48 protein-coding genes, 2 tRNA genes and 3 pseudogenes are annotated in these 57,024 nt (G+C 70.1%); 23 read left to right on the top strand and 30 right to left on the bottom strand.

Annotation, left to right across the window (positions count from 1 at the left end; all coding sequences use genetic code 11):
* Positions 1 to 57 precede the first annotated feature (57 nt).
* The 3 genes and pseudogenes from ASF27_RS07585 (at position 58) to ASF27_RS07575 (ending at position 3,287) form a co-directional block, all read left to right on the top strand.
* A complete protein-coding gene (locus ASF27_RS07585; protein WP_200918703.1) occupies positions 58 to 1,260 on the top strand; it encodes an aminotransferase class I/II-fold pyridoxal phosphate-dependent enzyme in 1,203 nt (400 codons plus the stop codon).
* A gap of 304 nt (positions 1,261 to 1,564) precedes the next feature.
* Positions 1,565 to 2,368 (top strand): annotated as a pseudogene (locus ASF27_RS07580) (transglutaminase family protein); the annotation flags it as partial.
* A 229-nt stretch (positions 2,369 to 2,597) separates the two neighbouring features.
* Positions 2,598 to 3,287, top strand: coding sequence for a metallophosphoesterase family protein (locus ASF27_RS07575; protein ID WP_056359008.1), 690 nt, complete (start codon positions 2,598 to 2,600; stop codon positions 3,285 to 3,287).
* A 1-nt stretch (position 3,288) separates the two neighbouring features.
* Here the strand turns inward: ASF27_RS07575 and ASF27_RS07570 are convergent, their stop codons facing one another.
* The gene (locus ASF27_RS07570) at positions 3,289 to 4,131 is read right to left on the bottom strand and encodes a tetratricopeptide repeat protein (RefSeq protein WP_056359004.1); all 843 of its coding nucleotides are present in this window, start codon (positions 4,129 to 4,131) and stop codon (positions 3,289 to 3,291) included.
* A gap of 167 nt (positions 4,132 to 4,298) precedes the next feature.
* Here ASF27_RS07570 and ASF27_RS07565 point away from each other — a divergent pair, with 167 nt between their 5' ends.
* Complete coding sequence (locus ASF27_RS07565) at positions 4,299 to 5,684, top strand: leucyl aminopeptidase family protein (protein WP_244480947.1); 1,386 nt, start codon at positions 4,299 to 4,301, stop codon at positions 5,682 to 5,684.
* A 223-nt stretch (positions 5,685 to 5,907) separates the two neighbouring features.
* Here ASF27_RS07565 and ASF27_RS07560 read toward each other — a convergent pair whose 3' ends face one another.
* Both ASF27_RS07560 and ASF27_RS07555 read right to left on the bottom strand, forming a co-directional pair.
* Positions 5,908 to 6,831 carry an EcsC family protein gene (locus ASF27_RS07560; protein WP_244473731.1) on the bottom strand — a complete coding sequence of 308 codons (924 nt, stop codon included), beginning with the start codon at positions 6,829 to 6,831 and terminating at the stop codon, positions 5,908 to 5,910.
* A gap of 5 nt (positions 6,832 to 6,836) precedes the next feature.
* Positions 6,837 to 8,258: an MFS transporter gene (locus tag ASF27_RS07555; protein WP_244480946.1), complete on the bottom strand. Its 1,422-nt coding sequence runs from the start codon at positions 8,256 to 8,258 to the stop codon at positions 6,837 to 6,839.
* A 397-nt stretch (positions 8,259 to 8,655) separates the two neighbouring features.
* Here ASF27_RS07555 and ASF27_RS07550 point away from each other — a divergent pair, with 397 nt between their 5' ends.
* The 3 genes from ASF27_RS07550 to ASF27_RS07540 all read left to right on the top strand — a co-directional run bounded on the left by ASF27_RS07550 (position 8,656) and on the right by ASF27_RS07540 (position 10,936).
* Positions 8,656 to 9,798: a histidine kinase dimerization/phosphoacceptor domain -containing protein gene (locus ASF27_RS07550; protein WP_056262850.1), complete on the top strand. Its 1,143-nt coding sequence runs from the start codon at positions 8,656 to 8,658 to the stop codon at positions 9,796 to 9,798.
* The gene (locus tag ASF27_RS07545; RefSeq protein ID WP_056358995.1) at positions 9,786 to 10,262 is read left to right on the top strand and encodes a response regulator; all 477 of its coding nucleotides are present in this window, start codon (positions 9,786 to 9,788) and stop codon (positions 10,260 to 10,262) included. Before ASF27_RS07550 ends, ASF27_RS07545 begins: the two co-directional genes overlap by 13 nt.
* Before the next feature lie 209 nt (positions 10,263 to 10,471).
* Complete coding sequence (locus ASF27_RS07540) at positions 10,472 to 10,936, top strand: SAM-dependent methyltransferase (RefSeq protein ID WP_056358993.1); 465 nt, start codon at positions 10,472 to 10,474, stop codon at positions 10,934 to 10,936.
* 130 nt (positions 10,937 to 11,066) lie between these two features.
* On the opposite strand, the gene mutS is transcribed toward ASF27_RS07540, so the two are convergent.
* Together mutS and ASF27_RS07530 are read right to left on the bottom strand one after the other, a co-directional pair.
* Positions 11,067 to 13,814, bottom strand: coding sequence for a DNA mismatch repair protein MutS (gene mutS / locus ASF27_RS07535; protein WP_056359047.1), 2,748 nt, complete (start codon positions 13,812 to 13,814; stop codon positions 11,067 to 11,069).
* A gap of 210 nt (positions 13,815 to 14,024) precedes the next feature.
* A complete protein-coding gene (locus ASF27_RS07530) occupies positions 14,025 to 14,327 on the bottom strand; it encodes a hypothetical protein (protein WP_056169526.1) in 303 nt (100 codons plus the stop codon).
* 648 nt (positions 14,328 to 14,975) lie between these two features.
* On the opposite strand from ASF27_RS07530, the gene ASF27_RS07525 reads away from it, so the two are divergent.
* The 3 genes from ASF27_RS07525 to ASF27_RS07515 all read left to right on the top strand — a co-directional run bounded on the left by ASF27_RS07525 (position 14,976) and on the right by ASF27_RS07515 (position 19,653).
* Positions 14,976 to 16,643 carry a methyl-accepting chemotaxis protein gene (locus ASF27_RS07525; RefSeq protein WP_056359040.1) on the top strand — a complete coding sequence of 556 codons (1,668 nt, stop codon included), beginning with the start codon at positions 14,976 to 14,978 and terminating at the stop codon, positions 16,641 to 16,643.
* 98 nt (positions 16,644 to 16,741) lie between these two features.
* Entirely contained in the window at positions 16,742 to 19,216 is a 2,475-nt protein-coding gene (gene hrpB, locus ASF27_RS07520; RefSeq protein WP_056358989.1) for an ATP-dependent helicase HrpB, read from the top strand.
* Positions 19,213 to 19,653: a DUF805 domain-containing protein gene (locus ASF27_RS07515; RefSeq protein ID WP_056358986.1), complete on the top strand. Its 441-nt coding sequence runs from the start codon at positions 19,213 to 19,215 to the stop codon at positions 19,651 to 19,653. Before hrpB ends, ASF27_RS07515 begins: the two co-directional genes overlap by 4 nt.
* Before the next feature lie 278 nt (positions 19,654 to 19,931).
* Here ASF27_RS07515 and ASF27_RS07510 read toward each other — a convergent pair whose 3' ends face one another.
* The 4 genes from ASF27_RS07510 to ASF27_RS07495 form a co-directional block, all read right to left on the bottom strand.
* Positions 19,932 to 20,453 carry a hypothetical protein gene (locus ASF27_RS07510; protein WP_056359037.1) on the bottom strand — a complete coding sequence of 174 codons (522 nt, stop codon included), beginning with the start codon at positions 20,451 to 20,453 and terminating at the stop codon, positions 19,932 to 19,934.
* A 146-nt stretch (positions 20,454 to 20,599) separates the two neighbouring features.
* Positions 20,600 to 20,675, bottom strand: a tRNA-Ala gene (locus ASF27_RS07505).
* A 48-nt stretch (positions 20,676 to 20,723) separates the two neighbouring features.
* Positions 20,724 to 20,799, bottom strand: a tRNA-Ala gene (locus ASF27_RS07500).
* A gap of 166 nt (positions 20,800 to 20,965) precedes the next feature.
* On the bottom strand, positions 20,966 to 21,358 hold the full coding sequence (locus tag ASF27_RS07495; RefSeq protein ID WP_082478868.1) for a TIGR02300 family protein: 393 nt from the start codon (positions 21,356 to 21,358) through the stop codon (positions 20,966 to 20,968).
* A gap of 268 nt (positions 21,359 to 21,626) precedes the next feature.
* On the opposite strand from ASF27_RS07495, the gene aroA reads away from it, so the two are divergent.
* Positions 21,627 to 22,976, top strand: coding sequence for a 3-phosphoshikimate 1-carboxyvinyltransferase (gene aroA / locus ASF27_RS07490; protein ID WP_056358983.1), 1,350 nt, complete (start codon positions 21,627 to 21,629; stop codon positions 22,974 to 22,976).
* Entirely contained in the window at positions 22,973 to 23,629 is a 657-nt protein-coding gene (gene cmk, locus ASF27_RS07485) for a (d)CMP kinase (RefSeq protein ID WP_056169543.1), read from the top strand. Before aroA ends, cmk begins: the two co-directional genes overlap by 4 nt.
* A gap of 314 nt (positions 23,630 to 23,943) precedes the next feature.
* Here the strand turns inward: cmk and rfbA are convergent, their stop codons facing one another.
* The 4 genes from rfbA to rfbC are packed head-to-tail and all read right to left on the bottom strand — an operon-like array spanning position 23,944 to position 27,404.
* Positions 23,944 to 24,837 (bottom strand): glucose-1-phosphate thymidylyltransferase RfbA, encoded by an 894-nt coding sequence (rfbA, locus tag ASF27_RS07480; RefSeq protein WP_056262872.1) that lies wholly within the window; start codon positions 24,835 to 24,837, stop codon positions 23,944 to 23,946.
* Complete coding sequence (gene rfbD, locus ASF27_RS07475) at positions 24,834 to 25,739, bottom strand: dTDP-4-dehydrorhamnose reductase (protein WP_056358980.1); 906 nt, start codon at positions 25,737 to 25,739, stop codon at positions 24,834 to 24,836. Before rfbD ends, rfbA begins: the two co-directional genes overlap by 4 nt.
* Entirely contained in the window at positions 25,740 to 26,816 is a 1,077-nt protein-coding gene (gene rfbB, locus ASF27_RS07470; RefSeq protein ID WP_056304666.1) for a dTDP-glucose 4,6-dehydratase, read from the bottom strand. It lies immediately after the preceding gene.
* 36 nt (positions 26,817 to 26,852) lie between these two features.
* Positions 26,853 to 27,404: a dTDP-4-dehydrorhamnose 3,5-epimerase gene (gene rfbC, locus ASF27_RS07465; RefSeq protein WP_056358977.1), complete on the bottom strand. Its 552-nt coding sequence runs from the start codon at positions 27,402 to 27,404 to the stop codon at positions 26,853 to 26,855.
* A 219-nt stretch (positions 27,405 to 27,623) separates the two neighbouring features.
* On the opposite strand from rfbC, the gene ASF27_RS07460 reads away from it, so the two are divergent.
* The 3 genes from ASF27_RS07460 to ASF27_RS07450 all read left to right on the top strand — a co-directional run bounded on the left by ASF27_RS07460 (position 27,624) and on the right by ASF27_RS07450 (position 29,372).
* Positions 27,624 to 28,049, top strand: coding sequence for a DUF2147 domain-containing protein (locus tag ASF27_RS07460; protein WP_056169558.1), 426 nt, complete (start codon positions 27,624 to 27,626; stop codon positions 28,047 to 28,049).
* Positions 28,050 to 28,068: 19 nt separating this feature from the next.
* On the top strand, positions 28,069 to 28,845 hold the full coding sequence (locus ASF27_RS07455) for an SDR family oxidoreductase (protein WP_056358976.1): 777 nt from the start codon (positions 28,069 to 28,071) through the stop codon (positions 28,843 to 28,845).
* Between the two features lie 152 nt (positions 28,846 to 28,997).
* On the top strand, positions 28,998 to 29,372 hold the full coding sequence (locus tag ASF27_RS07450) for a hypothetical protein (protein WP_056358973.1): 375 nt from the start codon (positions 28,998 to 29,000) through the stop codon (positions 29,370 to 29,372).
* A 77-nt stretch (positions 29,373 to 29,449) separates the two neighbouring features.
* Here the strand turns inward: ASF27_RS07450 and ASF27_RS07445 are convergent, their stop codons facing one another.
* From ASF27_RS07445 to ASF27_RS07385, 13 genes and pseudogenes are all read right to left on the bottom strand, one after another.
* Positions 29,450 to 30,427 carry a hypothetical protein gene (locus tag ASF27_RS07445; protein WP_056358968.1) on the bottom strand — a complete coding sequence of 326 codons (978 nt, stop codon included), beginning with the start codon at positions 30,425 to 30,427 and terminating at the stop codon, positions 29,450 to 29,452.
* A gap of 130 nt (positions 30,428 to 30,557) precedes the next feature.
* Positions 30,558 to 31,373, bottom strand: coding sequence for a hypothetical protein (locus ASF27_RS07440; protein ID WP_056358965.1), 816 nt, complete (start codon positions 31,371 to 31,373; stop codon positions 30,558 to 30,560).
* Positions 31,373 to 31,669 carry a cytochrome C oxidase subunit IV family protein gene (locus tag ASF27_RS07435; protein WP_056262900.1) on the bottom strand — a complete coding sequence of 99 codons (297 nt, stop codon included), beginning with the start codon at positions 31,667 to 31,669 and terminating at the stop codon, positions 31,373 to 31,375. The genes ASF27_RS07440 and ASF27_RS07435 overlap by 1 nt, the downstream gene beginning before the upstream one ends.
* A complete protein-coding gene (locus tag ASF27_RS07430; RefSeq protein WP_082478866.1) occupies positions 31,666 to 32,403 on the bottom strand; it encodes a cytochrome c oxidase subunit 3 in 738 nt (245 codons plus the stop codon). Before ASF27_RS07430 ends, ASF27_RS07435 begins: the two co-directional genes overlap by 4 nt.
* A pseudogene (gene ctaD, locus ASF27_RS07425) lies at positions 32,400 to 34,097 on the bottom strand (cytochrome c oxidase subunit I). The gene ASF27_RS07430 and the pseudogene ctaD overlap by 4 nt, the downstream one beginning before the upstream one ends.
* A 46-nt stretch (positions 34,098 to 34,143) precedes the next feature.
* Positions 34,144 to 35,226: a cytochrome c oxidase subunit II gene (gene coxB / locus ASF27_RS07420; protein WP_056358962.1), complete on the bottom strand. Its 1,083-nt coding sequence runs from the start codon at positions 35,224 to 35,226 to the stop codon at positions 34,144 to 34,146.
* Positions 35,223 to 35,738 (bottom strand): hypothetical protein, encoded by a 516-nt coding sequence (locus ASF27_RS07415; RefSeq protein ID WP_056358957.1) that lies wholly within the window; start codon positions 35,736 to 35,738, stop codon positions 35,223 to 35,225. Before ASF27_RS07415 ends, coxB begins: the two co-directional genes overlap by 4 nt.
* A complete protein-coding gene (locus tag ASF27_RS07410) occupies positions 35,731 to 36,705 on the bottom strand; it encodes a hypothetical protein (protein ID WP_056359024.1) in 975 nt (324 codons plus the stop codon). Before ASF27_RS07410 ends, ASF27_RS07415 begins: the two co-directional genes overlap by 8 nt.
* A 14-nt stretch (positions 36,706 to 36,719) precedes the next feature.
* Entirely contained in the window at positions 36,720 to 37,274 is a 555-nt protein-coding gene (locus ASF27_RS07405) for a cytochrome c (protein ID WP_056358956.1), read from the bottom strand.
* Entirely contained in the window at positions 37,271 to 37,795 is a 525-nt protein-coding gene (locus tag ASF27_RS07400; RefSeq protein ID WP_056358953.1) for a DUF3341 domain-containing protein, read from the bottom strand. Before ASF27_RS07400 ends, ASF27_RS07405 begins: the two co-directional genes overlap by 4 nt.
* The gene (gene nrfD / locus ASF27_RS07395) at positions 37,792 to 39,147 is read right to left on the bottom strand and encodes an NrfD/PsrC family molybdoenzyme membrane anchor subunit (RefSeq protein ID WP_056358951.1); all 1,356 of its coding nucleotides are present in this window, start codon (positions 39,145 to 39,147) and stop codon (positions 37,792 to 37,794) included. Before nrfD ends, ASF27_RS07400 begins: the two co-directional genes overlap by 4 nt.
* Complete coding sequence (locus tag ASF27_RS07390) at positions 39,144 to 42,008, bottom strand: 4Fe-4S dicluster domain-containing protein (protein WP_056358948.1); 2,865 nt, start codon at positions 42,006 to 42,008, stop codon at positions 39,144 to 39,146. Before ASF27_RS07390 ends, nrfD begins: the two co-directional genes overlap by 4 nt.
* Entirely contained in the window at positions 41,996 to 42,655 is a 660-nt protein-coding gene (locus ASF27_RS07385; RefSeq protein ID WP_056358943.1) for a cytochrome c3 family protein, read from the bottom strand. The genes ASF27_RS07390 and ASF27_RS07385 overlap by 13 nt, the downstream gene beginning before the upstream one ends.
* A gap of 286 nt (positions 42,656 to 42,941) precedes the next feature.
* Here ASF27_RS07385 and ASF27_RS07380 point away from each other — a divergent pair, with 286 nt between their 5' ends.
* Positions 42,942 to 45,275 carry an FdhF/YdeP family oxidoreductase gene (locus ASF27_RS07380; protein ID WP_056358941.1) on the top strand — a complete coding sequence of 778 codons (2,334 nt, stop codon included), beginning with the start codon at positions 42,942 to 42,944 and terminating at the stop codon, positions 45,273 to 45,275.
* A 61-nt stretch (positions 45,276 to 45,336) separates the two neighbouring features.
* Here the strand turns inward: ASF27_RS07380 and ASF27_RS07375 are convergent, their stop codons facing one another.
* The 4 genes and pseudogenes from ASF27_RS07375 to ASF27_RS23380 form a co-directional block, all read right to left on the bottom strand.
* Positions 45,337 to 47,154 carry an ABC transporter ATP-binding protein gene (locus ASF27_RS07375; RefSeq protein WP_056358939.1) on the bottom strand — a complete coding sequence of 606 codons (1,818 nt, stop codon included), beginning with the start codon at positions 47,152 to 47,154 and terminating at the stop codon, positions 45,337 to 45,339.
* Positions 47,151 to 48,317, bottom strand: coding sequence for a hypothetical protein (locus ASF27_RS22570; RefSeq protein WP_056358936.1), 1,167 nt, complete (start codon positions 48,315 to 48,317; stop codon positions 47,151 to 47,153). The genes ASF27_RS07375 and ASF27_RS22570 overlap by 4 nt, the downstream gene beginning before the upstream one ends.
* Positions 48,314 to 49,171 carry a sugar nucleotide-binding protein gene (locus ASF27_RS23385; RefSeq protein ID WP_277996069.1) on the bottom strand — a complete coding sequence of 286 codons (858 nt, stop codon included), beginning with the start codon at positions 49,169 to 49,171 and terminating at the stop codon, positions 48,314 to 48,316. Before ASF27_RS23385 ends, ASF27_RS22570 begins: the two co-directional genes overlap by 4 nt.
* Before the next feature lie 183 nt (positions 49,172 to 49,354).
* Positions 49,355 to 50,503: pseudogene (locus ASF27_RS23380) on the bottom strand (family 1 glycosylhydrolase); the annotation flags it as partial.
* A gap of 214 nt (positions 50,504 to 50,717) precedes the next feature.
* On the opposite strand from ASF27_RS23380, the gene ASF27_RS07360 reads away from it, so the two are divergent.
* From ASF27_RS07360 to ASF27_RS22150, 7 genes are all read left to right on the top strand, one after another.
* A complete protein-coding gene (locus ASF27_RS07360) occupies positions 50,718 to 51,353 on the top strand; it encodes a hypothetical protein (RefSeq protein ID WP_156467483.1) in 636 nt (211 codons plus the stop codon).
* Between the two features lie 52 nt (positions 51,354 to 51,405).
* Positions 51,406 to 52,305: an IS1595 family transposase gene (locus ASF27_RS21485; protein WP_162238641.1), complete on the top strand. Its 900-nt coding sequence runs from the start codon at positions 51,406 to 51,408 to the stop codon at positions 52,303 to 52,305.
* Between the two features lies 1 nt (position 52,306).
* Positions 52,307 to 53,965, top strand: a complete 1,659-nt coding sequence (locus ASF27_RS21480) for a DNA methyltransferase (RefSeq protein ID WP_156467482.1) — start codon at positions 52,307 to 52,309, stop codon at positions 53,963 to 53,965.
* A gap of 10 nt (positions 53,966 to 53,975) precedes the next feature.
* Positions 53,976 to 54,281 (top strand): hypothetical protein, encoded by a 306-nt coding sequence (locus ASF27_RS22155; RefSeq protein ID WP_210166265.1) that lies wholly within the window; start codon positions 53,976 to 53,978, stop codon positions 54,279 to 54,281.
* 60 nt (positions 54,282 to 54,341) lie between these two features.
* On the top strand, positions 54,342 to 54,995 hold the full coding sequence (locus tag ASF27_RS07350; protein ID WP_082478863.1) for a glycosyltransferase: 654 nt from the start codon (positions 54,342 to 54,344) through the stop codon (positions 54,993 to 54,995).
* 73 nt (positions 54,996 to 55,068) lie between these two features.
* Positions 55,069 to 56,223 (top strand): UDP-galactopyranose mutase, encoded by a 1,155-nt coding sequence (gene glf / locus ASF27_RS07345; RefSeq protein WP_056358924.1) that lies wholly within the window; start codon positions 55,069 to 55,071, stop codon positions 56,221 to 56,223.
* A complete protein-coding gene (locus ASF27_RS22150; protein ID WP_156467480.1) occupies positions 56,220 to 56,600 on the top strand; it encodes a hypothetical protein in 381 nt (126 codons plus the stop codon). Before glf ends, ASF27_RS22150 begins: the two co-directional genes overlap by 4 nt.
* Positions 56,601 to 57,024 lie beyond the last annotated feature (424 nt).

Raw genomic sequence — 57,024 nt, 5'->3', positions numbered from 1 at the left:
CTCGGTCGCGGGCCCCGAGCAGTTTCCGTCCAGCCTGATCGGCTCTACGGAGGTGCGATGACGGTTTCGCCAACGCCCCTCCCCGCGTCTTCCATCGCCGCATCGCCTCTGCTGCCATCGCGGCGCGCCGCCCGCGTCGCACCGTTCCTCGCCATGGACGTGATGGCCGCCGCCGCCGCCCGCGAGGCCCGGGGCGACGGCGTGGTCCACATGGAGGTCGGCCAGCCCTCGGCCCCCGCCCCGCGCGCCGTGATCGCGGCGGCGCAAGCGGCGCTGGCCGGCGGCGCCCTGCCGTACACCCAGGCGCTGGGCCTGCCGGCGCTGCGCGCCCGCATCGCCCGGCACTATGCCGACACCCACGGCCTCGACGTGGCGCCCGGGCGCATCGTCGTCACCACGGGTTCGTCGGCGGGGTTCATCCTGGCCTTCCTCGGCCTGTTCGATGCCGGCGCCCGGGTCGCCGTGCCGCAACCGGGCTATCCGGCCTATCGCAGCATCCTGCATGCCCTCGACCTCGTGCCCGCCCCCCTGCCCCTCCGGCAGGCGGACCGCTACGCCCCGACGAGCGAGGGCCTGCGCGCGCTCCACGCGGAAACGCCGCTCTCCGGCGTGCTGGTGATGAGCCCGGCCAACCCGTCCGGCACGGTCATCGAACCCGCGCGCCTCGCCGAACTCTGCGCCACGGCCCGCGCCCTGGGGCTCCGCTTCATCTCGGACGAGATCTATCACGGCCTCGGCTACGGCGTGCCGACGGACACGGCGCTGCGCTACGAGCCCGACGCCGTCGTGATCAACTCGTTCTCGAAGACCTGGTGTATGACCGGCTGGCGCATCGGCTGGATGGTGGTGCCCGAATGGCTGGTGCGCCCGGTGGAGCGCCTGGCCCAGAACCTGTTCATCTCCGCCCCCTACCTGTCCCAGGTGGCGGCCATCGCGGCGTTCGACGCCGTGGAGGAGGTGGAGGCCGTACGGGCCGGCTACGCCGCCAACCGCGCCCTCTTGCTCGATGCGTTTCCGGGCCTCGGCCTCGGCCGCACCCACCCGGCCGACGGGGCGTTCTACCTCTACGCCGACGTTTCGAACCTCACCGACGACGCGGCCGGGTTCTGCCGGCGGATGCTCGACGAGGCCGGCGTCGCCGCGACGCCGGGCCTCGACTTCGACGGCGTCGACGGCGGCCACCACGTCCGGTTCTCCTTCGCCGGCTCGCATGCGGATTGCGCCGACGCCGTGCGACGCCTGCGGGGCTGGCTGCGCTGAGGCGGCTGGCCCTCTTCATGCATGGGCCGAGAGGCATGGCCCGGGGGTGCTCTCGGGCGAACACCGATGAAGATCCGGCGGGCGCGTGAAACCCTGCACCGACAAAACACGGCGCTGCCTTGCCACCCGGTACCGGGCTCTGCATCCTGCCGGGAGATTTGGCGGCGTCTGGTTTCGGATAAGTCTCCGGCGCAACACTTATTGATCGACGCCGGTGCAACGATAAAGAGTTGCCGGCGGTTTCCGTCTTAACCCCTATTTCGACAAGTCCGGTTCGGGCTTGCACTGGAGCAGTGCCGCCATCATGAAGATCCGGACCGGTTACGCCATCACGTACGAGACGTTTCAGCCGACGCCGATGATGTTCCTGCTGAGCGTACACCCGTCGCGGGCGGGCGATATCCTGACGCCCGAGGTGATGACGTTCGATCCGCCGGTGGATGCGCACCAGTATCTCGACGCCTTCGGCAACGTCACCACCCGCATCCTGGCGCCGGCCGGCCGGATCACCGTGGCGACGGATTTCCTCGTGCACGATTCCGGGGAGCTCGATCCCGTGGTGCCGGACGCGAGGCAGCATCCGGTGCAGGACCTGCCGGACGAGGCCATGCGGTTCCTCCTCGGCAGCCGCTACTGCGACACGGACAAGCTGTCGAACATCGCCTGGGAGCTGTTCGGTGCCGGGCCGGAGGGCTGGGGCCGGGTTCAGGCCGTGTGCGACTTCGTCAACCGCCACATCAAGTTCAACTACCAGGACGCCGACGCCACCCGCTCGGCCCACGACGCCTACACCCAGCAGCGCGGCGTCTGCCGCGACTACGCGCATCTGGCCGTCGCGTTCTGCCGCTGCCTCAACATTCCGGCGCGCTACTGTACGGGCTACCTCGGCGATATCGGCGTGCCCGTGGTGCCGCCGCCGGATTTCTCCGCCTGGTTCGAGGTCTATCTCGGCGGCGCTTGGCACACGTTCGACGCGCGCAACAACCGCCGCCGTATCGGCCGCATCGTCATCGCCCGGGGCCGCGACGCCACGGACGTGGCCATCTCGACGAGCTTCGCCACGGCGCTGCTCCTGCGCTTCGACGTCCACACGGACGAGGTTCTGGAGGAGGGAGAGTCCCCGACGCCGATCCTCACGGCCGAGGAAGCCGCCGCCGTGACGGGAAAGCCGACGGATCGGCCGAAAAAGGCCGCCGGGTCTGCCAAGACGCCAGAGACGGCGGTCGCGCCGGTCAAGACGCCGGAAACGGCCGTGGTTCCGACCGAGGCCGCGACCGTGAACACGCCAAAGGCCACGGCCGGCCTGACCAAGGTCGCCTGAGCGGCCGGCGCCACCCGTGTCGGAGAGCGGCCTCACCTACGCCATCGGCGACATCCACGGATGCGCCGATGCCCTGCGGCGCCTGCTCGCGGCCATCGACCGGCACCGGGCCGGCGCCCCGCGCCGCCTCGTCTTCCTCGGCGACTACATCGACCGCGGGCCGGACAGTGCCGGGGTCGTCGCGACCCTGCGCGCCCTTCAGGCCGCCGAGCCCGAGGCCGTCACCTGCCTCATGGGCAACCACGAGAGCCTGATGCTGGCCGCCTATCGCGACGGGTTCGGGAGCGCGCCCTGGCTCGAGAACGGCGGGGTCGCGACCCTGCGCTCCTTCGGCACCCGCGATCCGCAGGCCCTGCCCCACGACGTGCTGAACTGGATGTCGGCCCTGCCGACGGTCTGGGAGGATGCGCGCCGCTACTACGTCCATGCGGGCTTCCGCCCCGGCCGGCCCGGCATCGATCCGGACGAACCGACCCGGCTCTGGATCCGCGAGCCGTTCCTGTCGGCGGATTACGATTTCGGGCGCCACGTCGTCCACGGCCACACGCCGCAAATGGACGGCCGACCGGACCTGCGCCCGCACCGGACCAACCTCGACACGGCCTGCGTCTTCGGCGCCACCCTCACGGCGGGGGTGTTCTCGGACGGTCAGGATGGACCGGTGGAGATTCTCCAGGTGGACGCGCAGGTGGCCGCGGAGGTGTGACTCAGCCGCGCTCGGCCGCCCTCGATCCGGCGGCCTTCGCCTTGTCCGAGGCCTTGATGGCTTTCCAGGCGTTCGGCTGGGCGACGAAGGCACGCAGGGCCACGGTGTTGGCGGCGGCCTCCTCGGGCGAAAGGTCCTGGCGGGACACGGCTTCGGCGTCCGTGAACTTGCCCTTGAGGCCGTAGACCAGGGCGAGGTTCTGGCGCACCCGGGCATCGGCCCGGGGCTGGGCGGCGGCGCGCTGCAGGGTGGCCTCGGCCTCGTCGAGGCGCTTGGCCAGAGCGTAGGACAGGCCGAGATTCGACAGGATCACCGGATCGTCCGGCTGGATCCTGAGGGCGGCCTCGTACAGGCCCTGCGCCCGGGCGTGGTCGCCGAGCTGGTCGGCGACGGCACCCTGGGCCGATAGCACGCGCCAGTCGGGCTGGGCCGCCGTGTGGGCGTTCTGGAGGACCTCCGCGGCCTCGGTGAAGCGGCCGACCTCGGCCAGGCTCTTGCCGTAGGCGGCGAGCACCGCCGTGTTCTTCGGGTTGCGCAGGGCGATCTGCTGAAGCACCGCCACGGCCTGGGGCCGCTGGTCCGTCGCCCGCAGGGCCTGGGCGTAGCGCAGGGCCAGGGGAACGTCGTTGGGATCGGCGGTGTAGCGCTCGCCCATGGCGTCGACCTCGCGGCGGGACACCACGTTGGCGGGCGCGCGGCCGAGGCGCGGCAGGGAGAGACCGCCGAGGGAGCCGGTGGTCTCGGGGCCGTCCTGGCGGGTGCAGGCGCTGGACAGGAGCGCCAGAGCGGCGATCCCCGCGAGGCGCCGGAGCGTCCGTGCCGATGCCAAACGCGGCCTGACCATTGCGCGACTCCGCCTCAACCTTGCCCGCCGGCCGTTGCTTCACGGGGCCGGTCTCCGGGTGATAGACCGTTAACCCTAAGCAGCGGTTAATCCCGCCCCACGGCCGAGGAGCCCGAGCCCTGACCTCCCTGTTCGCCCCCGACTCCGACCACGCCTCCGCCATTCCCATCACCGGCGTCGGGTCGTCGGACTGGCCCCGGATCGAGGCCGCCCTGGATCCGCGCGAGGCGGCCTACGCCCGAGCGACGGGCTTCACGCCGAAGGCCGGCCGCATCGCCCTGCTGCCGGGGCCCGACGGCACCCTGGCGCGGGTGCTGTTCGGCCTCGGCGCAGCGAACCCGGCCCGCGAACGGCTCCTCGCCGGGACCTTGGCCGGCGCGCTTCCGCCCGGCACCTACCGCCTGGAGGGCACCGGCTTCGACGGCACGGAAGCCGCACTGGCGTGGCTGCTCGGCGGCTACCGCTTCACCCGCTACCGTGCGGCCGTTCCGGCCGGAGAGGCCGTTCCCGCCGGCGAAGCCGTTCCGGCCGGCCCCGCCCTGCCCCGCCTCGTCGCCCCCGCGGGCGTCGATGCCGAGGCGGTCTCCCGCATCGCCGCCGCCGTGGCGCTCGGGCGCGACCTCGTCAACACCCCGGCCAACGACCTCGGACCTGCCGAGATCGAGGCGGCCGCGCGCGCGCTGGCCGAACGGCACGGCGCCGCCGTCACGGTGGTGTCGGGCGACGATCTCGCGCGCGATTTCCCCCTCGTGCACGCCGTCGGAGCCGCCTCGCCCCGCGCGCCGCGCCTCATCGACCTGACCTGGGGCGATGCCGCCGCCCCCCGCGTCACCCTGGTCGGCAAGGGCGTCGCCTTCGACACCGGCGGTCTCGACATCAAGCCGTCCGCCGGCATGCTGCTGATGAAGAAGGACGTGGGCGGGGCCGCCGCGGCGCTGGCCGCCGCCGCCATGGTGATGGGGGCGCATCTGCCCGTGCGCCTGCGCGTCCTCATCCCGGCGGTGGAGAATTCCGTCTCGGGCGCGGCCTTCCGGCCCGGCGACGTGCTGCGCAGCCGCGCCGGCCTCACCGTCGAGATCGGCAACACCGACGCGGAAGGGCGCCTCATCCTCGCCGACGCACTGGCCCTGGCCGATGCCGAGGCCCCCGACCTGCTCATCGACTTCGCCACCCTGACGGGGGCGGCCCGCGTGGCCCTGGGCCCGGACCTGCCGGCGTTCTTCACGGAGGACGACGCCCTGGCGGAGGCCGTCGCGGCGGCGGGCCGGACGGCGTTCGACCCGGTGTGGCGCCTGCCCCTGCACGCCCCCTATGCGGGTCTGCTCGACTCGAAGATCGCCGACCTCAACAACGCCCCCGGCGGCCCCTTCGCGGGGGCCATCACGGCCGCGCTGTTCCTGCGCCGCTTCGCGCCCGCCACCCGGGCGCACGTCCATTTCGACCTCTACGGCTGGAATCCCTCGACCAAGCCCGGTCGTCCCGAGGGCGGCGAGGTACAGACAGCGCGGCTCGTCTATGCCCTTCTGGCGCAGCGTTATCCGGCCGGGACATAGGATTGAACCAACGCATCCCGGGGCCACGCCGCAGAACCCGAGATCGGGAAACACACCGCTCGTCCGATTGACGATGCCGGGTTCCGGGGGCGCGTACGGGAGCCTGGAACGATCCCGGTGCGGGGTCGGCTCCCAGGCTCGGACCAGAGCCCGTATGGATCGAGCGGGACACCGGGACGCGACGCCGCTCCGGCGGATGCGGCCGGCATCGTTTCTCCGGGGGTCACGCCGCCGTGGCCGCCTTCTCCGCGTCGTACGCCTTGCGCACGAGGGCGGCGCCGTAGGTGCGTTCCAGGCGCCGCACGGTGAAGTGGGCCCGCGCCATGGCCTGGAAGTGGTCCATGAACGCGGCGTTGACGGCAGCCCCCCCGACGGCGCCGAGGATCGGCACGGCCTGGGCGGCGGCCTTCTGGGAGACGACGATCCCGAAGCGGGCGGCGATCTGCGCCGAGAACCGGATGAGGGCCGGGGCAGCCTCGTCGAGGAGGGCACGGTTGCCGGCGTAGCGCGCCGCCTCCGCCATGGTCTTGGCCAGCGCCGCGCGCACGGCGAAGTAGCCGCTCTCGGAGAGGGGGGTCTCGGCCCCGCGGGTCCCCAGGGCGAACACCTGCACGCAGGCGAGGGCGTTCTCCGGCTCGGCCAGATCCTCGCCCTCCTCGCGGGCGATCCCCGCGATGGACCGCAGCATCAGGGTGGTGGACAGCGGCAGTTCCACCGCCAGCGTCGCGAGCCCGAAGGCCCCGCCGACGGCGCCCGACATCGCCGCCATGGCCTTGTGGGCGAAGTCGCTCGATGGCAGCAGGCGGCCGAGGCGCGTCCCCGCCCCCACGGGGGCCTCCGCGATCGCCTCGACGAGACTCGTGCCGTCGGCCGGCAGCACGGTCTTCTCCGGCAGGGTCGCGAGGGCGACCCGCAGGGCGGTGTGCATGGCGCTCTCGGTCGCCCGCGACACGACCCCGGTCACCGCCTCCGGTAGGGCGCGGCCGATGGCGTCGAGGGGCGCGCCGGCGGCGGCCGAGAGACGCGCGGCGAGGCCGGGATTCTCCAGGGTTCGCACCGCCCGGCGTAGGGCGGCGACGTCCGCGTCGCTCAGGGTGGCGTCCTGGGTGGCCGGGGTGGCCGCGCTCGTGTCGTCGATGAGGAAGATGTTGCTCACGTCTGCGGTCTCATGCGGGGGCCGGGCGCCGGGACGGCGGATGGATCGGAAGGAGCAAGCCCGGTGCCGCGCGGATGGTTCCCGCCCCGAGCGTCGGGCAGGTCTTCCGGCCCGGCCGGGTCGGCCAGCGCCGCGGGATTCGCGGAGGCCTCGGCCGCGATCCCGGCTGCCTTTGCGGCACTGCGCTCGCCGGCCCGTCCGACGAACAGGCACAGCACCACCACGGGGATGCCCACCGCCGCCGTGATGGCGAAGAACACCGGGTAGCCGTAGGCGGCGACGATGTAGCCGGAGGTGCCGGCCACGAGCTTGCCCGGCAGGGCGTAGAGCGAGGAGAACAGGGCGTACTGGGTCGCGGCGAAGCCCGGTGCGGTGAGGCTTGACATGTAGGCGATGAGGGCCATGCCCGCGAAGGAGCCGCAGAAATTGTCGATGGAGATCGCCGCCGTCAGGCGCCAGACCTCCGGCCCGCCGAAGGACAGCCACGAGAAGGCGAGGTTCGAGGCCGCGCCCAGGAAGGCGCCGACCACGAGGGTCGGGAACAGGCCGAAGCGCTGCATCGCCCAGCCGCCGACAAAGGCGCCGGCGATGCCGACCCAGATGCCGTAGAGCTTCGACACGGCGCCGATCTCCGTGAGGGTGAAACCGACCTGGAAGTAGAGCGGGCTCGCCATCACGCCGGAGATGAAGTCCGGCATCCGGTAGAGCGCCACGAGGACGAGGATCGCCCACAGGCCGGGCCCGAGGCGCGCGTGCAGTTCGGCGAGGGGCTCCAGCACCGCGCCCCTGAAGCTCCAGACCTTGGCCGGACGGCCGGCAGCCGCCTCGACGGCGGCGGCGGCGCGGGCCTCGTCCCCCGTGCGGTCGAAGGCGGGGGCGAGGAGCGCGGCCACGAGCCCGACGAGCATCAGGGCCGCCATGAGCAGGTAGGCGGCGCGCCAGCCGTAGGCGGCGGCGAGGAACAGGGCGCCGGCCCCCGCCGACATGAGGCCGAAGCGGTAGCCGAGGTTCGAGGTGGCGGCGAGAACGCCCTGGAGATCCGTGCCGGCGGCGTCGATGCGCCAGCCGTCGATGACCACGTCCTGCGTGGCGGCGCAGAATGCCAGGAGGAAGGCCCCCAGCCCGAGGAGCGCGAGGCTGGTCGCGGGGTCGGCGAAGGCCATCAGGGCGAGGGCGGCGGCGACGGCGCCTTGCGTCGTCACCATCCAGGCGCGCCGGCGCCCGAGGCGGCGGGTCAGCCCCGGCACGTCGAACCGGTCGATGAGCGGCGCCCACAGGAACTTCAGGGTGTAGGGGAGCGCGACGTAGCTGAAGAGCCCGATGGCCTTGATGTCGACGCCCGAATAGGCGAGCCGCGTCGAGAAGGTGCCGAGCACGAGAAGGAGCGGCAGGCCCGACGAGAAGCCCAGGGCCAGCATCAGCGGAATACGCGGATCGCGGGCGAAATCGCGCAGGCGCGGCGCGTGACGCACTCGGCTTGCAGCCATGGAATGGAACTCCTCTCAAGCCCGGCGCTTACTTCCGGCAACCGGAGCGGACGGTGGCCGAGGGCCGGCCGTTCCTCGTCGCGACCACTCGGGCCGCGATCCTCCGACCGATCTCAGAAATGGCCGATAACTTGTTAACAGCGTGCGTCCAAACTGCGTACATGCGGGACGGGGCCTTTCGGGACTCGGTCTCGCGGGACTGGGCCTTGCATCGCGTCGGACCGGTCGGCTGCACGCCGACCGTCGGCTGCGCGGCGCCGCGCCTTACCGGGATGGCCCATGTGACGAACCGCCCCTCCCCGCGTTCCGAAGGCGGTCGGTACCTGCCATGACGGATACGGCTCATCAGGCGGTGCCGGCGGCCCTCGCGCAAACGACCCTCGCCTCGGCCTTCTCCGAGAGCCCGACGCCGATGGTCCTCACGGAAGTGCGGGGCGGCGCCCATCCCATCGTCTGGGCCAATGCGGCGTTCCTCGCCCTCACGGGCTACGCCTGGCACGAGCTCGAAGGCCGCAACTGCCGGATGCTGCAGGGGCCGCAGACCGACCGCGAGACCGTGGCGCGCATCTCCGCGGCCGTCGCGGAGGGCCGCAGCTTCGAGGCCGAACTCGTGAACTACCGCAAGGACGGCACCTCGTTCTGGAACGGCATGACCCTGTCGCCCGTGCGCGACGCCACCGGCGCCGTCACGCACTACTACTCGGCACAGGCCGACATGACCGGCAAGCACAGCCTCGAAGTCGCGATGACGCTCGCCAACATCGACCTCGAGCGCCGCGTGTCCGAGCAGACGGCGGACCTGCGCGCCACCCTGGAGCAGAAGACCGCCCTGCTCCACGAGGTCGACCACCGGGTGAAGAACAACCTCCAGGTGATCTCGTCGCTGATGCTGCTCAAGGCCCGGCGCACCCCCGAGGGCGAGGCGCGCGACGCCCTCAACGGCATGGCCGAGCGCATCGGCGCCCTCTCGACGGTGCACCGCATGCTCTACTCGGCCGGGGACGTGACCCGGTTCGACCTGCGCGAATTCGCCGACGATTTCCTGGGCGACCTCGTCGCCGGCCTCGACGGCGAGCGTACGGCCGTGAGCGCCGCCATCGATTCCGTGGCGGTGTCGGCCGCCATGGCGGCGCCCCTGGCGCTGATGCTGCACGAACTCGCCACCAACGCCGTGCGCCACGCCTTCCCGGACAACCGCGCCGGGCGAGTGAGCATCACGGCGCGACGCCGGGACGGCGCCCTGCACATGCTGATCGAGGACGACGGCGTCGGCCTCGCCGCCGCGATCCCGAACCCGGCGGGCTTCGGCCGTTCCCTCGTGGAAATGGTCGTGCGGCAGCTGCGCGGAACCATCGCCTGGAGCGAGACGACACCCGGGACCCGGGTCGAGATCAGCGTACCCCTCGACGCCATCTCCCTGCGCGAGGCGGCCGACACCACCGCCGAGGAGTTGCCGCAATGGGCCAAGTGACTCCGGGCGCGGGCGCGGGCGGGGCGGCACCGTGCCTGCGCATCCTGGTGGTCGAGGACGAGGTGCTCATCGCCCTCGAACTCGAATGCCTGCTCGAGGATCTCGGCCACGTCACCGTCGGCGTCGCCGGCTCGTCCCAGGAAGCCATCGCGCTGGGCCTCTCGACCCACCCGGACGTGGCGCTGGTGGACATCCACCTCATCGACGGCCCCACGGGCGTCGCCGTGGCCCGGGCGCTCAGCGCTGACCCGCGCACCACGGTGGTGTTCATGACCGCCAACGCCAAGCGCATTCCCGACGATTTCGCCGGCGCCGTCGGGGTGATCGCCAAGCCCTATTCCGAGCGGGTGGTGGCGGGCGCGCTCCGCTACGTCGCCGAGTGCCGCGCCGGCCACGCCGCGAGCCTGGAAGGCCTCGACGGGTTCCGGCTCGCCGCCGATGGGTGGGAACGGCTGCATCCCTGAGGGAAACACGCCCGCGCTGTCTGCGAGATGTGCGAGTGCGGTGCCCGCAAGGAGGGGGAGCCCGGCCGCCTCACGTCTGTAGGCGTGGCGACGTCGGAAGCCCGTCGGCGGTCGGTCGTATGGACCCGGTGGCCCTTTGACGGGTCAGTCTTTTCCCGATCAGGTCGCAACACGGCATTTGCCAGCGTGAGCTGAACGGAATCGGACGCATGACGGCCCATAGGATCGAGACGATTGGATTTGTCCGTGGCGGACGCTCCGAGCCGACCGATGACGATTGGGGGCAAAGCCATTCCTTCATCGAACTGGACCCGGTGCGGTTCGGCGCGGATGCGTTCGCAGGCCTCAATGCGTTCAGTCATGTGGAGGTGATCTTTCTCTTCGATCGCGTGTTGCCGGAAGCGGTCGAGGTGGGCGCACGCCATCCGCGCGGCAGGGCGGATTTGCCCCTCACCGGCATCTTCGCCCAGCGCGGCCGGAATCGTCCGAACCGATTGGGCGTTACGGTCTGTCGAATTGTGTCCGTCGTGGGCACTCAGCTCTCCGTCGAGGGTCTGGATGCCATCGACGGTACGCCCGTGATCGACGTGAAGCCGGTCATGCGCGAGTTTCTCCCTCGGGGGGAGGTGCGGCAACCGGACTGGGTGGCGGAGCTGATGTCAGCTTATTGGTGATGGAGCGAACGGCGGACATCCGCGTTCGGGCCGCCTCGTGCCGGTCGCCTTGGGAATGCGGCGAAGTCCGCCCCCGCTTCCGCCGGAGCGCGCAATTGCAGGTCGCTTGATGCGAAGGCCGGGCGGTGACTCACCCGTCCCGCGCCGCCTTCAGCCGGTACAGCGCCTCCAAGGCCTCGCGCGGGGTGAGCGCATCGGGGTCGATGTCGTCGAGCACGCGGCGCAGGCCATCCTCGCGTTCCGGGGGGGCTTCCTCCAGCGGCGGCGGCGAGAGGGCGGCGAACAGCGGCAGGTCGTCGATGCGCGGGCGCGTCGGGCGCTCGCGCTCGGACTTCTCCAGGTTCTTCAGGATGGCGCCCGCCCGCGCGATCACCCCCGGCGGCAACCCGGCGAGGCGCGCGACCTGGAGCCCGTAGGAGCGGTCGGCCACACCCGGCACCACCTCGTGCAGGAACACCACGGTGCCCCGGTGCTCGGCGACCTTAAGGGTGGCGTTGTTGAGGTGCGACAGGCGCTGGCCCAGAGCGGTCAACTCGTGGAAATGGGTGGCGAACAGGGCGCGGCAGGCGTTCTTCTCGTGCAGGTGTTCGAGGCAGGCCCACGCGATGGAGAGGCCGTCGAAGGTCGCGGTGCCGCGCCCGATCTCGTCGAGGATCACCAGGGAGCGCCGGGTCGCCTGGTTCAGGATGGCGGCGGTCTCCACCATCTCGACCATGAAGGTCGATTGCCCGCGGGCCAAGTCGTCGGCCGCCCCGACGCGGGAGAACAGCCGGTCGACGAGGCCGAGCTGGGCGCTCGCCGCCGGCACGAAGGCGCCGATCTGCGCCAGCACGGCGATGAGGGCGTTCTGGCGCAGGAAGGTCGACTTGCCGCCCATGTTCGGGCCGGTGATGAGGCGGATGCGGCCGCGCCCCTCCCCCGACAGGTCGCAGTCGTTGGCGATGAACGGCTCGCCGGAGAGCCCGAGCGCCGCCTCCACCACGGGGTGGCGCCCACCCGTGACGGAAAAGCCGTAGCCGTCGTCCACCACCGGGCGACGCCAGTCGCGCTCCACGGCGAGGTCGGCGTGGGAGGCGGCCACATCGAGGGCGGCCAGGGCCTCGGCCACGGACGCGATGGCGGAGGCCTGGGCGAGGGCCTCGCCCGACAGCGCGTCGAACACCGCCGTCTCGAGCCGCAGGGCCCGGTCGGAGGCGCCGGAGATGCGGCCTTCGAGGTCGCCGAGTTCGACGCTGGTGAAGCGCATGGCATCCACCATGGTCTGGCGGTGGATGAAGGTCTCGCGCATCACCCCCTTGAGGCAGCCCTCGCCCACCGCCTGCGGCACCTCGATGTAGTAGCCGAGCATGTTGTTGTGCTTGATCCGCAGGGTCCGGCAGCCGGTCTCCTCGGCGTAGCGCGCCTGCAGGGCCGCGATGACCTTTCGCGAGTCCTGGCCGAGCACCCGGGCCTCGTCGATCTCCGGCGAGTACCCTTCGCGGACGAAGCCGCCATCCGCGCGCTTGAGCGGCAGGTCGTCGGCCAGCGCCGCGGCGAGGTGCGCCACGAGGCCGGCATCGACCTGGGACAGCCCGGTTCCGAGGGCGGCGAGGTCGTCCGGCAGACCGTCGAGGGCGGCGAGGTGCGCGGCCAGGCCCTTCGCGGCGTCGAGGCCGTCGCGGAGCGCCGCGAGATCGCGCGGGCCGCCGCGCCCGAGGCCGAGGCGCGACAGGGCGCGGGCGAGGTCCGGCGCCCGCGCCAGGATCTCGCGGAACGTTTTTCGCGAGACGCCCTGCTCACAGAGCCAGGCGACGGCGGCGTGGCGGCGGCGAATGGCGGCGAGGTCCGTGAGGGGACCGGCGAGGTGCTCGGCCAGCAGCCGCGCGCCGCTCGCCGAGACCGTGCGGTCGATGGCGTCGAGCAGGCTGCCCCGGCGCTCGCCCGACAGGGTGCGGGTGAGTTCGAGATTGGCCCGGGTCGACGCGTCGATGGCGAGGGTGGCGCCGCAGGCCTCGCGGGTCGGGGGCGACAGGGTCGGGCGCGCGCCGATCTGGGTGCGCTCGATGTAGAGCAGGGCCGCGCCCGCCGCCGCGAGCTCGGCCCGGCCGAACTGGCCGAATCCCTCCAGCGTCGAGACCCCGAACTGCGCCTTGATCCGTCGCTCGGCCCCGGCCGGCTCCAGCTCCGCCTGGGCCAGCGGCGTCACGGGAGCGGGAATCTCGCGCCACAGGCGGGCCAGCGCCGGATCGGCGTGGATGGTCTCCGACAGGACGATCTCGCGCGGCTCGTGCCGGGCGATGGCCGAGGCGAGTTCCGACGCCGGCACTTCGCTCACGGCGAAGCGCCCCGTCGAGATGTCGAGGGCGGCGAGCCCGTAGGTGTACGCGGCCTGATCCTTGGCGGACTCCGATTTGGCGGCCCCGCCCTTGTTGCGGCCGATGGCGAGCAGGACGTTGGCGCGGGCCGGATCCAGGAGGCGGTCCTCCGTGATGGTGCCGGGGGTGACGAGGCGCACCACCTCGCGCCGGACGACGGATTTGGGCCCGCGCTTCTTCGCCTCCGCCGGATCCTCGGTCTGGGCGCAGACGGCGACGCGGTGTCCCAGCGCGATGAGGCGGCTGAGGTAGTCGTCGGAGCGCTCCACCGGCACGCCGCACATGGGGATGTCGGCCCCGCCGTGCTTGCCGCGCTTCGTCAGGACGATCCCCAGCGCCCGGGACGCGATCTCGGCGTCCTCGAAGAACAACTCGTAGAAATCCCCCATCCGGTAGAACAGCAGGCAGTCGGTGTTGGCGGCCTTGATCTCGATGTACTGCGCCATCATCGGCGTCGCGCCGGCGGTGTCGAGGACCGCCGCGCTGGTGGTGTAGTCCGACGGGGCGGAGCCGGTCTTCGGCATCGAACGGGCGGGGCGCTGCTGCATGGCCTGTGACATGGCGCCAGCCTAACAGACCCGGGCGTCCCTGATCAGCGCGGCCCGTCGCATCGGCTGGGGAGAAGCGCCGAACTCGGGCCGTTGCGCGCGACAGGTACGGCCCAACGAAAAAAGGCCGGCGCTCGCGCACCGGCCCTTCTGTCCGACCGGATCGGTCGGCGGTGTTCGGGGCGCTCAGTAGCGCGGGCCGCCCGTGGTCTGACCCTTCTGCTGCATGAAGCCCGGCTGCTGCGGGTTGCGCGCGTTCGGGTTGCTGCTCATGCGCGAGGCCGGACGGCGGTGCATCCGGTGACCATGGCCCATGCCGCGGTAGCGCATGCCCTGGTAGTGGCGGTGACGGCTCGCGACCTGCTCCACCGACTGGTCGCCGGCGACGATCGGGGCGCCGACCGGCATGGCCGGGGCAGCGGAGGCGGCGGTCATTCCGAAGGCGCCGAGCAGGGTGCTGGCAGCGAGTGCGATGGCGATCTTGGTCATTCGGTTCGTCTTTCGTCCATGCGCCGGGTGGGCGTCGGGGCATAAAGTCGCCGCTCAAGATTCCGTTCCGCGGAAACGTCGCAATAAACGACGGCAACGGCCTGAAACGACTGACATTTTCCTTAAGCTGAACGGGATTAAGCCGGCCTGTCCGGACCGATGTGCCGAAACGAGCGACGCGGCACCGTGCCGCGAACGGCCCGCCGCGCCGACGGACTTCGGCCGATCTGCGATTCGACGATGCAAGTCCCGATCAGGATCGCATGCAGATCGAGCGATGTCGAAACGGGTCCAAACGACTTCGCGTCTTCGGTCGGGGCTTCAATCACAATGACCGAACAATATCTACGTCACTGCGCAGGAACGATCAGGACCAATATTTCGCCGAATACGCAATTCTTTCAAATCTGTGCAAAAAATTGTGATTGAGGGCGGGATATTTTTCGTTCAAACTCCAGCAATAGACCGAATTATTACTGTCTATCAGACCCGCCGAAGAGTCCGGTTGTTGGACCCGTCACGGCGGATCGGACGCCGGATCATACGATCTTAAAGAGTTTCCTCCTACGGTCGATCCAAGCCGGGGCTCCGATGCGGCGGGCGTTTCGTCCCTCCACCGAACCCGCGATCATGCTTCGGACGCTTGCCATGCTCACGACGATTCAAGGCCGCCTCGTCACGCTTCTCACGGTGATGGGCCTGCTCCTGCTCGGGGCGACGGCGATGGGCAACCTCGCCCTGCATTGGAGCCAGCAGAGCTTTCGCTCGGTCTTCGACGATCGCGTCGTCTGCCTGCGGCAGTTCAGCCTGATCCGGGACGCCTACGACGACCTCGTCGTCGCTTCGCGCGAGGCGAGGGACGGGCTCATCGCCGCTCCGGCCGCCAAGGCGCGGATCGAACGGGATCTGGCGAGCATCCGTACCCAGGCCTCGGCCTACCTGGCGACCTACCTGGCACCCGACGAGAAGCCCCTCGCGTCGGCCCTGCAGGACCGGATCGCCGGCAACGAGACCGTCGTCGCCGAACTCCTCCGGCGCATCGCCGGTGGCGCGCAAGGGGAACTCGCCACCGCCCACGCGACCCTGCTGGCGAACGTGGAAGCCACGAACCAGACGCTCGCGGCACTGACGGCGTTCCAGGTCCGGGAGGCGGAAGCCGAGTACGGTCGCGCCACGGCGCTCTCGGGCTGGTCGCGCCTGGCCTTGCTCACCGCTTTGGCCCTCGCGGCCATTGCCATCGCGTACGGCGTCTACACGGTTCTGGTCCAGGTCTCCCGCCCCTTGCACCGCATGACCGGCACCATGGCGCGCCTCGCCGGGGGCGACCTCACCGCCGCCATCGACGGAGCCGACCGCCGGGACGAGATCGGCGCCATGGCCAAGGCCGTGGGCGTGTTCAAGCAGGCGCTCATCGCCAAGCTCGACGCGGACCGCGCGGCCGAGGTCGAGAATGCCGCCAAGATGCGCCGCACCCGGGTACTCGACGAGGCGACGCAGGCGTTCCGCAACCAGATCACCCAGCTGACCCAAGGCCTGTCCTCCGCCGCCACCGAGATGGAGGCCACCGCCCAGGCCATGAGCCGCACGGCGGACGAGGCCGCCGGCCAGTCCCTGAGCGTCGCCTCCGCGGCCGAACAGACCTCCGCGAACGTCCAGACCGTGGCGGCCGCGAGCGAGGAGATGTCGGCGTCCATCGGCGAGATCACCGTTCAGGTCGCGCGCTCCAGCGACATGGCGGAGCGCGCGGCGGCGGATGCGGCCGCCACCAGCACCATCGTGCTCGGCCTCGCGGAGGGGGCCGAGAAGATCGGCGCCGTCGTCGGACTGATCTCCGGCATCGCGGCGCAGACGAACCTGCTCGCCCTCAACGCCACCATCGAGGCGGCGCGGGCCGGCGAGGCCGGCCGGGGCTTCGCCGTCGTCGCCGGCGAGGTCAAGGAACTGGCGGCGCAGACCGCGCGGGCGACAGAGACGATCTCCGTCCAGGTCACCACCATCCAGGGCGAGACCCGACAGGCCGTCGCCGCCATCCGGGCCATCGAGGCGACCATCGTCGAATTGCGCAGCATCGCCGTCGGCGTCGCGGCGGCCATGGAGGAGCAGGGCGCGGCCACCCAGGAAATCGTCCGCAACGTGACCCAGGCCGCGCAGGGCACGCAATCCGTCACCGTCAGCATCGGCGGCGTCACCCGGGCGGCGGCGGAGACAGGTGCGGCGGCCTCTCAGGTCCTGGCCGCGGCCTCGGACCTGTCCCGCCAGTCCGAGCGGTTGAGCGGCGAAGTCTCGGGCTTCCTCGAGACCGTCCAGGCCGCCTGAGGCGCGCCGCGCAGGCCATTGCGGCCGGCCCCGCTTGCGGCCGCGGCCGGTTCGCGGCACCAGGGCGGGCGATGCAACCTGCGCGCCCTCGCACCGATATGTCCTTCGCGGTTCTTCCCATCGAGGCGGTCCTGCCCGCCCTCGCGGCGGCGCTGGCTTCCCGCGCCTCGTGCGTGCTCGTGGCCCCGCCCGGCGCCGGCAAGACCACCCGCGTCCCCCTCGCGCTCCTCGACGCCCCATGGCTCGCGGGCCGAAAGATCATCCTGCTGGAGCCGCGCCGCCTCGCCGCCCGGGGCGCGGCCGAACGCATGGCGCGCACCCTCGGCGAGCGCGTCGGCGACACCGTCGGCCTGCGCGTGCGCCTCGGCTCGAAGATCTCCGCCCGCACCCGCATCGAGGTGGTCACCGAGGGCGTCTTCACCCGGATGATCCTCGACGATCCAGAACTCTCAGGGATCGGCGCCGTGCTGTTCGACGAGTTCCACGAGCGCTCCCTCGACGCCGATCTCGGCCTGGCCCTGGCGCTCGATGCCCAGGGCGCCCTGCGCGAGGATCTGCGCATCCTCGTGATGTCGGCGACCCTCGACGGCGCGCGGGTGGCGCGGCTGCTGTCCGACGCGCCCGTGATCGAATCGGAGGGGCGCGCCTTTCCCGTCGACACCCGCCACGTCGAGCGTGACCCCAACCGGCGCATCGAGGAGGTGATGGCCGACACGGTGCTGCGGGCCCTGCGCGCCGATCCGGGCTCCGTCCTCGCGTTCCTCCCGGGCCAGGGCGAGATCCGCCGGGTCGCGACCCTCCTGGCCGACCGGGTCGGGGAGGACACCGACATCGCCCCCCTGTACGGCGCCCTCACCCCGGCCGAGCAGGACCGCGCCATCGCCCCCGCGGCACCGGGGCGGCGCAAAGTGGTGCTCGCCACCAGCATCGCCGAGACCTCCCTCACCATCGAGGGCGTGCGCATCGTCGTGGATTCCGGCCTGTCGCGGCTGCCGGTCTACGAGCCCGGCCTCGGGCTGACCCGCCTCGTCACCGCCCGGGCCTCGCGCGCCTCCGTCGACCAGCGCCGGGGCCGCGCCGGCCGCACGGAACCGGGCGTGTGCCACCGCCTGTGGTCGGAGGCCGCGACCAACGCCCTCGAGCCGTTCGGACGCCCCGAGATCCTGGCCGCCGACCTCGCGGGCCTGCTCCTCGATTGCGCCGCCTGGGGTGTCGCCGACCCGACCACCCTCGGCTTCCTCGACACGCCGCCCGCCCCGGCACTGGCGGAAGCCCGCGCCATGCTCTCCGACCTCGCCGCCCTCGACGGCGACGGCCGCCTCACCCCCATGGGGCAGGCGCTCCGTGCCCTCCCCCTGCCCCCGCGCCTCGCCCGGATGGTGGTGGCCGCCGCCGCCCACGGACGGGCGCGCGAGGCGGCCGACCTCGCCGCCGTGCTGGTGGAGCGCGGGCTCGGCGGCGACGCCGTCGATCTGGGCGACCGGGTCGAGCGCTACGGCCGGGATCGCGGGCCCCGCGCCGGGGACATGCGCCGCCTCGCCCAAGGCTGGGCGAAGCAGGCCGAGACCTTCGCCGCCGAGGCCACGACCGCCTCCGCCGTCGATTTCTCCGAGCCCGGCCCCCTCCTGGCGCTGGCCTATCCCGACCGGGTGGCGCGGGCGCGGGGCCGCGACGGCGAGTTCGTCATGGCCAACGGCCGCGCCGGACGCCTCGATCCCGCCCTGGCGCTCGCCCGCGCACCGTTCCTCGTCGTGGCCGACATCACCGGCACCGCCGCGCAAAGCCGCATCCTCGCCGCCGCCCCCATCGGCCTCGACGCCCTCGAGGCGCTGTTCCCCGAGCGCATCGCCAGCACCGATCAGGTCACCTTCGACCGGAGCGCGCGCGCCCTGCGCGCCCGGGGGCTCCGGCGCCTCGGCACGCTGGTGCTGGGCGAGCGCATCCGGCCGGTGCCCCCCGATGAAGAATCCGCCGCCATCCTGGCCCGGGGTGTGGCCGAACTCGGGCTCGCCGCCTTGCCCTGGACGCCGGCCCTGTCGCAATGGCTCGCCCGCCTGCGCTTCCTGCGCGCGGCCGATCCAGCCTGGCCCGACCTGTCGGACGAGGCCCTCACGGCAACCATCGAGGCGTGGCTCSCGCCCGAGATCGTCGGGCGCCTCGGAGTCGATGCGATCACGCCGGACGATCTCGGCCGGGCGCTGCACGCTCTGCTGCCGTGGGACCTGCGCGCCCGCCTCGACACGGAAGCCCCGACCCATGTCGCGGTGCCGACGGGCTCGCGCATCGCCCTCGACTACGACGCCGAGGGCGGCCCGGTCCTGGCGGTGCGGGTGCAGGAGCTGTTCGGCCTGGAGCGCCACCCGTCCATCGCGGGCGGGCGCATTCCCCTGGTGCTGCACCTGCTCTCGCCGGCCTCGCGGCCGATCCAGATCACACGGGACCTGCCGGGCTTCTGGCGCGGCTCGTGGAGCGCCGTGCGCGCCGAGATGCGCGGGCGCTATCCCCGCCACCCCTGGCCGGAGGACCCCGTGGCCGAGCCGCCGACCCGGCGGGTGAAACCGCGCGGCACATGAGGTTCTTCGGAATTCTCGCGCGTGCCTTCGATCCGCGCGGCCGCATGTCGGCGGGCGCTTACCGGCGCGTCTTCGTCCGGACGATCCTGTACGGGGCGGGCCTGCTCTGCTTCGCCATCTGGCTCGCCGGCCTCGGGGGCCGTGCGGCGGCGATCCTCACGGCGGCCACCCTGCCCGTCGTCGGCCTCGCCATGCTCGCCGCCACCGCCCGGCGCCTGCACGATCGCGACCGTTCCGCCGGGTGGCTCGTCCCCTGGGGCCTCGCCCAGGCCGTCGGCTTCGCCCCCCTCGACCGGATGGTCGACACCGCCCCCCTCCTCGTCATCGCCCTGCTGCTGGCGATCCTCGGATTCTCGGCCTGGTTTATCGTCGAGACGCTCATGCGGCGCGGCTCCTCCGGCGCCAACCGCTTCGGGCCGCCGGACGATGCGGGTTAGGGCGCAAGCTGAGGGTCTTTCCCCTTACGCGCTGCGCGTAGGGTGACGGAACACGGGCGCTCGTTTTTCGCGAGCGACGGCGTTCCCCCTATCTCGCGGGCAGCGCGGGTCCCCTCTCCTTTCAGGAGGGGGAGTCCGGTCACGTCCCTCTCAGACGCCTCGCGGCGTGCGAAATCCAATGGTCGGCGGATGCGTGACCGAGGTAGCCTGGACGTGATGAGAGGACGCCAAGCCGTGACGAGGGGGCCGATCGTAGGCGGCTCACTGCCTGCGCCTCTTCAAGCAGTCCCGCCCAGCACAGCGCCGAGATAGACCTCCTCGACCTCGCAGAATGGCACCCCGTCCGGCGTCGCGAGGAGCGCCGCTATGGAGAACAGCGGCGCGGCGGCGGATGGCGGCGCGGCGGCGGCGTAGAGGGTACGGACCGCCAGGGTCCGGCGCATCGGCGCCAGGGCGTGGACCACCCGGCCGAACGGCACGTCCGTTTCCGCAAGGGCGTGGTTCATCGCCGGGGTCAGCCGGGCCGCGACGTACCAGTTGTCGGCGATCGAGAGCACGTGCGGGCCGCAGACGAGGCGCACCCGGCGATGGCGCGAGGGCGCGTCACCCGTCAGGGCGAGGCGGTGGCGCTGCGCGTCCGTGGGAGCGATCTCGGGTCCGGGCAGGCGCTCCGCTCTGAGTTCGGCCCGCGACAGGCCACGGGCGGCGCACCACGCTTCAAGCACGGCGGTGGCGCTGGGTCCGGCGCGGAGGCGTTCGGTGAGGGTGGCGATCAGCGCAACGTGTGCCGGCAGCGTCATGAACGGGGGCGGCTCGGCATGGAACTCAATCGGGGCGATGCGGTGCCGGGGGCGGATCGCCCGGCTCACACCCGTGCCGTCCCGTCACGGCCGAACCGAAGACGCACATGACTCCGATGAAAAAGCTGGCTGACGACGGACCGGACTGGTGGAGCCTAACGGGATCGAACCGATGACCTCTTCCATGCCATGGAAGCGCTCTCCCAGCTGAGCTAAGGCCCCACATCGTCTAGTCTGGTCGTCCGGGTTCAGGTTCATGGGAAACCTGATTGGTGGAGCCTAACGGGATCGAACCGATGACCTCTTCCATGCCATGGAAGCGCTCTCCCAGCTGAGCTAAGGCCCCACTTTGGTGCCACCGAACCCAACCCTGCGGTTGGTTTCGTGGGCGTTTCGACCGGCCTCCGCGGTGGCGGCCGGCGATGGCGGTTCTATATTCGGCCCCCGCTTGGGCCTCAACCCCCTTTCTCGCCGGCCGGCAAAGTTTTTTCCCGGCCGGTGCAGAAGTGGGGTCAGCTCTCTTCGTCGTTCTCGATGTCGCCGTCGATGAGATCGGCCACGTCGTCGTCGCCGGCATCCTCCTCCTCGAGGAAGGTGTCGTCGCTGTCCGCCGAATCGGAATCGCTGTCGTCCGTGGTGGTGTCGGTGTCTTCCTCGGCCGCCTCGACCTCGTCGAGGGAGACGATCTCGGGACCGCCCTTCTCGGCGTCGGTGTCCTCGTCGTCATCCGCCGGCACGGCGGCGGCGCGGGCGGCGAGCGCCGGGGCGGCGACGCGGCTGCTGGAGGCGATGGCCTGATAGATCGTCCCGCATTTCGGGCAGGTCGCCGGATCCTTATCGAGGTCGTAGAACTTGGCGCCGCAGCTCATGCATTGACGCTTCAAGCCGAGTTCCGGTCTGGCCACGGGCGAACCTCTAGATACACTTTTCGGGGAGGGGCCCCGTTAGTCGCGTGCAACGCGTCTGTCAAATACTGGCGTGGTCCTGCGGCGCGGTGCGGTTTTCCTGTCGCGATTCCCACGACGCCGGACGGCTCGGATGACGCGGCCCCGCCTGCGTGATAACCGGCCTGTCCATGAGCCGGATCGTCGATCCCGGCACCCGTGCGGCGGAGGGCGCCGATCCGGCCCCGGATCGGCCCCGAAGCCCCTGACGCCGAAAAGTCCTGTCCCCGTGTCACACGACCTTCCGCCCCAGCCCCTCACCGCCACGGCGGGCCTCGCCCTCCAGGGCTCCCTGCGCCCGCCGGGCGACAAGTCGATCTCCCACCGGGCGATGATCCTCGGCCTCCTCAGCATCGGCGAGACCCGGGTCGAGGGTCTGCTCGAAGGCGACGACGTCCTGCGCACCGCCGCCGCGGCGGAAGCCCTCGGCGCCACCGTCGAGCGCCTCGGCGAGGGCCGCTGGCGCATCGTCGGCGTCGGCCTCGGCGGCCTCACCGACCCGGCGGACGTGCTCGATTTCGGCAATGCCGGCACGGGCTCGCGCCTGATGATGGGTGTCGTCGGCGGCCAGCCCGTGACGGCGACGTTCGACGGCGACGCCTCCCTGCGCAAGCGCCCCATGCGCCGCATCCTCGATCCCCTGGTGCGCATGGGGACGCAGGTCGTGAGCGAACGGGAGGGCGGGCGCGTGCCCCTCACCCTGCGGGGCCCGCGCGAGGCCATTCCCATCACGTACGAGACGCCGGTGGCCTCTGCGCAGATCAAGTCGGCGGTGCTCCTCGCCGGCCTCAACGCGCCCGGCATCACCACGGTGATCGAGGCGGCCGCCACCCGCGACCACACCGAGCGGATGCTGCGCCTGTTCGGCGCCCACGTGGAGGTCACGGCCCACGGTCCGGAGGGCCACGGCCGCACCATCGCGCTGACCGGCCAGCCGACCTTGCGCGGCACCGACGTGGTGGTGCCGGCCGATCCGTCCTCGGCGGCGTTCCCCCTGGTGGCGGCCCTCATCGTACCGGGCTCGGAGGTCGTCATCGAGGGCGTGATGATGAACCCCCTCCGCACGGGCCTCATCACCACCCTGCTGGAGATGGGCGCCGACATCGAACGCCTGCGCGAGCGCGACGAGGGCGGCGAGACCGTGGCGGACCTGCGGGTGCGCGCGAGCCGCCTGACCGGCGTCGACGTACCGCCCGAGCGGGCGCCCGCGATGATCGACGAGTACCCGATCCTGGCGGTGGCCGCCGCTTTCGCCGAGGGCACCACCCGGATGAATGGCCTGCACGAGCTGCGGGTGAAGGAATCCGACCGCCTCGCGGCGGTGGCGGACGGCCTGAGCGCCAACGGCATCGCGTACGTCATCGAGGGCGACGACCTCGTGGTGCACGGCGACGGGAGCCCCCCGAAGGGCGGCGGCACCGTGGCGACCCACCTCGATCACCGCATCGCCATGGCGTTCCTCGTCCTCGGGCTCGCCACGCGCGAGCCCGTGACGGTGGATGACGGCGCCATGATCGCCACGAGCTTCCCGAGCTTCCTGCCGACCATGCAGGCACTCGGCGGACGGATCGCGTCATGAGCGACTTTCACGTGGGTGATATCCCCCTCGTCATCGCCATCGACGGCCCGGCGGCCTCCGGCAAAGGCACGCTGGCCAAGCGCATCGCCGCCCATTACGGCCTGCCCCACCTCGACACCGGCCTGCTCTACCGGGCGGTGGCGCTGACCGTGATCGACGCCGGCTACAAGCTCGACGACCACCAGGCCGCCGCGCGGGCCGCCGCCAGCCTCATCGCCGACCGCCTCGCGGATCCGCGTCTGCGCGAGCGCGCCATGGGCGAGGCCGCTTCGCGAATCTCCTCCGTGCCGGCGGTGCGCTCGGCGCTCCTCGCCTGGCAGCAGCGCTTCGCCGGCAACGCCGCCGGCGCGGTCCTCGACGGGCGCGACATCGGCACGGTGGTGTGCCCCCACGCGCGGGTGAAGCTGTTCATCACGGCGGCCCCCGAGGAGCGGGCACGCCGTCGCCACCTCGAACTCCAGCGCCGGGGCGAGACCACGAGCGTCGGGGCGATCCTCGCCGACATCGTCGCCCGCGACGCCCGCGACGCCCAGCGCTCCACCGCCCCCCTCAAGGCGGCGGCCGACGCCGTGCTCCTCGACACCACGGACCTCGACCCCGACGCCGCCTTCGCGGCGGCCCGCGACGTGATCGACCGCGCCCGGCCCCATTGAGGCGGGTCGCTATCGGCTGGGGGATGAAGTGGATCGGAGCGCGACGTGCCCTCGTCCCGCTGTCGTGAAGCGGAGGATCCGGTCAGTGGCAATGCCTTGCGTATCGCGCGAATGGCTCAAGTCCCCCTCTCCTTCCAGGAGAGGGGGTACCGTCATGCGCTATGCCCGCCGGATGCGGCTTTCGAAGACGTCGCAAACCGGTGTGTGATTTCGGAGCCGGCAAGGAACGCGCACGCGCGCTGTCCCCCCACCTTATCGGAGCCGTACCGGGGATCGGATGGTCCATCCGGCCCCGGGACTTCCTGAAGGCCCCGTCAGCGCGCGGCGAACTCCGCGAACGCGTCGTCCTTGGCCAGACGCAGGAGGTTCTGCCCGTAGGCGGTCTTCGCGAACAGGTTGCCGCGCGCGATGAGCTGCTCCTTGTCGATGAAGCCCTGCAGGTAGGCGATCTCCTCGAGGCAGGCGACCTGCAGGCCCTGGCGGTGCTGCAGGGTGCGGACGAACTCGGCCGCCTCCAGCAGGCTGTCGTGGGTGCCGGTGTCGAGCCAGGCGTAGCCGCGCGACATCCGCTCGACATGGAGCTGGCCGCGTTCGAGATAGGCCTGGTTGACGCTCGTGATCTCGAGTTCGCCGCGCGGCGACGGGGTCACGGCGGCGGCGATGTCGAGGACCTGGTTGTCATAGAAGTACAGGCCGGTCACCGCCCACGGGCTCTCGGGCTGGGTCGGCTTCTCGACGAGGCGCAAGGGGCGGCCCTCCTTGTCGAGGGTGACGACGCCGTAGGCCGCCGGATTGTCGACGTGGTAGGCGAACACCGTGGCGCCCGACGTGCGGGTGCGGGCGCGGGCGAGCAGCTCGCTCATGCCGTTGCCGAAGAACAGGTTGTCGCCGAGCACCAGGGCGACGTCGTCGGTTCCGACGAAGTCGCGGCCGATGACGAAGGCCTGGGCCAGGCCCTCGGGGCGCGGCTGGATCGCGTAGGAGAACTGCAGGCCGAACTGCTCGCCGGTGCCGAACAGGCGCTTGTAGTTGTCGAGGTGCTCAGGACTGGAGATGATCAGGATCTCGCGGATGCCGGCGAGCATCAGCACCGAGACCGGGTAGTAGATCATCGGCTTGTCGTAGACCGGCAGCAGCTGCTTGTTGATCGACAGGGTGGCCGGGTGCAGGCGCGTGCCCGATCCGCCGGCGAGGACGATGCCCTTCATGCCCGTGTCTCCGTCTGGGTGTGGGCCGGCCCGACGAGCCGGTCGAGGATGTCGTCGAGGGCCGCTTCCCAGGGGCGCGGCACGATCCCGTAGGCGGCCGTGAGGCTCGCCGTCGACAGCCGGGAATTCGCCGGGCGCCGGGCCGGCGTCGGGTAGGCGCTCGTCGGGATGCCGGTGACCGGGATCGATTGGCTGCCGCGCGCGGCGGAGCCCGCCACGATGGCTTCGGCGAAGCCCCGCCACGTGGTCGAACCGGCATTGACGTAGTGGAAGGTGCCGGTGGGCGCGTCCGCATCCGCGGCGAGCCGCAGGGCGATGGCGGCGCAGGTCTGGGCCAAGTCCGTCGCCGAGGTCGGGCAGCCGTGCTGGTCGTCGACCACCGTGAGCGCGTCGCGCTCGGCCGCGAGCCGCAGCATGGTCTTCACGAAGTTGCCCCGGTGCGGGCTCACCACCCAGGCCGTGCGCAGGATGGCGTGGCGCGGGTTGGCCGTGCGCACCGCCATCTCGCCAGCCGCCTTGCTGGCGCCGTAGACGCTGCGCGGGTTCACGGGGGCGTCGGGCAGGTAATCCCCCTCCCCGTCCCCGTCGAACACGTAATCCGTCGAGACGTGGACGAGGGGGATGCCGCGCGCCCGCGTCGCGGCGGCGAGGATCGCCGGCGCCAGGGCGTTGAGGCGCCACGCCGCGACCACGTCGGATTCGGCCTTGTCCACGGCGGTGTAGGCCGCCGTGTTGATCACCGCTTCGTAGGGTGTCGCGTCGAGGGTGCGGGCCACGGCGTCCGCATCGGTGATGTCGAGGGCCGCGCGGTCCGGCGCGTCGACCCGCACGCCGTCCGGCCAGGCATGGGCCTGCAGCTCGGTGCCGACCTGACCGGCGCCGCCGAGGATCAGGATATCCACTTAGGAGGCCTTCGTCGCGGACGCCTGCGCGCCGCCGAGGCCGAGGCGCTCGCCGGTGTAGCGGCCCTCGCGGATCGGACGCCACCACGCCTCGTTGTCGAGGTACCACTTCACGGTCTCTTCGAGCGCCGTCTCGAAGTTCTTCGTCGGCGCCCACGCGACCTCGGCCTCCGCCTTCGACGGGTCGATGGCGTAGCGGCGGTCGTGGCCCGGACGGTCGGCCACGTAGGTGATCAGGCGGTCGTGCGGGGCGTGCTCGGGGCGCAGGCGGTCGAAGGCGGCGCACAGCCCCTTCACCACCGCGAGGTTGTTGCGCACGGAGCGCCCGCCGAGCAGGTAGGTCTCGCCGAGGCGGCCGTTCTTCAGTACCGCCACGAGGCCCTTGGCGTGGTCCTCGACGTGAATCCAGTCGCGCTCGTTCAACCCGTCGCCGTAGACGGGGAGGTTCTTCCCCTCCAGCGCATTGAGGATCATCAGCGGGATGAGCTTCTCGGGGAAGTGCCGCGGCCCGTAATTGTTCGAGCAGTTCGTGATGAGCACCGGAAGGCCATAGGTCTCGTGCCAGGCGCGGGCGAGATGGTCGGAGGCCGCCTTCGAGGCCGAGTAGGGCGAGCGCGGGTCGTAGCGGCTCTCCTCGGTGAAGAACCCGTCGGGCGGGAGCGAGCCGTAGACCTCGTCCGTGGAGACGTGGAGGAAGCGGAACGCCGCCTTCGCGTCGCCGGAGAGCCCGTCCCAGTAGGTGCGGGCGCCGTCGAGCATCACCTGGGTGCCGACCACGTTGGTGCGGATGAACGCGCCCGGATCGGTGATGGAGCGGTCGACATGGCTCTCGGCGGCCAGATGCATCACCGCGTCGGGCTTGAACTCGGCATAGAGCGCGTGGACGGCCGAAGGATCGCAAATGTCGGCCTCGGCGAAGCGATGGCGGGAGTCCTCGGCCAGGGGCTGCAGGGAGATCGGGTTCGCCGCATAGGTCAGGGCGTCGAGGGTGAGGACGTCGTGCCCGAGATCCTGAACCAGATGCAGGACGAGGGCGGAACCGATGAAGCCGCAGCCGCCGGTGACCAGGATGCGCATGCGTGTCTTCTCCCTCGAACCCTTGGTATCAAATGTTCAGAACGCGGCGCCGAGATCCGCGAAACGCGGGGCGGCGCGGTCCTTGTCCGACAGCACGGCGGCGGCCTCGTCCACCGGCCAGGCGATGGCGAGATCGGGGTCGTTCCAGACGAGGTTGCGGTCGTGCGCCGCGCTGTAATAGGCGCTGACCTTGTAGGCCACCATGGTGTCCGGCTCCAGGGTGCAGAAGCCGTGGGCGAAGCCGGCCGGCACGTAGAGCTGCTCGCCGCCCTTCGCGTCGAGGGTCACGGCGACGTGGCGGCCGTAGGTCGGGCTGTCGCGGCGCAGATCCACGGCGACGTCGAGGATCGAGCCCGCCAGCACCCGCACCAGCTTGGCTTGCGCCGCCGGGGCGAGCTGGAAGTGAAGGCCCCGCACGGTGCCGACCTGGGCCGAGAACGACTGGTTGTCCTGCACGAACGCCACGTCGATCCCGCCGGCCGCGAGGGTATCGACGCGAAAGGTCTCCGAGAACCAGCCCCGGTCGTCGCCGAAGCGGTTGGGAACGACGCGCTTGACCGCCGCGATCTCCGTCTCGATCACCCGCATGGTGGATTGATCCCTGGGAACACCCGAAAATTCGAACCGTCTAGGCCGGGGTTCTCGCCGGGTTGTCAAGGCTGAGACACGACTTGGCGGCCCTGCCGGGCGTCTTCGGGGGTCGTTTGGGGCGTCGCTCGGGGGGGCACTCGGGCGGTCGCTTGCGGCGGTCGTGGACCGTGCGCTATGCCGCCCGACCGCGCGGGACACTTCAGGGAGACAGCGCATATGATCACGCAGAATCGGACGGCCCGCGCCCTCGCGGGCACCCTCCTGCTCCTCGGGCTCGCCGGCCCGGCCGCCGCCGAGAAGGGTCCCGACGCCACCGGCCTGTGGCTGACGGAGACGGGCGGCTCCAAGGTCCGCATCGCCCGCTGCGGCCAGGGCTATTGCGGCACCCTCGCCAGCGTCTCCGGCCCCGGCCTCGACGCCCAGAACCCCGACGTGTCCCTGCGGACCCGCAGCCTCATCGGCGTGCGGATCATGACCGCCGACCGGGCCAAGGGCGACGGTTACGAAGGCTCGCTCTATAACCCCAAGGACGGCAAGACCTACGCCGGCAGCCTCGTCCTCAAGGGCCCGGACGTCGTCGAGGTCCAGGGCTGCGTCCTGAGCGTCTTGTGCAAGAGCCAGACCTGGAAGCGGGTGAACTGAGGCGATCGGGGGCGATTCCATGCGGTTGGCGGGAAAGACCTGCGTCGTCACGGGCGCCGCCCGAGGCATCGGGCGGGCGATCGCGGAGGCGTTCGGGCGCGAGGGCGCGACCGTCATCGCGACGGATGCGGACGCGGCGGCCCTCGCCGACCTGGAAGCCGCCCTCGGCTGCCGGACCTTCCCCCTCGACGTACGGTCGGAGGAGGCCTGGGACGCCCTGGCGCGGTTCGCCCCCGCCGTCGACGTGGTGGTGAACAACGCCGGCGTCACGGGGTTCGAGGACGGGATGGTCGCGCACGATCCCGAACACGCCACCCTCGCCGACTGGCGCGCGGTCCACGCGGTCAACCTCGACGGCACCTTTCTCGGCTGCCGCTACGCCATCCGGGCCATGAAGGCGCGGAGCGCAGGCTCCATCGTCAATATCGCCTCGCGCTCCGGCCTCGTCGGCATCCCTGGGGCCGCCGCCTACGCGTCCTCGAAGGCCGCCATCCGCAACCACACCAAGACCGTGGCGCTCTATTGCGCCCAGCAGGGCTGGACCATCCGCTGCAACGCGATCCATCCGGCCGCGATCCTCACCGGAATGTGGGAGCCGATGCTCGGCACCGGACCCGACCGGCAGGCCCGGATGGACGCCCTCGTTGCCGACACGCCCCTGCGCCGGTTCGGCCGCCCCGACGAGGTCGCGGCTGTCGCTTTGATGCTCGCCTCCGACGAGGCCACCTACATCACCGGCGCGGACATCACCCTCGACGGCGGCCTTCTGGCCGGATCGGCGGTGGTGCCGGGTTAGGGGGGCGCCGAGCCGTCCCCGCACGCTTCCCGGCCGAAGGGTCCGGCCCATCGCGTCGAACGGCCGGACCGTGGGACGCCACGCCGAAGGTCTTTACCATTCGGTTTTCCAGCATCGATCTGTACACGAGCGGCAAAGCATCGCTCTCCAGCGTGAAGGCCTTGTTCGGTTTCGGTAACGCCCTCGTCGCGTGCGTACAGAAGCTCGCGCAAGGCTTCGAGCATATCCAGCAGGTGATCGACCGGGAGTACGGCGCCGGGATGGGCGACCGCGTGTCCCGGGATATCGGCCGGACGCAGACCCGCGACCTCAGCGGCGGCATCAAGCGCTCCGATCTCGGCCTCATTGGACGGACTGCGGACCGGCTCACGCAGAACATGCTCAATGCAGCGCTCACGGACCGCAACATCGGCGGACTGCAGGGCCACCGGCCCGACTACGATAAGATGCAGGCGTTCTTCGACGCGCATTTCGCGGTGGCGGCCAACCCCAAATTCTGGGGAGGTACGCTGCGGAATCGAACGTAACCGCATCACAGCGACGACCGGGCCGTCCAGGGTCTCGACGCACCGCACCCGCGGATCCGGCCGATCCGAGACTCGGGTCAGAACTCGACGCCGAAGCGGACCCGTAGGTTGTGACGGGCGAACTGGGTGAGGTTGAAGGCGCGGTCGGCGAAGTCGGGGGCGCGGTCGTGGCCGGAGACCTGGGCGGAGTAGGCGACGGTCAGGAAGCCCTTTTCCCTGACCTGCACGTGCAGCACAGGGCCGACGAAAACCGCTCGCCCGAGGAACCGGTTCAGGAACGACCCGTCATAGGCACGCATGACCCGGATTTCGGGGCCGAGGAAGACGCTGTTCGTCGCCCGCGCCATCAGCGTTCCCGACAGGGAGAGGGTCGAGGATCGGTCGGTGTCGCCGGAGCCCTTGAGGCGCGCGACGGAGGGATTGTAGATCACGTTCGCACCGGCCCACAGCTTACCCGGAATCAGGCGCGCATCCGCCATGAGCCGGGTGTCCATGCTGAACACGTCGGCGCCCTGCCCCTCGATGGGCGTCACCCGCGAATACAGCGGCTCCGCCTGCAGGGCGATGCCGAACGGATGGTCGTCCGTCCGCTTGAGAAACTGATACTTGAACTCCAGTGAGCCGCCGTTGACGAGGCCGAAGGTCTTGTCCGGCACGCCGACGATGTTGCGGCTGTCCCGCGCGTCGAATTGCAGGCCGGGCTCGATGCTGAAATCGTCGGTCGGATCGTACTGGTAGCTGACGATGGGTTCGCTGGCGCGATAGGCCGACGAGCCCGGCCCCGCCCGGCGCTTGCTGAAGCGGCCGATCGCGTCGACCACCACCTCCTGCTCGCCGGCCTTGCCGGTGTCGGTTCCTTCCGTGAAGCCGAACAGGTTCTCGGTGTCGATCGTGTCGGGCGCGCTGCCCGTGCCCGCCTCCTGGTGGTCTTTGCCGGACGCGGACGGAATCGGTCCGGCCAGGGCGGATCCGGCGACGAGGAGGACCGAGAGCCGGGCCGCCCGGCGGACGCGATGCCAAGCTTGCCGAAAGGAAACGGGTCGTGACGGGAGCATCCCGCACGCTATCCTGCCGCGTCGTGTCCTGGCTGGTGCGCGAAAGCCACACAGGCCTTCGTCCCTCGCGTGCGGTCGGACGGCGCTGGATTAAAACACTTCCGGCCGCATCGCCCGGTTGTGTCCTGCGTCACGGCTTCGCCGTTCCACGCCGATGCAGCAGGATCAGGCCACCGGCCAGACCCAGCAACGTGAGGCCGATGGCGGCCTGAAAGGCCTGCCAGATCCGTGGCGTGTAGATCCCCTGTGCCGCGTCGAATCTGTAGCACAGCAGCCGGACGCGATCGCCGAGCGTGCCGATCCGGCCTTCTCCCGCCTCCACGAGGGCGAGGCGCAGGCTGTCCGCCGTCACGGTGAGGCTCGACAGGACGCGCGACACCCGCCCGTCGCCGGTCAGCGACACGAAGGCGGCCGGGTGGACGATGGCGCCGTGCACGGTATCGGGCACCGACGTGTAGCCGATCGCTTCGGTCAAGCGCGCGACCGCCTCGGGCGGCCCCGTCACGGTGGTGACCGCCTCGGCCAGCGCCCCGTCGATGCCGGCCGTCACGGACGTCCGGGCCTCGTCGCGCGGACCGAGGCCGATGACGACGAGCCGGACATCCCGGCCTGGGCGCAGGCCGGTTCCCATCAGAGCCCCGGACAGGATCGCGAGGGTCGGCGCGCAGATCACCCGGCAGTTCGGGTCGATGGGCACCAGGAGGGTCGGGCGGCCGTCGAGGGCGGCGGCGACCGTGACGGCTTGGCCCCCATCGGTCCGGAGTTCGAGGTCCAGCGGCACTCGAGCCCCTGGGGGCGGCGCGAGGCCGACGCGCGCGAGGTCGAGCCGGGTGAGGTCCGCCGAGGCCGGCGACGGGAAGGCCGGTGCCGCCACGACCAGGGTGGCGAGACAGGGCCGGATGGCTCGGGATACCCGCGAGCGGACCCCAGGCTGCGGGCGCCGCATCATCCTTCCGCCAACCGGGCGAACACGTCCGCGAGGGTGAGGGTGAACAGGATCGCCAGCCAGAACAGACCGCAGGCCGCGGTGAGCCGGTCGAGGGCATTCGCCGTATCGAGGCGCATGAACGGCACCGCGACGAGGAGCGCCTGGGTGCCGGCGATGCCGAACGGGAGGGCGACGTTCCAGGGGCCGAGGGGTCGGTAGGCCAGCAGGACCGAGACGGCGAGGAGCGCGACGAGGCCGAGCCAGACCGGCACGGTGCGCAGGAGAATGGAGCGGAGGGTGGGGGCCTCGCTCATCCGGTGCGCCCCACGAGGTAGAGGGCGGGGTAGAGGACGATCCACACCATGTCGACGAAGCCCCAATACAGCAGCGCCACCTCGACCTGCGGACTCGTGGCGAGGAAGTCCGGCGCGTGCCAGCCCTTCCACGCCAGCCGCGTCACCAGGCCGATGCCGATGGCGAGGTGGATTCCGTGCACCGCCGTGGCGAACCAGTAGAAGCCGAAGAACAGCTGCGTCGGCCGGTCCGCGAGCTTGAAGCCCGGTCCGGGCACCAGATTTTCCCGGATGTCCTCGCGGTATTCGAAGCCCTTCACGATCAGGAAAGCGAGGCCGAGGCCCGCCGTGAGCAAGAGGCAGACGAGGACCAGACGGCGCAGGGCCGGCACCTCCGCGGCCCGCGCGGCGATGGCCGCGAGCAGACCGCTCGTGAGCAGCAGGGCGGTGTTCGCCGTCCCGTAGACGATGTTGGTCTCGCGCGCCGCCGCCGCGACGGCCTCGGGATGCTCGGCCCTGAGGGCGGCGTAGAACAGGAACAGCGCCCCGAAGAACAGGACTTCGCTGGCGATGAAGATCCACATGCCGAAGGTGGCCCCGGCCCGCTGCCGCGCGAGGGCGTCGGCGGGCGCGAAACCGAGGTCGTGCCAAGGCTCGCGCAGCGACGGGGCAGACTCGCGCAGCGAGGGGACAGTCTCGCGCAGCGGAGGAGACGGCTCGCGCAGCGGAAGGGACGGCTCGCCGGTCGCCCTCATGCCTGGGATTCCTGCGTCGGCAGATGCGGCTGGTCCTGCGTCGGCGGGCTCCCGGCCGGGTGGTAATCGTAGGGCGGCCCGAGGACGGCGACACGGCCGAGGAAATTGTCGCGGGGCGGCGGCGACGTGGTCCGCCATTCGAGGCCGGTGGCGTTCCACGGGTCGTTGCGGGCGCGGGCGCCGAAGAACACCGACCAGGTGAGGTAGCCCAGCGGCATCAGGTAGGCGACGGCGAGGACGGCCGCGCCCGAGGACGAGAGCACGTTCCAGACCTGGAATTCCGGCGGATAGACGTGGTAGCGCCGCGGCATGCCGAGATACCCGGCGATGAATTGCGGGAAGAACGTCAGGTTGAAGCCGAAGAACATCAGGATCGCGGCGAACTTCGCCCAGGTCTCCGGGTACATCCGCCCGGTGATCTTCGGCCACCACAGGTGCAGCCCGGCGAAGTAGGCCGACACCGAGGCGCCGACCATGATGTAGTGGAAGTGGGCGACGACGAAGTAGGTGTCCTGCACGTGCACGTCGATGGGGATCGAGGCGAGGAACAGGCCCGTCAGGCCCCCCACCGTGAACAGGCCGAGGAAGCCGAGGGCGTAGAGCATCGGCGATTCGAAGCCGATCTGGCCGCGATACAGGGTGGCGGTCCAGTTGAAGACCTTGATGGCCGACGGCACGGCGACGATGAACGACAGGAACGAGAACAGCAGCGCCGCGTAGGGCGACATGCCCGAGGTGAACATGTGATGGCCCCAGGTGAAGAAGCCGATCACCGCGATGGCCACCAGGGCGTAGACCATGAAGGTGTAGCCGAAGACGACCCGCCGCGAGAAGCAGGTGATCACCTCGGAGATCACCCCCATCGCCGGCAGGATCATGATGTACACCGCCGGGTGCGAGTAGAACCAGAACAGGTGCTGGAACAGGATCGGGTCGCCGCCCCGCGCCGGATCGAAGATCGGCAGGCCGAAGGCCCGCTCGGCCAGCACGAGGAGCAGGGTGAGAGCGAGGACCGGCGTCGCCAGGACGAAGATCAGGCTCGTGGTATACATCGCCCACACGAACAGCGGCAGGCGGAACCAGGTCATGCCGGGCGCCCGCAGCAGGTGCACGGTGGCGATGAAGTTGACGCCCGTGGCGATGGTCGAGAACCCGGCGACGAACACGCCGAGCACCGCCACGGAGACGGCGGTGTCGGAGAACATCGTCGCCTAGGGGACGTAGAAGGTCCACCCCGTGTCGATCCCGCCCGCCAGCACGGCGACGGCGGCCAGGAGCCCGCCGCCGAGGTTGAGGTACCAGCTCACGAGGTTGAGTTTGGGAAACGCGAGGTCGCGGGCGCCGATCATCAGCGGCAGGAGGAAGTTGCCGAAGGTGGTGGGGATCGACGGGATGAGGAAGAACCACACCATGATCACGCCGTGGAGCGTGAACAGCTTGTTGTAGGTGTCCGACCCGACGAAATCGGCTTCCGGCGTGAACAGTTCGAGGCGCACGGCCGTGGCCGCCGCGCCGCCGAGGAAGAAGAACAGCGTAATCGACAGTCCGTACAGGATGGCGATGCGCTTGTGGTCGGTGGTGGTCAGCCACGAGCCGAGGGTGTGGCCGGCCGCGAGGTAGCTCTCCGGCAGGCCCAGCGCGAGCTCGTCCGGGTCCGCCAGGGCCGTGGGGCTTTGGGCGATGTGGGGGCTCATCTGCGCGCTCGCGGACGGGGAGGGCGGGGATCGACGACGGGGCGGGTCACGGGCCCACCGCCGGTCCGGCGGGGGCCGGCGTGTCCGCGACGGGCGCGCCCGGCACCATGGCAGGGCTGCGCTCGCGAGCGGACCCCGGCACGCGGGAGGAGAGCGGCGGCACGCCGGGGCTGCGCACGGTGCGGGGGCCGGCCCCGAGGGCGCGGAGATAGGCGGTGAGTTCCTGCACCTCTCCGTCCGTCAGTAGGCCCGCGTAGCTCGGCATGATCGGCGCGTAACCGGCGGCGATGTCGCGCGCGGGCTGGAGGATCGAATCGCGGATATAGGCCGCATCCACCGTGACGGTGCGGCCGCCTTCGAGGGGAATGGTCTTGCCCCATAGCCCGGCGAGGTCCGGCGCGTGGATCGTGGAGCCCGGTGCGTGGCACCCGGCGCAGCCGCGCGCGGTGAACAGGCGCTCGCCCGCATGGGCGAGGTCGTCGCCCTCGGGCTGGGCCGAGAGCCACGCTGCGTAATCCTGCGGCTCCATGACGATGACGCGGCCGAGCATGCGCGAGTGGTCGGTGCCGCAGAACTCCGTGCACATGAGGTGGAAGGTGCCGGTCTTGGTGGCCTGGAACCAGGTCTCGGTCTGGCGGCCCGGCACGGCGTCGCGCTTCAGGCGGAAGGCCGGGATGTAGAACGAATGGATCACGTCCTGCGAGGTCAGCATCAGCCGCACGGGCGCGCCCACGGGCACGTGCAGCTCGTTGATCTCGCGGGCGCCGTTGGAGGCCTGCGTCTTCCACATCCACTGCTTGGCGACGACGTGGATCTCGATGGCGTCCTTCGGTGGAGTGTAGGCGCCGATCTCGGCCGAGGCCGCCCACCAGAAGATGAACAGGAACACGAACAGGGTGGCGGCGGTCCAGCCGATCTCGAACTCGCGCGACACGACGCTCGGCAGGGCGCCGCGATCGGCCTTCGAGCCGCGCCGGAACCGGATCGCGAAGGTGACGACGAGGCCGACCACCACGAGGACGATGGCGGCCGAGATCACCGTCAGGCCGAAGAAGATCGCGTCGACCTTGGCGGCCTGCGTCGAGGCGGCTTCGGGCATGAGCCACGCGGGCACGAAACGCTGCATCATGGGGCGCCCCCGCCGGCGGGACCGGACGCCGCGGCGGCGCCGGGGCTCCCCCGTGGCGCCGGGAGCGCGCTGACCGCGCCGCCGCGGCTTCCGAGGCTGGGCCAGCGTTCGGGCTGGACCGGCGCGGCGTAGGCGGTCGCGCCCCGATCGGCGAGGCGGCGCATGGCCTCCCCGATGGGCATTCGGGCGATGCCGCGGTCGCGGTCGACCCACCCGTAGCCCTGCAGCCGGTGACGCTGATCGGCGAGGAACCGCGCGAGGTCGCCGCCGGGATTCTGCTGGAGCTGCGGCCCGGGAAACGCGCGGGGCGCCTGAGCGACCGGCCCCGGCACCTCGCTCCGGTAGTACAGCCACAGGCCGGCCAGCGACGCCCCGATGAACGCCACGATGCCGAGGCCCGTGAGCAGCACCGGTTTCAGGGCGATGCCCGGCGCTTCGAGGCCGGGATCGGCGTGGTCCGCGACGTCGTCGTGGATACGGTCGCGCGACGGCTCAGGCATGGGCTCAGGCATGCCGGCTCTCCGGCGCTGAGGCGTCGGCGAAGGTGCGCGCGGTGAATCGCGCGGCGCGGCGCGACAGCAGGGCCAGAACGGCGAGGCCCGCAAGCCCGCCCGCCGCGGCGGCACCGGCACCGTCGCCGTAGGCCGGCAGGAGCGTCCAGGCGAGGTGGAGGGCGAGGCCCACGAGGACGAGGACGCCCACCGCCCGCAGCAGGGCCGCGCTGCGGCGCACGGCAGAAAAGAGCAGCATCCCGAACGGGACGAGGCCGCCGACCACGAAGGCGGCGAGCAGCAGCGCCCGCCAAGTGCCCTCGCCACGCTTCAGGTACCACGCGGCCTTCGGCGGCAGGTCGCCGTACCACGCCACCACGTAGGCCATCAGGCCCATGTAGAGGACGCCCAGGAGGGTCGCGAGAATGAGCTGGGCGAGGTCGCCCGTCCGCTGTCCGTCGCGGCCGGGCACGCCCACCAGGGCCGCCCACGCGAGGGCGGCGAGCATCTGGTGCAGAGCGATGTCGGCGGCGAACGCGGAGGAGACGTAGGCAGGCTCGACGGACAGGATCCAGTCCACGGCGACGAGGCTGAGGCTGAACCCGTAGAAGGCGAGGCCGAGGCCGGCCACCAGCCGGGTGCAGCGCCCCGCCAGGATGAGGAGGGCGAGGCCCGACCAGCCCGCGAGCGCGAGGCCGGCCCGCAGATCGAACGCCACCGGATTGAGGTAGAGGCGCGCGACATCCGCCTTCACCCGCCCCGGATCGGCCGCCCAGGGGTAGAGGGCCGGCAGGGTGGCGGCGATGCCGAGGAACGTCAGGGCGGCCAGGGGCACCAGGGCGGTGGCGGGCCGCAGGGCGGGGGCGAGAGCGTCGCCCCACCGGCCGCCCGTGACGGCGTGGATCATCACCCAGACGAGGCTGCCGATGGGGATCATGCTCCAGACGATCCAGGCGAGGAGCCAGCCCCGCGCCAGGGCGTCGGCGATCGACGGCGCGCCCGTCATGGCAGCGCCTCCGCGAGACCCGGCACGTCGGCGACGCGGGCGCCCTGACCGAGTTGCAGGGCGCGGATATAGGCGGCGATGGCCCAGCGATCCCGCGGCTCGACGCGGGCGGCGTAGGAATACATCACGCCGTAGCCCTCGGTGATCACGGCGACGAGGTAGCCCGCCGGCGCCGCCCGCAGGCGGTCCTCGTGGAAGGAGGGCGGGGCGGGAAAGCCGCGCTGGACGATCATTCCGTCGCCGTGGCCGGTATAGCCGTGGCAGGGCGTGCAGATGGCGTCGTAGCGCGCCCGGCCCCGCCGCAGCAGAGCGGCGTCGACGGGGGGCGCATCGCGCAAGGCCGCCTCGGCCGCGAGATCGCCCTGCGCCACGGTGCCGTCCGGGGGTGTCCGGGCCTCGGCGCCGTCGGCGAACAGGGCCGCCTTGCCGTAGACCCGATAGCGCTTCTGGACCCGCATCGACTGGTCGTCGCAGGCCGCGAGCGGCAGCAGGAGCGCGAGGGCGCCGAGTCCCACGCGGAGCGTGCGGCGCGCGTCTCGGGACCGCCTCATGGGTGCATCTCCGACACCAGGCGGGCGCCCGCCCCTTCGAGGAGCCCGCGCAACGCGCTCGGATCGTCCTTCGGGGCGATGAGGAGCAGGAAGCGGTCCTGGCTCGCCCGCTCGAATTGCGGCATCGCGTGCAGCGGATGGTGCAGGCGCGGCAGGCCGCAGGCGGCCAGCATGGCGACGAAGCCCGCCAGGGCGGCGGCGAGGATTCCGACCTCGAACGGCACGAGGAGGAAGACCGGCCAGGAATGCAGGGGCCGCCCGCCGGAATTCAGCGGGTAGGCGTGGACCGCGCTGTACCATTGCAGGGCGTACATCAGCCCCGCCGCGCCGAAGCCCGCCATCGCCATGGCGGGCCGGACCCATCGGCGCGTGGGCGCGAACAATCCGGCAAGATCCTCCACGGGGAAGGGCGTGAAGGCGTCGACGGGGCTGTGGCCGTCGGCATGGCCGAGGCGGGTCGCCCGCAGTAAGGCCTCGGGCGTCTCGAACTCGGCGAGGAGGTGGGGGCGGGACCCGCTCATGCGGCGCCCGCGCGGTGGCTGAGCTGGCGGACCTCGTGCATCGACACGAGGGGCAGCAGGCGCGCCAGGACGAGGAAGCCGAGGACGAACAACCCGAGGGGCCCGAATAGGATCGCGAGGTCGTAGAGGCTGATCTGGTAGGTCCGCCACAGGCTGACGGCGTAGCCGCGCGCGAGGGTGTTCCAGACGATGAGGATGCGCTCGAGCCACATCCCGACGTTGATCAGAATCGCGAGGGCGGCGAGCGCCCGCAAGTCGACCCGCACGGCCGGGAACCACAGGGCCTGCGGGGCGAGGCAGTTGCAGAACAGCAGCGCGGCGTAGAGCCAGCGGTAATCGCCGGTGAAGAAATAGCCCACCACCGTCCTGTCGGCGTGCTCGCCGCCGTACCAGGCCATGAACCACTCGGTGGCGTAGGAGAACGTCATCACGATGCTGGCGAACAGCATCACCTTCGCCATGGCGTCGAAATGCGTCCGCGTGATCATCGCCTGGAGGTTCAGGCCCCAGCGGATGGCGATGGCCAGCACCACCACCATGGCGAAGCCCGAATACATCGCCCCGACGACGAAGTAGGGCGGGAAGAGGCTCTCCTGCCAGCCGGGCATCAGGCTCGCGGCGAAGTCGAGGCCGACGATGGAATGGACGGAGCAGACGAGGGGGATCGCCAGGGCCGCCATGGTCATGTGGAAGGTCTCGTAGACCTGCCAGTGCCGGGCCGAGCCGCGCCAGCCGAGGGCCAGGGCGCCGTAGATCATCTGTCCCGGCCGCGTGGTGGCCCGGTCGCGCAGGGTGGCGAGGTCGGGCAGCAGGCCGGTGAACCAGAATATCAGGGAGAACAGCAGGTAGCTGAGGATCGCCCAGAAATCCCAGACCAGGGCCGAGCGCCATTGCGGCCACAGGTCCATGGTGTTCGGGTAGGGCGCCAGCCAATAGGCGTAGAGCGGCCGGCCGAGGTGGATGATCGGGAACAGGCCCGCGATGGCGGCGGCCAGCAGGGTCATGGCCTCGGCGAAGCGGTTGATGGAGGCGCGCCAGTGCTGGCGCGTCAGCAGGAGCATCGAGGAGATCAGCGTTCCGGCGTTGCCGATGCCGATCCACCAGACGTAATTCGCGATGGAGACGCCCCACACCACCGTGGTGTTCACGCCCGACAGGCCGATGCCCACGGTGAGCACCGCCCCGATGGCGACGAGCGTCAGCAGCACGAAGGGCAGGACGCAGAGCAGGGCGACGAACCACGCCTTGCCGGGGCCGCGCTTCTGGATCGGATCGGCGACGGCGGCCGTGATCTCGGCGTCGCCGAGGCGCGCGGGCGCGATCCAGCTTTGCTGCTGCCCAACCCCGCTCACGTGTGGTCCTCCGCCCAATCGGGGTTCGGCGCGCGCAGATTGGCGAGGTAGGTGGTGCGCGGGCGGGTGTTGAGTTCCTCCAGCAGCGCGTAGTGGCGCGGGTCCGCCCGCAGGGCCGAGACCGGGTTGCCCGGCCGGGCGAGGTCGCTGAAGGTGATCGCCCGGGTGGGGCAGGCCGATTGGCAGGCGGTGACCACGTCGTTCATGGCGCGGCCGTCCCGCTCGGCCCCCTGCCGCTCCGTGGCGATGCGCTGGACGCAGTAGGTGCATTTCTCCATGACGCCGCGCGCCCGCACGGTGACGTTGGGGTTGCGCTGCGCCCGGATCGGCTCGGCGTCGAGGTTGGCGTATTCCTGACCGTCGGCGTAGCCGAAGAAGTTGAAGCGGCGGACCTTGTAGGGGCAGTTCGCCTGACAGAAGCGGGTGCCTACGCAGCGGTTGTAGACCTGCAGGTTCAGGCCCTCGCCATCGTGCACCGAGGCCGCCACCGGGCAGACCGGCTCGCAGGGCGCGTGCTCGCAATGCATGCACGGCACGGGCTGGAACCCGGCCTTCACCGCCTCGGGCGTGCCGGCATCGTAGAGGTCGATGCGCAGCCAGTGCATCATCCGGCCCCGCGCGATCTCCTCCGGGCCGACCACCGGGACGTTGTTCTCCGACTGGCAGGCGACCACGCAAGCGTTGCAGCCGATGCAGGCATTCGTGTCGATGGCCATGGCCCAGGCATGGCCATCGGCATCCCCGGTCCAGGCCTCGATGAGCGACGGCTGGTCGGCGCCGATTCCCTTCGGCTGGGCGGTCGCGAGGTCGGCGAGATCGATTTGCGGGAAGAGCTTCGCGGTCTCGCCCTCGACCTGCACGTAATTCTGCGTCCGCAGCACCGCGCCGGTGCGGCCCGTGGCGGCGAGGTCGACGGGCGTGACGAGCCAGCGCTCGGCCCGGGACACGAGGCGGTAGGCATCCGCCCCGATGCCGTTGCCGATGGCCCCGGCGCGAGCGCGGCCGGACCCGAGGGTGAGCACGCCGACGCCGTCGGCCACGCCGGATTCGACGGCGACGGGCACCTCGACGCTCCGCCCCGCCGCGCTCAGGCGCACCACGTCGCCGGCCCCGACGCCCCGCCGGTCCGCCTCGCCGCGCGACAGGGCGAGGGCGTTGCCCCAGACCTGCTTCGAGATCGGCTTCGGGCATTCCTGAAGCCAGGCGTTGTTGGAAAACCGCCCGTCCCACAGGCACGGATCGGGGCGCAGTTCGACGGTGAAGCCGGACCTTATCCGGGGCGGCGGGCTCGGCGGCGCGGGATCCGTCACCGTGATCGTCGCCGGCGCGCTGCCGGCGATCACGCCGTCATGGAGGCTCCGGCGCCACCATTCCTCGAACGCCGCCGCCTCGCGGTCCGGCCGGCTTTCGCGCCAAGTCTCGCTCCAGGTCTCGTGCCAAGTCTCGCGCACGAGGTCGTAGCCCGACCGGGCCGGGGACTCGCCGAACAAGGCCACGATCTCGTGGATCGAGCGGGCGCCGTAGAGGGGCCGGATCAGGGGCTGGACCAGACTGGCGGTGCCGTCGACGGCGCGCAGGTCGGACCAGCCCTCGAGTTCGTGGGCCAGCGGCAGGTGCCAGTGGGTGGCGCCGGCCGTCTCGTCCCCGTGGGTGCCCGCATGGACGCTGAACGCCGCCCGGCCGATCCGGGAGCCGAGATCGAGGTCGGGGCCGCCGGTGAGGACCGGATTGCAATCGAGGATCGCGAGGCCTTCGACGGTCCCGGAATCGAGGGCGGCCGCGAGGGCGGTGAGCCCCGCGGGGGTACGCCCGTCGATGCGGTCTGGGGGCTCGATGACGTCCACGGGGGCGTCGAGGCGGGCGTTGATCCAATGCGCGAGGGCGTGATGCTCCGGCGCCAGAGCCGGACCGACGAGGAGGAGGGCGCGGCCGCGATGCGCCGCGAGGTCGGCCGCGACGGCTTCGGCGAAGCGCCGGACCGCCTCGCTCGCGTCGGGCGCCGGCAATCCGGCCCCGAGGGCGTTGGCGCAGGCGACGAGCAGGGCGGCCTGCGCGTGCGGCGGCAGCGCGCGGCGCGCATCGGCCTTGATCCCCGTCTGCGTCAGTGCGGATTCGGCGACGTAGAGCCGGCCGAACCGGCCCGGGTCGCGGCGGCGCTCGGCGAAACCGGAGGCCAAGCGGCCCTGATCCGGGCCGGGCCCGAGGGGATCGGCCCCGACGCACAGGATCACCTCGGCGCGGTCGAGCCGGGGCAGCACCCTCAGGGGGCGGCCGAAGGTCTCTACGGTGCCGCGCGTCGCGTGGGTGTCGTCCACCGGTTCGTGGACGTGCCACACGGCGTCCGGCATCGCCCGCAGGAGGGACGCGATCTGGCGCAGGAGGGTCGGCGAGGTGACCCGCCCGGTGAGGAGGTGAAAGCCGGCGCCGTTGCGGCTGCGCGCCCGCGCCAGGGGCCCGGCCAGGGCGCGCTCGAACATCTCCCAGGAGGCGATGCCGCTCCTGTGTTCCGTCACCGTGCGCGAACGGTCGGGATCGTAGAGGTCGAGGATCGCGGCCTCGGCGAAGACGTCCGTTGCGCCGCGGCTCGCCGGATGGAGCGGATTGCCCTCGATCTTGATGGGGCGCCCGTCCACCGCGATGGCGTGGACGCCGCGGGCGAAGCCGCCGAGCGACAGGCTCGTCGCGTAGCGCACGGGCACGCCGGGCAGCAGGCGCTCCGGCATCCGCACGTAGGGCACGATCTCCTCGGACGGTTTCGTACACCCGCCCGCCGCCAGGGCGATGCCGGCGCCGAGGAGGGTCAGGGCCTCGCGCCGCGAGGTGAGGGGCTCGCGCCGCGAGGGCGGGCCTAGCGGTGGCATAGGGAGCATTCGCTGAGACGCTCGGGCGAGCGGATGTGGTATTCCTTGAGCCGCTGCGCCCCGAGGGCGGCCTGATCGGCGGGCGCGGTCCAGGCCGTGTCGAAGACTGCATCGCGGGCGCGCAGGTTCGGGGCCGGATCGCGGTGGCAGTCGAGGCACCAGCCCATGGTGAGGGGGGCCGCCTGCCGGACGAGCTTCATCGTCTGGATCTCGCCGTGGCAGGTGGTGCAGCCGACACCCTTGGCGACATGCACGGCGTGATTGAAGTAGACGTAGCCCGGCAGGGTGTGGACGCGGCGCCAGCGCAGGGAGCGCCCTTCGGCGAGACTGGTGCGCACGGGGGCCAGCATCGGCGCATTGGTCCAGATCTGCGAGTGGCAGGACATGCAGGTGTCCGTGGGCGGAATGCCCGCGAAGGCCGCCTTCTCCACGGCGGTGTGGCAGTAGCGGCAATCGAGGCCGAGGCCGCCGACGTGATGCGCGTGGCTGAACGGCACCGGCTGCTCGCGGGTGACGCCCTGCCCCGTGACGTAGGGGGAGCGCCAGACCGCGTAGGCGACCCCGACGGCGAAGACCGGGACCGTGGCGAGCGACGCGAGGACGAAGCGGACGACCGTGTCGGCCCCCGGACGAAAAATCTGCACCATCCCTCGCACGTACCCCGTGCCACGGCACCCGACGCCTTCAAGACGCGCAAGACAAAACCGTTCGCGAACCATGACGATAGGGTCGAAAACGGAGTGTGCCGAGGCACTGCGCCATCGCCAACCAAGACCCAACGCAGCCTTCGGTCTACAACATGGGTTATATCTCGCGAATGAGGGTAGGCTTTACCACTTCGTCAGCTTGGATGCGCCCCGAGTTATTTCTCCGAGTGAGCCGTTCCTTTCACGCAACTTGCCCAGACCCGAATGGCCGACGTGGAGCACGCGAATGTCCGACGACGAGACGACGGCTCACTATGACGGTCCGGCCGGCGGCTGGGGTTCCGTACGCGGCATCACCGAGATCTTCGGCCGGGAATGGGCGACGCCGCTGGCGACCGAGACCCTGTTCCGCCAGAACAAGCCCAAGGGCTTCATGTGCGTGTCGTGTTCCTGGGCGAAGCCCGCGGACTACCACCCGTTCGAGTTCTGCGAGAACGGCGCCAAGGCGACCCTGTGGGAGCTCACCTCCCTGCGCTGCACGCCCGATTTCTTCGCCGAGCACACGGTGACGGAACTCCGTACCTGGACGGATTACGAACTCGAACAGCAGGGCCGCCTGACGCATCCGATGCGCTACGACCCCGCGACCGACACCTACGTGCCCTGCGGTTGGGACGAGGCGTTCGCCGAGATCGGCGCCGAGTTGAAGCGCCTCGCTCCGAAATCCGTGGTGTTCTATTCCTCGGGCCGCGCAAGCCTGGAAACAGCGTATCTCTACGGGCTGCTGGCCCGGCTCTACGGCTGCAACAACCTGCCCGACAGCTCGAACATGTGCCACGAGACCACCTCGGTGGCCCTCAAGCAGACCATCGGCGCCAGCGTCGGCACGGTGGTGTTCGACGATCTCCAGAACTGCGACGCGATGTTCTTCTTCGGACAGAACACCGGGTCGAACTCCCCGCGCTTCCTCCATCCCCTGCAGGAGGCGGCCAAGCGCGGCGTCGAGATCGTGACCTTCAATCCCGTCCGCGAACGGGGCCTGGAGTTCTTCACCAATCCGCAGAGCCCGGTGGAGATGCTGACCGGGAAGGAAACCCGCATCAGCTCGCAGTACCATCAGGTCCGGCCCGGCGGGGACATCGCGGTGCTGATGGGCCTGTGCAAGCACGTCTTCGCCGCCGACGACGCCGCGAAGGAACGGGGCGAACGCGTCCTCGACGTCGATTTCATCCAGCAGCACACGACGGGCCTCGACGCGTTCGAGGCGAAGGTCCGGGCGACGCCCTGGGACGAGATCGAGCACGAATCCGGCCTGTCGCGCGCGGCCATTGAGGGCGCGGCCGAGGTCTACGTCAAGGCCGACCGGGTGATCGGCATCTACGGCATGGGCCTGACGCAACACAGGAACGGGTTCGAGAACGTCGCGCTGTTCGTCAACCTGCTGCTGCTGAAGGGCAATATCGGGCGCGACGGCGCCGGCATCTCGCCCGTGCGCGGCCATTCCAACGTCCAGGGTCAGCGCACCGTCGGCATCTCGGAGAAGCCCGAACTGGTGCCCCTCGACAAGCTCGCCGAGCAGTTCGGCTTCGAACCGCCGCGCGACAAGGGCGTGAACACCGTCGAGGCCTGCGAGGGCATCCTGTCCGGCGAGATCCGCAGCTTCATCGGGCTCGGGGGCAACTTCGTCCGCGCCATCCCGGAGCGGGACCTGATGGAGGCGGCCTGGACGAAGATGCGCCTCACGGTGCAGGTCGCGACGAAGCTCAACCGGTCGCATCTCGTCAACGGCGAGATCGCCTACCTGCTGCCGTGCCGGGGCCGGACTGAGGAGGACCGGCAGGCCACCGGCCCGCAGGCGGTCAGCATGGAGGATACGTTCAGCTGCATCTCCGGCTCCCTCGGCCGCCGCACGCCCGCGAGCCCGCACCTGAAATCCGAGGTCGACATCGTGGCGGGGATCGCCAAGGCGACCCTGGCGCCGAACCCGAAGGTGACCTGGGACGCCTGGGTCGGGGATTACGGCCTGATCCGGGATGCGATCGAGCGAACCTACGGACCCGAGTTCCGCGACTTCAACGAACGCCTCTGGACCCCGGGCGGTTTCTATCGGGGCAATTCGGCCCGCGAGCGCATCTGGAAGACCGAGACGAAGCGAGCGGCCTTTACGACGCCGAAGCAGAGGAACGCCGTGGGCTTCTCCGAAGCCCCGGGACGCTATCGCCTGATCACCCTGCGCTCGAACGACCAGTTCAACACCACCATCTACGGCTATAGCGACCGCATGCGCGGCATCGAGGGCACGCGCGACGTGCTCCTGGTCAATCCGGATGAGATGGCCCGGGCGAACCTGCGCGAGGGACAGGTGGTCGCCCTCGTCAGCGATGCGCAGGACGGCATCGAGCGGACGGTCTACGGCCTGAAGGTCGTGCCGTTCTCTCTGCCGGATGGCTGCCTCGGGGCCTACTACCCCGAGATGAATCCGTTGATGCCGCTGTCTCACCACGACGGGCCGTCGAAGACCCCGGCGGCGAAATCGGTCCCCGTCCGCATACGGATCACCGATGCCGACGGGCCGGTGACCGAGCGGCTGGAGCCGACGGGGCACGCCACTTCGGCTTGATCGGGCGAGTGCGGGGTCCGCACGGCGGTGATCGTGCACCGAACCACGCCGGTGCGAAGGGTCAGGCGATGCGGGCGATGTCCGCCCGGCTCTGCGCCTCCACGGGTCCGTCATGGCCGGGCAGCCCCTCGGCCTGGAGCTGCCACATCCGCGCGAACACGCCGCCGGCCCCGCGCAGGGCGGCGGGGCTGCCGTCCTCGACCACGCGGCCCTGGTCGATCACGAGGATGCGGTCGAACCCCGTCAAGGTGGAGAGGCGATGCGCGACGGCGACCACCGTGCGCCGACGCATGATCCGCACTAGGGCGGCCTGCACCGCCATCTCGGATTCGGTGTCGAGGGCGGAGGTCGCCTCGTCGAGGAGGATGATCGGTGCATCCTTGAGGAAGGCGCGGGCGATACCGATCCGCTGGCGCTGCCCCCCCGACAGCTTGGCACCGCGCTCGCCCACGACGGTTTCGTAGCCGTCGGGGAGTCGGCGGACGAACCCGTCGCAGGCCGCCGCCCGCGCGGCCGCGAACACCGCCGCGTCGTCGGCCTCGGGTCTGGCGAAACGGATGTTTTCCAGCACGCTGCGATGCAGGAGGCTGATCTCCTGGGGCACCACCGCGAGGGCGTCGCGCAGGGAATCCTGGCGCACGGACGCGATGGGCACGCCGTCGATGAGGATGGTGCCGTGCTGGACGTCGTGAAGTCGTTGCAGGAGCTGGACCAGGGTCGACTTACCGGCGCCCGATGGCCCGACGATGCCGACCTTCTGGCCGGCCGGGATCGTGAGGGTGACGCCGTCGAGGACGCGCCGTCCCGCCCCGTACGCGAAGGCGACGTCACGCAATTCGATGCGGCCGCCGCCGCAGACGAGGTCCGGCGCACCCGGCGCATCCGGCACCGTCCGCGGCTGGGCGATGACCGCGAGGGTCTCCTCGACGAAGCCGAATTGCTGGGCCACGTCCACGAGGGAGAGAGCCATGTCCTTGGAGCTGTGCAGGATGCGCAGGGTCAGGCTCGCCACCACCACCACCTCGCCGGGGCTGGCGTGCCCGCTTCTCCACAACATCACCGCCCAGGTCAGGATGCCGGCGGCCATCGCCCAGAGGGCGAGGTCGTGGAGGAGCCGGGCCACCTCGAGGTACATCCAGCTCCGGCGCTGCGCCGTCGCCTCGGCCTCGAACCCGGTGCGCAGGCGCAGCCATTCGCGGCGGCGGGCCGAGAAGGCCTTCACCGTCCACATGTTGGTGATGGTGTCGACGAGGTCGCCCGCCACCTTGGCCGCTTCGCCCGAATAGGCGCGGTGGAGGGGGCGGCCGCGCTCCCCGAACACGATCAGGCCCAGGGTGACGCCGAGGACGAAGACCAGGAGGGCGGCGGTGAGCCGGCCGTCGATGGTCGCGAAGATGATCACCGCGCCGCCGACATCCACCACCGGCGGAATGATGCGCCACACCAGGGTGTTGATGAGGGCGCCGAAATTGCCGGCCGTGGCGGTGATGCGCTGGCCGAGGGAGCCCGCGCGGTTCTCCGCGAAGTAGCGCATCGACTGCGCGCTGAGTTCGTCGAAGAGTTCGAGGCGCAGGCCGACCCCGACGCCCACGGTGGTGCGGCAGGCGAGCCACCCCGTGAGCCGCGCGAGCACGCCCTCGGCGGCAATGAGGCCGAGGAACAGCAGCAGCACCGCCGTGACGGCCGAGGCGGCGTCGGCCGACCGGGTCATGGCGTCGACGAACTGCTTCAGGACGTATTGCTGTCCGACGCCGCAGGCGGAGGCCGCGACCACGAGGGTGAACAGCGATCCGAAATGCCAGCGCCAGCACAGCAGGTGATGCCGGATGAACCGGCCGGGACCGGACAGGTGCGGGGCGACCAGGGGACCATCCTTCATGCGGCGCCTGGAGCCTGCGTGAACAGAGTCTGCTGGCGTCGGAGTTCCGCGGCGAAATCCGGATCGCAGAACCGTCGTCCGTCTCGGTCGGGTGCGGACAACAGGCCCACCGCGCAGGGGCGCCCGTCGTCCCACCCGGGATAATCGAGAATCGGATAGAGGCAGATCCCCGCGACCGGGACGCCGCCGCGGCGCGCGGCCAGAACCTCGCCGCAGACGTAGTGCAGCCACGCCGCCCGGGCCGTGCCTTCGGCGCCCGTCTCCGCCACCAGGAGCGGACGCTCGTAACGGCCATGAACCTCCGCCAGCATGTGGCGCAGGGGTCGGTAGGCATGGTGGCCGAGGGGGATCGTTCCCCCGTCATGGACCCACTGGTTGTCCGGGTAGAAGTTCACCCCGACGACATCGAGGCAATCGGGACCGCCGCCGAGCTCTGGGCAGAGGCGCCCGCTCACCATGTCGAGGGCCTCGTACTGCACCGTCCGGTAGGCCTCGGCGGCGGGCACGTCCTCCGGGCTGCCGGCGACGACGTGGATCAGGGGTTCGGCATGGAGGAAGCGCGCGTCCGGCACCGCGGTGCGGATCGCCCGCGTCGCGGCGACGGAGGCGCGCACGAGCTGGCGCTTGAGCTCCGGCCCCCGCTCGAGGGCGAGGGGCGCCATGCGGCCGACATCGCCCCCGGCCCAGGCCCAGTAGGAAATCTCGTTGACGGTGCAGAAGGCGGGCGGGCCGTCCGTCTCGGCGGCCACGATCCGGGCGGCCTCGGCGGCGAACGCGGCAAAGCGTACGGGGAAGGCCTCGGACCAGATGTCGAGGTCGTCGGGCCAACCGTAATGGCAGAGGTCCCAGATCACCCGCTGACCGCTGGCGCGGGCCGCCCGCAGCATCGGCAGGGCGCTCGACCAGTCGTACACCCGGGGCGCGACCTCGATCCGGTGCCAGCGCAGGCCGTCGCGGACGCCACCGAGCCCGAGGGCCCGCAGGGCCGCGTAATCGGCCGCCGCCCAGGTGTCGTGACCCGTCGCGGCGATGAGGTCGAGGCGCTGCCCGTCGCGGCGGCGATGGGTCGAGCATTCGAACCCGCCGAGGAACGGCGTCGGGCTGAGCGCGCCGGCGTCCCGGGTCACCGGGCCTGGAACGGCGCCGCCCTGGGTACCAGTCATTCCGCGGCCTGCCGCACGGCTAGGGGGGACGCCGCCGCGACGGCATCGCGAAAGCGCTGCAGGGCGCTCGCCCGCGTCGGCATGAGCAGGCCGCGCGTGCTCGTGAGCGCGCGGTTGATCCGCAGGATCCCGGATCCGACGGCCGTCGGCGAATGCCCCGCGACACCGTGCGTGATCTCCGCGAGGGCTGCGTCCCGGTCCACCGCCCCACGGTTGACGAGGTGCCACGGCCCGGACACGTCGTCGATGAGAAGATCCAGCGCCGCATGGGCGAGGTCCGGCAGATAGCTGACGGACAGGAGCTCGGGCTGGCCGGGAGGCGTCTCCGTCCCCTCTCCGTGCGCGTCGCGGAGCGGCACGGCTGCGAAAGCGGGGTCGGGCGCATCGAAGACGAGGCCGGGGCGGACGATCAGTGCCCGTGGATGCCGTGATCGGATCCGTGCCTCGGACGCCGCGACGCCGTGCGCGTAGGGGCCGTCGGGCCTGACGGGATCCGCCTCGTCGGCGGGTCGGCCGAGGCTGCCGTCGAAGACGCGATCGCTGGAGAACGTCAGGAGCGGGAGGCCCGCGCGGGCGCAGGCCGCGGCGATGCGGCCCGCCCGGTCGGCGCAGACCGGGCGGGCCGCGCCGGAATCCTCCCGGCCCGCCGCATCGGCGTCGAGGCCGGCGGCGTCGATGATCGCCCAGGCCGCATGCCGGGCGATGAGGGCGTCGAGGGTCGGGTCCTCCTCCGACGCGCCGGCCGGCACCGTCACCCGGTGCAACCCCCGGTCCTGGCAGATCCGGACCAGGCCCTGTGCGAGGCGGCCATCCACAGCGAGGATCAGGAGCGGACGGGCGCGGTCCGGGCGCATTGCCACCGCGCCCGCTTGCCGCCGGTAGAACCGGACCGGCCGGTGCCACCAGCCCGGCGAATCGAGGACCGGATGGTCGTAGCGTCCGGTGGTCGCGAGGGCGCGCACGGCCGTCGCCAGGGCGGTCGCGCGGGGCTTCGGTGCCCGAATGTCGAAGGCGCCGGGCTCGTAGATCCCCGCGCGGTCGACGAGCAGGCTGTTCCAATCCACCGCGCCCATGAGCGACCACACGGTCACGGCTTCCACCGGCACGCCCCGGTCGCGCAGTGCCGTGGCGGCGTTCCACACCTCCGCCAGCCAGCGCAGCTGCTCGTCACGGCTGCAGCCGTGGTGCACCTCGGTGACGGCGACGGGAATGCGGTAGCGCTCCCACACCTCGGTGAGGCGGGCGGCGGGACCCGTGGCGCCCTCGGGAAGGGCGACCCGCACGGCCTCCACGTCGGCGTAACGCTGGCGGCCGTTGCCGCCCCGCGAGGCTGCCGGATAGGCCCGCAGACGGCCATCGAGATAGCGCTCGCTCGTGGGGTAGTGGTTGACCCCGATGAGGCCGGGCGCTCCCTCCCCCGTGGCGAGCAGGGCCAGATCCGCCGCCGGAACGCCATGATCGATCAGGCGCCCGTACCAGGGATGGGCCGGATCCACCCGGCCGCACAGGAGATCGAGGCTGAGCCAGCGTCGCGCGTTCTCGTAGGCCGCCTGGCCCGCGAGGGCCGGCGTGCTGAACGTCCGTCCGATGCCCTCGGTCTGGACGAGGCGCGCCGCGGGGATCAGCCGGCGGATCGCCCGCATGGCCAGGAGATTCGCCTTGCATTGGTTGACCGCCATGCGCAGGAACGCGGCCTCGCTGCGCGCGTGGGGATACCAATGGCCGTAGAGGCCGGCGAACCGCGCCGTGGTCAGCGGTTCGTTGACCGGCGTGAACTGGCGCAGCCAGGGGTAGCGACGGGCGACCCGATCGGCATACGCGGCGAACAGCCGTGGCAGGTCAGGATCGAGGAGACCGGTGCCGAACGGTCCGCTGCCGTGGTGGAGCAGGCCGACGATGGGAACGATGCCGAGGCGCCGAAGCCTGTTCAAACGCGCATCCTGCCACGACCAATCCGGCGTCGCCGAAACCTCCGGCGCGACGCTCTCCCACAGGAGCGGATAACGCAGGGCGCGGATGCCGAGCCGTGCGACGGCGTCGAGATCCGCGCTGCGCCAGCGATGACCGGTCTCGCGCACCTGATCCCGGAATCGGTCTCCGATCCGCGCGACGGTGCATTCGAAGCCGCCCCAGAGTTCGAGTGGCGCGCCGCCGGCGCTCACGAACCGACCCACCGCGAACCGGGCGGCCGCTGTTCCGACTTCGCACCGATCATCGTCTACCGCCCGAAATCGTAATCAGACTCCATCTCGTAATACTGACCATGAATACCGCCGCAATCTTTAACCTATGAGAACGACAGGGTTCGGCAGCGAAAATATCAACGCTTTATCGATCCCGAATTGTACGAGATCTGTTCTCGGGTGATCGCCCAACGACCTCGTAGAGGGGACGCGAAACGTGAAGCAGGAATCTGGACTTTCGCCCGATCCGGTCGGCGTGTCGGATCTCATGGTTCTGAATACTCCTCCCACTTTTGGGTATCGAAGTCCTGCTCCGGAATATCGCGCATCCACCGCGGAACAGCACGGCGATCCATCGTCCCGTCCACGCCCTCTGCTTGTGTGCTTCTCTCATCTGCGCTGGAACTTCGTCCGTCAGCGCCCGCAGCACCTTCTCACCCGCGCCGCAAAGCGGTTCGACGTCCTTTTCATCGAGGAGCCGGTCTTCGAGGCGGGCGGTACGGCGCGGCTGAAACGCGAGGGCGTCGGCCCGTCCCTCGAAGTGCTCGTTCCCATCGTCGATCCCGCCGACACGCAGTCCCTTACGCAGGTCCTGCACGGCCTCGTCGCACGGGAACTGGATGGCTCCCGTCATCGCACGCGGGTGTTCTGGTACTATACGCCGGCCGCCCTCGCCTTTACGCAGACGCTGCACCGCGACCTGACGATCTACGACAACATGGACGAGTTGTCGGCCTTCCGGGGTGCCTCGGACGCCTTGGTCTCGCAGGAACGGACGCTGCTGGCCACCGCCGACCTCGTCTTCACCGGTGGCTACAGTCTTCGGAATGGTACGCTTTTGGACTTGATCTAGCGTAGCAGTTTGGTAGGGTGTTTCGGCGATGGTGCGCCGTAGCGGTCCAGACATGAACGTCCTTGAGCTTTTTCAGACTTTCCAGACCCAAGAGCAGGCCGTCGACTACCTCGAACAGGTGCGGTGGCATGGCCGTCCTGTGTGCCCCTACTGCCGGAGCGAAAAGGTCGGTCGGCACGTAAGCGGCGACCGGGCCAGCCAGCGTTGGCAGTGCCACGAATGCACCCGTGCCTTTGCAGTAACGGTCGGCACCCTGTTCCATGGCACGCATATGCCGCTGCAAAAATGGTTTCTCGTTCTGGCGTTGATGCTGAACGCGAAGAAGTCCGCTAGCGCCTATCAGATCGCCCGCGATACCGGCATTCGTCGCCCGACAGTGTGGAGCATGATGCAGCGCATTCGCACGGCGATGGCAGCGGACGCCGATGAGTCGCGCCTGCTGTACGGCATCGTCGAAGCCGATGAGACCTACGTCGGCGGCAAGCCTCGTAAGGGCAACAATCGTGACGAAGATGGCGATAAGCCAGCCAAGCGCGGGCGCGGCACGAGCAAGGTGCCAGTGATTGGAGCGGTTGAACGTGGTGGGCGTGTTGTAGCCCGCGTTGCTGAGCCGGGCGATCTTTCTGCGAAGGGCATTTCGCGGTTCATGAAGCGGTTCGTTGACCCTGCCGGCACGGTACTGATCACGGATGAATATGCTGGATACAACCGCATCGCAGAAACGATGCTGCATTCTGTGATCAAGCATGCTCGATGCTACGTGGAAGGCGAAGTTCACACCAACACGATTGAAGGATTTTGGGCTTCTGTGAAGCGGGCTTGGTATGGTTCTCACCACCACTACAGCCGAAAGTACATGCCGCTTTATATAGCCGAGGCTTGCTACAAGTATAATCGCCGCAAAGAAAAGTGCTCATTCGGTAATTCTGTCGCCATGTTTGTTGGAGCGTAGCGTGAACCATCTTTATTATGGCGATAATATCACTATTATGCAGAGGATGCCAAAGTATTCGGTTGACTTAATATATCTCGATCCGCCGTTCAATTCTAAGCAAAACTATAATCTTATTTACAAAAGCATGACCGGAAAGCCGGTGCCGGATCAGGCCGACGCATTCTGTGACACCTGGGAGATGGACCCGCAGAAGGAAGAACTTGCGAAAGCGATGCCTATGCTCATGCGTGAGCATGGTGTTGAAGATTATTATGTCGAATTTTGGCGTCTATGGATTAATGCATTACGTTACACGCAGCGCGATTTGCTGGCATATCTAATATACATGGTGCAACGCCTTTTATACATGAAGAGCATATTAAGGCCGACAGGCTCAATTTATTTACACTGCGATCCTACAGCTAGTCACTATATCAAAGTGATGATGGATGGCATATTTGGGCATAAGAACTTTCAAAACGAGATAATATGGCAGAGGACAAATGCCCATGGTAGGGCAAAGAAGTGGGGTCCTGTGCATGATGTAATCTTGTTTTATTCTGCGTCTGAAAAGTTTACTTGGAACCGAGTATTTCAAAATTACGATGCGAGTTACATCGCCTCCCACTATGGTTCCAAAGACCAGCATGGAGCCTACCAACTCGTGACCCTAGATGGCCCTGGCGTTAGGAAGGGCAGTTCTGGTCTGCCATGGAAGGGCATCGATCCGACGCTTAAGGGAAGACATTGGGAGCTTCCCCCAGACCGCGCTCTACCGAAGTGGTTCAAGCACCCGGCAGGCTATGCCGCCATGGACGTGCAAGAGCGGCTGGAAGTTCTGGAAGCCGCCGAGATCGTCGTCTGGCCCAAGCGAGGTGTTTTCCCGCGATACAAGAGATACCTCGATGTCGCCGAAGGTAACTCTATTCAAGACGTTATTACAGATATCCCAGCAATGAATTCGCAGTCTGATGAAAGACTTGGCTATCCAACACAAAAGCCTGTTCCGCTTTTGGAAAGAATAATCAAAGCTTCTACTAATAAAGGAGATGTGGTTTTTGATCCGTTTTGTGGATGTGGGACAACAATTTACGCGGCAGCAAAACTTGATCGCAAATGGGTCGGGTGCGACATTGCAATCCTTTCGATAAAACTTGTGAGAGAAATACTTGCAGGCCCGAAATTTCGGCTCGTTGAAGGGCACGACTTCGACGTTGATGGGATACCCGTGAGTGTTGAGCAGGCCGAACACCTCTTTAAGCGCGACCCCTTCCAATTCGAGCATTGGCTTGTGGAGCGAGTTGGCGGTTTTCCGACGAAGAAGACCGGCGACAAAGGTATTGACGGCCGCATGTATTTTGAGACCAAGGACGGTCTCAAGGCCATGGTTCTTTCCGTGAAGGGCGGAAAGCTCAAGCCCGGTGATGTCCGCGATTTGAGGGGCGTTCTGGCGGATCAGCAGGACACCGAAATGGCCGGCTTCCTATCTCTGCAGGAGCCCTCAAAAGCCATGCGGGAAGCTGCCTCGCTTGCCGGTCAATTTGAGTACGGTGGCGTAATGTATGACCGCCTCCAGTTCCTCACGGTTAAAGATATTCTTGAGGACAAGCGCGAGTTTCATACGCCGACTAAAATGGTATCGCGCATCTCATCTGCGCAAGGTTCGCTAGCACTATAGGGCTCTCGCAATGAAACCTTTGACAGAAGCACTCGACGGCGAATGTTTTCCAATCGTATTCGATAAGGAAAGGGATGTTTTTCATATAGAATATCCGACGAAGAATGACACCCGCATTACAAATATCGTTGCCGAGAAGAACTCTGGCACGGATGGACGCTGGACCATTTCCAATAGCGAGCCGGTCAAATATGCAGAGATGGCGCGCACACGTTTTCAGAGTGGTCATCCAAATCGTAGACTGGTTCGATCAGCCTTTGCCGACCAACTTGAATTCGCTGATGTCGGGCCTGGGAAGGCGGACTGGTTCATCTGAAGTCCAAAAGCGTACCATTCCGACAGTCTTTACGCCGCCAAGCGCGATGCCCATCCCGACATCCACTGCTTCCCGTCCTCCGTTGAGACCGCGCATTTCGCCCGTGCCCGCCATGGCACGACCCCGGACCCGGCGGACCAGGCCGCCCTGGCCCGGCCGCGCCTCGGGTTCTTCGGCGTGGTCGACGAGCGGTTCGACGCCGACTTCCTCGCCCAATTCGCCGATCTTCGGCCGGAGTGGCAGTTCGTCATCCTCGGTCCCGTCGTGAAGATCGATCCGGCCGAACTACCCAAGCGGCCCAACATCCATTGGCTCGGACCGAAACTCTACGACGATCTCCCGGACTACTTGGCGCATTGGGATCTAGGGCTGATGCCGTTCGCCCTGAACGCCGCGACGCGGTTCATCAGCCCGACGAAGACGCCGGAATTTCTCGCCGCCGGCCTGCCTGTGATCTCGACGCCCATCGTCGACGTGGTGCGCGGGTACGGCGAGGCCGGCCTCGTCGAAATCGCCGACACGTCGGGCACCGCCGCCCTCGCGGCCGAAGCCCTGATGGCGCGTGCACGGGCGCCGTGGCTCGCCCGTGTCGACGCCCGCCTCGCCGGCGATTCCTGGGATCGAACCTGGGCCGACATGGAGGCGCGGATGATGGCGGTCCTCGGCGAACCGATGTCGGATTCGCCGCGTCCGGTGCTGCGCGAGACCGTCTGATCCCCTCCCGTCCGCGATGGGGCCGTCCGCTGCGCGCCCTCCCCGCGGCCCGAACAGTCGAGGTTCGAGACCGATGTACGATTGGCTGATCGTCGGAGCCGGTTTTGCCGGTAGCGTGCTCGCCGAGCGCCTCGCGCGCGAGCGGGGCGAGCGAATCCTCGTGGTCGACCGGCGCGACCACATCGGCGGCAACGCCTACGACTGTCTCAACGCCGACGGATTGTTGATCCACCGCTACGGGCCGCACATCTTCCACACCAACGCACAGGCGGTGTTCGCCTACCTGTCCGACTTCACGGCCTGGCGGCCCTACGAGCACCGGGTCCTCGCCGAGGTGAACGGCCAGCGCGTGCCGATCCCGATCAACCTCGACACGATCAACCGGCTGTACGGACTGTCTCTGACGTCCCCCGAGCTCGAAGCCTGGTTCGCCGCCCGGGCGGAGCCCGTCGAGGAGATCCGAACCGCCGAGGACGTCGTCGTCTCGACGGTGGGCCGCGAACTCTACGAGCTGTTCTTTCGCGGCTACACCCGCAAGCAATGGGGCCGTGATCCCTCCGAGCTCGACCGGTCGGTGACCGCTCGGGTTCCGACCCGGACCGACCGGGACGACCGTTATTTCACCGATCGCTATCAGGCGATGCCGAAGCACGGCTACACGGCGATGTTCGCCGCGATGCTCGACCATCCCAACATCACGCTGGCGCTCGGCACCGACTTCCGCAGCCTCAGTCCCACCGCACGGGCGCGGCGCACCATCTTCACCGGTCCGATCGAAACCTACTTCGACACCTGCTACGGCCCCCTGCCCTATCGCAGCCTGCGCTTCGAGCACGTCACACGCGACGTCGCGTGGCACCAGCCGGTGGGCGTGGTCAACTATCCGCAGACGGAGGCCTACACTCGGGTCACCGAATACAAGCACCTCACCGGGCAGACGCATCCGCGCACGGCCCTCACCTACGAGTATCCGTCCGCCGAGGGCGAGCCCTACTACCCGATCCCGTGCGCCGCGCATCAGGCGCTCTACAAGCGCTATGAGCAACGCGCCCGCGACGAGCGGAATGTCTGGTTCGTCGGCCGGCTCGCCACCTATCGCTACTACAACATGGACCAGATCGTCGGACAGGCGCTCGCGACGTTCCGGCGGATCGACGCGGAGATTCCCCGGCGGGATGGACGGGTGCGCGCGCCGGCCGTCGATCGGACCACCTCCGAACTGGCGTGAGACCCATGGCCGAGCGGGCGCCCTCCCGGCCTCCGGCGACGACGGAGCGGCCGCTGGGCGAGCGGGACCGGGCGGCGATACGGGAGGATTTCGCCGTGGGTCCGCTGACCGGTGGAGAGCGGCGTTTCGCCGATCTTCTCGCGTGGGAGGCGCAGGCCCGCGCGGACGGTGCCGATCCCAGGACCCTCGCGGCCCTCGCGAAAGCGCGCCGTGCCGCCGGCTGCGCCTGCCACCCTGCGGGGCTTGCCAACGACCCTGCGGGGCTTGCCCACGACCCTGCGGGGCTTGCCAACGACGGCGCCGGGGCCCGCACCGCGGCGCGCCGTCCGACCGCCGCCATCCCGGCGGACCGGTGCGCCACCCGGACCAGGGGGTGAGCGATGCCGTCGCGACCAGCCGGCACCTGCCGGTGGCGCGATGCAGTCGCGCCGACGCCTTCGAGGGCGCAGCGGACACGGCCGCTCGCGATCCGGACATGGACGCACCGCAGCTCGCTCGCTGCGCGGATGCTACGCCCGGCCTGGGTGCCGACGATCCCGAGCGAACGCGCCGGAAGCGGCCGCATCGGCGACGGCGCCGACGGGATGGTGGTCGGTGTGGCGCGATTTGCCGCCGCCCATGCGGATCGGCACCCGGGCTCGGCATCACAGTGCGGAGCTTGCCGTCGTGGCGAGGCGGTGCGTGATCCAGTCCTGGGCGGCGTCGAGGCTGGCGAAGGTCGGCGGGTTCGGGTGGTCGACGCGGCCGAATCCGGCTTCGAGGAACCACCGGCCGGCGTCCGACCCGTGCTGCTCGCACAGG

It is taken from the genome of Methylobacterium sp. Leaf102 (assembly GCF_001422425.1).
Lineage (GTDB): Bacteria > Pseudomonadota > Alphaproteobacteria > Rhizobiales > Beijerinckiaceae > Methylobacterium.
Note: the sequence above shows the minus strand (reverse complement) of the source record. Positions and strands in the feature narration are given on the sequence as shown.

Bases quoted from the DNA above. Each gene is read 5' to 3' on its own strand.
- rfbA (WP_056262872.1), bottom strand. From the start codon at position 24,837: ATGAAGGGCATCGTCCTCGCCGGCGGATCGGGCACGCGCCTGCACCCG.
- ASF27_RS07390 (WP_056358948.1), bottom strand. From the start codon at position 42,008: ATGCCACCGCTAGGCCCGCCCTCGCGGCGCGAGCCCCTCACCTCGCGG.
- ASF27_RS07415 (WP_056358957.1), bottom strand. From the start codon at position 35,738: ATGCCTGAGCCCATGCCTGAGCCGTCGCGCGACCGTATCCACGACGAC.
- ASF27_RS22570 (WP_056358936.1), bottom strand. From the start codon at position 48,317: ATGACTGGTACCCAGGGCGGCGCCGTTCCAGGCCCGGTGACCCGGGAC.
- ASF27_RS23385 (WP_277996069.1), bottom strand. From the start codon at position 49,171: ATGCGCCCGGACCGCGCCCGTCCGCTCCTGATCCTCGCTGTGGATGGC.
- ASF27_RS07540 (WP_056358993.1), top strand. From the start codon at position 10,472: ATGACGGCCCATAGGATCGAGACGATTGGATTTGTCCGTGGCGGACGC.
- ASF27_RS07445 (WP_056358968.1), bottom strand. From the start codon at position 30,427: ATGCTCCCGTCACGACCCGTTTCCTTTCGGCAAGCTTGGCATCGCGTC.
- ASF27_RS07380 (WP_056358941.1), top strand. From the start codon at position 42,942: ATGTCCGACGACGAGACGACGGCTCACTATGACGGTCCGGCCGGCGGC.
- glf (WP_056358924.1), top strand. From the start codon at position 55,069: ATGTACGATTGGCTGATCGTCGGAGCCGGTTTTGCCGGTAGCGTGCTC.
- ASF27_RS07375 (WP_056358939.1), bottom strand. From the start codon at position 47,154: ATGAAGGATGGTCCCCTGGTCGCCCCGCACCTGTCCGGTCCCGGCCGG.
- ASF27_RS21485 (WP_162238641.1), top strand. From the start codon at position 51,406: ATGAACGTCCTTGAGCTTTTTCAGACTTTCCAGACCCAAGAGCAGGCC.
- ASF27_RS07525 (WP_056359040.1), top strand. From the start codon at position 14,976: ATGCTCACGACGATTCAAGGCCGCCTCGTCACGCTTCTCACGGTGATG.
- ASF27_RS07435 (WP_056262900.1), bottom strand. From the start codon at position 31,669: ATGAGCGAGGCCCCCACCCTCCGCTCCATTCTCCTGCGCACCGTGCCG.
- ASF27_RS07570 (WP_056359004.1), bottom strand. From the start codon at position 4,131: ATGGTCAGGCCGCGTTTGGCATCGGCACGGACGCTCCGGCGCCTCGCG.
- coxB (WP_056358962.1), bottom strand. From the start codon at position 35,226: ATGATGCAGCGTTTCGTGCCCGCGTGGCTCATGCCCGAAGCCGCCTCG.
- ASF27_RS07400 (WP_056358953.1), bottom strand. From the start codon at position 37,795: ATGAGCGGGTCCCGCCCCCACCTCCTCGCCGAGTTCGAGACGCCCGAG.
- rfbB (WP_056304666.1), bottom strand. From the start codon at position 26,816: ATGCGCATCCTGGTCACCGGCGGCTGCGGCTTCATCGGTTCCGCCCTC.
- ASF27_RS07585 (WP_200918703.1), top strand. From the start codon at position 58: ATGACGGTTTCGCCAACGCCCCTCCCCGCGTCTTCCATCGCCGCATCG.
- cmk (WP_056169543.1), top strand. From the start codon at position 22,973: ATGAGCGACTTTCACGTGGGTGATATCCCCCTCGTCATCGCCATCGAC.
- ASF27_RS07545 (WP_056358995.1), top strand. From the start codon at position 9,786: ATGGGCCAAGTGACTCCGGGCGCGGGCGCGGGCGGGGCGGCACCGTGC.
- ASF27_RS07455 (WP_056358976.1), top strand. From the start codon at position 28,069: ATGCGGTTGGCGGGAAAGACCTGCGTCGTCACGGGCGCCGCCCGAGGC.
- rfbC (WP_056358977.1), bottom strand. From the start codon at position 27,404: ATGCGGGTGATCGAGACGGAGATCGCGGCGGTCAAGCGCGTCGTTCCC.
- ASF27_RS07515 (WP_056358986.1), top strand. From the start codon at position 19,213: ATGAGGTTCTTCGGAATTCTCGCGCGTGCCTTCGATCCGCGCGGCCGC.
- ASF27_RS07385 (WP_056358943.1), bottom strand. From the start codon at position 42,655: ATGGTGCAGATTTTTCGTCCGGGGGCCGACACGGTCGTCCGCTTCGTC.
- ASF27_RS07550 (WP_056262850.1), top strand. From the start codon at position 8,656: ATGACGGATACGGCTCATCAGGCGGTGCCGGCGGCCCTCGCGCAAACG.
- ASF27_RS07555 (WP_244480946.1), bottom strand. From the start codon at position 8,258: ATGCTGGCCCTGGGCTTCTCGTCGGGCCTGCCGCTCCTTCTCGTGCTC.
- ASF27_RS07405 (WP_056358956.1), bottom strand. From the start codon at position 37,274: ATGAGGCGGTCCCGAGACGCGCGCCGCACGCTCCGCGTGGGACTCGGC.
- ASF27_RS07440 (WP_056358965.1), bottom strand. From the start codon at position 31,373: ATGCGGCGCCCGCAGCCTGGGGTCCGCTCGCGGGTATCCCGAGCCATC.
- ASF27_RS22155 (WP_210166265.1), top strand. From the start codon at position 53,976: ATGAAACCTTTGACAGAAGCACTCGACGGCGAATGTTTTCCAATCGTA.
- ASF27_RS07530 (WP_056169526.1), bottom strand. From the start codon at position 14,327: ATGACCAAGATCGCCATCGCACTCGCTGCCAGCACCCTGCTCGGCGCC.
- ASF27_RS07510 (WP_056359037.1), bottom strand. From the start codon at position 20,453: ATGACGCTGCCGGCACACGTTGCGCTGATCGCCACCCTCACCGAACGC.
- mutS (WP_056359047.1), bottom strand. From the start codon at position 13,814: ATGCCGAAGACCGGCTCCGCCCCGTCGGACTACACCACCAGCGCGGCG.
- ASF27_RS07460 (WP_056169558.1), top strand. From the start codon at position 27,624: ATGATCACGCAGAATCGGACGGCCCGCGCCCTCGCGGGCACCCTCCTG.
- ASF27_RS07430 (WP_082478866.1), bottom strand. From the start codon at position 32,403: ATGAGGGCGACCGGCGAGCCGTCCCTTCCGCTGCGCGAGCCGTCTCCT.